We start from the raw sequence: 50,533 nt of genomic DNA, 5'->3' as shown, positions 1-50,533 counted from the left end.
ATCTCGGCTCACTCGTCCAGACCATCGGTCCAGACGAGTGCACCAATTATCTTGTCAATGCTGGATATGCTTCAAACAAAACATGAAGCGCTCTAGCGGCCGTTGCCTATATGCCGTGCCGCGTCGGCAAACGAGATGTCCGACTTGATCTCCCGCGTCGACATCGATGTCATCGTATGCCGCACACCGGGCAGCCGGTTCAGTTCCTGGCGCAGCAACCGATCTAAGGCGGCCATGTCGGCAGCCAGTATGTGCAGGAGATAGTCGGCCTCCCCCGTCGTCGCGTGGCAGCGCCAGATCAGCGGATGGCGCCGCACGGCCGCCTCGAACGCCTCGAAAAGCTCGACATCGATCGACACCTGCACGAAGGCTTCAAGACCGAAGCCGAGCTGCGCCGGATCGAGGATCGTCCGGTAACCCCTGATCACACCCGCCTCTTCCAGTGCCTTCACCCGCTTCCAGCACGGGGTCTTGCTGAGCCCGACGAGTTCGGCGAGCGCGGCAAAGGAGATGCGGGCGTCGGCTTCCAGGGCGGAGATGATTTTGTGATCGAGCGCATCCAAGTCCACCGTTCTCTCCAATGTCAAAATTAAGGCCGATCGTACTCCCGGTTCCCGATTTTGGATGACAATTAGGAACAATGTTCAAGCAGAAATTTCGTATCCTTCAATGAGGGCAAACATGCCAGCGGCCGAAAGCCGGGATAAAGGGAACGAAGATGCAGAAAGAAGACTATTACGCGCGTATTGAGGCGCCAGAATTGCGCGACTACGGCGTTTACCTGCAATGCGACAAGCTGCTCGCCTGTCAGAAGCCGTTGAGCGAGATGGTCAACGGCGACGAATTGCAGTTCCAGATCGTCCATCAGATCGAAGAGCTCTGGATGAAGCTCATCGCCTACACATTGGTCGATGTGATCGGCTTCATCGAAGAGAACAATACACATCGCGTCGTGACCCTGATGGGCCGCGTGCATCGGCTGATGCGGATGATGACGGCGCAGCTTGATCTGCTCGAAACCATGTCGCCGAAGGAATATCAGCAGATTCGCCTGCAGCTCGGCAATGGCAGCGGCCAGGAATCACCCGGTTTCAAGTTCCTGCTGCGCATGCCGCCGGATCTCTGGCGTGCCTTCAAGGCTCACTACCTCGACAAGCCGGGTCTGACGGTCGAGGATGTCTATGACGGCAAATACGATCACGGCGACAGCTATGTCGTGGCCGAGGCGCTGGCGGAGTTCGACGAACTCTTCCAGAAATTCCGCGCCAACCACATCTATCTGATCCAGCGCTCGATCGGGCTCGGCTCGAAATCCCTCAAGGGTCGGCCGGTGGAGTTGTTGCAGGCCGGCACCCACCATCGCTTCTTCCCCGATCTCTGGGATATCCGCTCTGAGATGACCGACCGCTGGGGCAGCCAATACGGCGTGGTACGCGACTCCATTTCCAAGCACGACACCGCCGCGGAATAGAGTTCTCGAGCCCTCAGGATCATCCGTCGCGCTGCATTGTGCGACGGAAGGCCTTCAGTGTTTCGGCGCTGACATGATGTTCCATACCCTCGGCGTCGATCCGCGCCGTCTCGGGGCTGACGCCAAGCCAGCGCAGGAACGCTTCGACAGTCTGGTGGCGAGCACGGATTTCCTGGGCAATATTGTTGCCCGCATCCGTAAGGAAAACTCCGCGATAGGGCCGCCGCGACACAAGCCCGTCTTCGCAAAGCCGTGCCAGCATCTTGGCGACCGTTGGCTGCGATACACCGAGCCTGGCTGCAATATCCACCTGCCGCGCCTCATTGCCGTCATCGATGAGATCCGCGATCAGCTCGACATAATCTTCCACCAGAGCGCCGCGCGTGGCCTCCCGCGTATGCCGAAAACCCTCCGAATGCGTCTCGGCATCCGGGAGCGGTTCGTCGCGATGAATTGACAGTCTTTTCTTTGGCAATGCGTACGGCTCCCCAATGCATGTCGCGCAAAAAATGCGCAGCGGTTTTGCGATAACGACAGGCGCAAATCAAGGGCCTAAAGCGCAAGGAGCGAATCCCAGAGATCGCGATGCGCTTTGGAGGCACGGATAAAGCCATTTTAACCTTTATAGCACGGGCTTCAATCTTGAAAGCGGATGATGATTTCGGGGCGACATCGCAACACAACGCCGCAACTATAAAATATAGCCTATTGCATAATGTTGATATCGAGCATATTTCTTTAGTTATATCGTAATTCGATCCCGGAGCCCCGCATGACGCAAATTCAGGAAGCAGCCGCACCCCGCGCGTGGAAATTTGCCCGCGCCGATGAGGATGCGCGGCCGAGCCTTCCGGAAGTCAACGGCACGGTTCACGTTCCGCATGCCGGCAGCTGGGTCCGCCGGCTGATCGCCTTCCTCGGCCCAGGCTATATGATCTCCGTCGGCTATATGGATCCCGGCAACTGGGCGACCGATCTCGCCGGCGGCGCTCAATTCGGCTATACGCTACTTTCGGTCATCATGCTGTCGAACCTGATGGCGATCCTGTTACAGGCGCTTGCCGCCCGGCTAGGCATTGTCACTGGCCGCGATCTGGCGCAGGCCTGTCGGGACCACTACTCAAGACCGGTCAATCTGGCCCTGTGGTTTGCCTGCGAACTCGCCATCATCGCCTGCGATCTCGCCGAGGTCATCGGTACGGCGATCGCGCTGCAATTGCTCTTTGGCATCCCGTTGATCGGCGGCGCGCTGATCACCGCGCTCGACGCATTCCTGCTTCTGCTCCTGATGAACAAGGGCTTCCGCTTCCTAGAAGCCTTCGTCATCGCGCTTCTGATCGTGATCGCGGTCTGTTTCGCCATCCAGATCGCCGCCGCCGCTCCTCCGGCCGCGGCCGTCCTGAAGGGCTTCATTCCGTCGTCTGAGATCGTCACCAATCACGAGATGCTCTACATCGCCATGGGTATCATCGGCGCGACGGTCATGCCGCATAATCTCTACCTGCATTCATCCATCGTGCAGACCCGTGCCTATAAACGCACCGACGTGGGCCGCAAGGATGCTATCAGATGGGCGACGGCCGACAGCACGATTGCCTTGATGCTGGCGCTTTTCGTCAACGCGTCGATCCTGATCGTCGCAGCCGTCGCATTCCACGATAGCGGACACTCCGATGTCGCCGAAATCGGCCAGGCCTTCAAACTGCTCTCGCCGCTGCTTGGCCTCGGTATTGCCTCGACGCTGTTTGCCGTGGCTCTCCTTGCTTCCGGCCTCAACTCCACCGTAACTGCGACGCTCGCAGGGCAGATCGTTATGGAAGGTTTCCTCCGCCTGCGTATTCCGCACTGGGCAAGGCGGCTTTTGACGCGCGGCCTCGCAATTATTCCAGTTGTTTTCGTTACTGCATTTTATGGTGAAAAAGGCACCGCGGATCTGCTCGTGCTGAGCCAGGTCGTGCTCTCCATGCAATTGCCCTTTGCGGTGATCCCGCTGGTCCAATTTGTCACGGATCGCGGAAAAATGGGCAGATTCACCATTTCAAGGAGCGTTGCCGTCCTCTCATGGCTGGTTGCGGGCCTCATTCTGGCGCTGAATTTCAAGCTGCTTTACGACACTCTCCTCGGTTGACGAATCACCCGTAAAGCGCGAATCTGCACGCGCGGAAGATCACGGTAATTAACAGGTTCGTAATATTTGCCCAGATTTTGCCATGATTTGCCCTAGTTTGGGCCCACCGCAGTTCTGCAGGGTTCCTCAATTCATGGCCGAAAGTCCATTGCGCGTCCAATTTCCTGCAGAGGCTGCGATTCAGGCGCGGCCACATCACGAATTTCATATTCCTTTTCTGCCCCGATCCGCCCATCTTCGCCATCTGATCGCCATCGGCCTCGCGGGCACCGCCTCCTTCGGCCTACTCGCCACCATCCTTTATCCGCTGCTTGCCCGCCACACGATCGAACAGGCCGTGCCAGTGCACGCAGCGCAGCTCATCCGGTCGCAGCCGGCCTTGCCCAAGGGCAACCGGCTTGCCACGAAACCGCGTTTCGACGGCGCTCGTTTTGCCCAGGTGGCGGAAAAGACCTCGAGTGGCGAAACGCGCATTTTCACCTATCACCGCACGACGCTGGTCTTTAAAGCCGAGGACACCGATCCGTCCGCGGGCGGCGACGACGCGACGGCCATCAATGCGGCCTATGGCGGCGATGCGCAATCGGAAGCCGGTCTCTTCTCGCCGCCTTCGCTCGCGGACATCCGCCAGGGCATCTATCCGCACGCCAATCGTTACGACTCGGTCCGGCGTTCGCGATTCCCCGCCCGCGGCGTGCCGCTGAACGTCAGCGTTTCGAAAGCGACCACGGGCGAACCCGGCCGCGAATTCAAGAGACTGGTTTCCATGCCGAAGGACCGGCAGGACCTACAGGATATCCTCGCCTCCGCCGGGCTCGACGAGGACGCTGGCGACGAGCTGCAGCGCGCCTTGGAAACCGATACGGTTTCACCCGGCGACAGCCTGGAACTGCTACTGGAGAAAAAGACCGCCGACGCGCAGCCAAAACTGATCATGGCCCGCCTCAGCGGCGAGAAAACACCGGAACGCATTGTCGCCCGCGACGATTCCGACGGCTTCGTGCCGCTCACCGACGACCGACTGTTTTCCACGCTCTATAGCGAGAGCCAGGCCGAGGCACCTTCCTCCTCAGAAGTGGCCGCCGTTGACCTCAAAGGCATCGAGAGAAACGATCAACCGACTATCAGCGCCAGGCTGAAGAAAGCCGGCCTTTCCGACGAATGCGCCGCCCAACTCGTCAAGCTGGCCAAGGCCAACGGCATTTCACTGACCGGTGGCGACGATTCGCCCGACAGCGTCGATCTGCTGTTCCGCAAGGCCGACAACGGTAAAAGCGAACTGATGTTCATCGAGTTCCACACCGATGGCGACACGCACCGCTTCTATCTGCACAAAGAAGGCGGCGACGGCGCCTCCGAATTCTATGATGAGGGCGGCCACTCGGTCGCCAAGGTCTTGACTCACCGTCCCGTACCAAACGGCACGCTCGGCGACGGCTTCGCCTGGCGCGTCCATCCGATCCTCGGTGTCCGGAAATTCCACAACGGCGTCGATTTCCGCGCGCCGATGGGCAGCCCCATCATGGCCGCTGGCGATGGCATCGTCGAAAAGATTTCCTGGGAAACGGGCTACGGCAAGTATGTCCGCATTCGCCATGACGGTGGCTATGAAACCACCTATGCCCATATTTCCTCGACACCGTCGGACCTGCATGTCGGTGAGCGCGTCACCCAGGGCCAGGTCATCGCCTATGTCGGCTCCACCGGCTATTCCACCGGTCCGCATCTCTACTACGAACTGCGCGTCAACGGTCGCTATGAGAACCCACTGACAGCCCAGTTGCCGGCCGGCACCAACCTCACCGGCAAGTCACTGGACAGCTTGCGCTCGCAGGTCAGCCACGTCGACAACATCATGACCTATCTCGACGTGCCGCCGCAACAAAACGAGGCCCGCCCCTTCTCCGCCATCGAGCAGGGACCGGAGCGAGACTTCGGGCAGGGCTCGGAGCGAGGGCCAGGCCGCTTTGGCAGGCCGTGATTGGCGAATTCGTTAGCAAACTGCTTGCGAATAGGCTATCTACTGACTATCTGACTAGGTAGAAGCTATGAGTAAGCAAAACAGACACCCCCCCAAGCGCGAGAAGGCCGGCTTTCACCAGAGTGGCCGATGGAGCCTGGAGACGGCCAAGGCACGATTCAGCGAGCTCGTCCGGCATGCCCGCGACGAAGGCCCCCAGCGCGTGAGCGTTCGTGGGCGTGAGGCTGTCGTGATCATGAGTGTCGAGGACTACGACCGATTGGCGCCAGCCAAGCCCAGGTTGCCCTTCGTCGAGTTCATGGAAAGCCTCAGCCTTTCCGAACTGAATGTGGAACGTGAAAACGATAGCGGCAGGGATGTCGAGCTTTGATCGGCTGGCTACTCGATACAAATGTCGTTTCATCGCTGCTCAATCGAAATGGAGCACCCTCTGTAAGAGAATGGGCTCGCAGTCAGCCCGAGGACAGCTTTTTCATCAGCATTCTCACCATCGCTGAGTACGACAAAGGTATTTACAATCTCCCGGATGACCATCCGGATCGCTCTCGCCATCTGGCTTCCCGCGACATGTTGTTGGAGCGCTTTGCTGATCGAATTGTGCCTGTCGGTAATCCTGTCATTCGGCGATGGGGTATGATTTCCGGAACGATCAAACGTCAGACGAAACACTTTCCGTCGGTCATCGATACAATGTTGGCTGCCACCGCCATAGAGTTTGATCTCTTTCTCGTTACCCGCAACATTGCGGACGTAAACCATACAGGCGCGGCAGTTTTTAACCCATGGAGCGACGATCCATCGAGCTTCCCCATAAGTCAGAGGAAACGGCAATGAGCCGCGCTGCCGTCCGGGTATCCAGAGCTGCTAATCGGCGGCTCAACAAAAGCCGCTGTGTACGGTGATCATCGCTAATAAGGCTTGACAAAACGAAGTTGCCTGTATTTTACTCAAGCCCGCAGATTAGGCAGAAGTTATCTGCAATTACATGACTTTAACAGTCGCTGGGCAGTTTCGCCCCATGACGCCCCATCGCCGATGGGATCAGCGTCGTGGGGTTTTTCGTTTTTGGCCAAGAGATGAACGACGCACTGAAGATCGGTATCCTCTTTTCCACCTCTGGGCCCTATGGCTCGATGGGTCGTGATGCGCGCGGCGGCGCGGAATTCGCCATCGAGGAGTTCGCGGCCGGCGGTGGGCTGGCCATAGAACCGACTTTTGTCGATCCGCATGCGGACATGGCAGCCTATCTCGAAGGTGCGAAACACATACTGCGCAATGCCGGCTGCCGCCACATCATTGGCACGATCACCTCGGCGGCGCGCAAGGAAGTCATTCCCCTTGTCGAAAAGCATGACGGCCTGCTCTGGTACATGTGCCCCTATGAGGGCTTCGAGGCCAACGAAAATGTCATCTATGTCGGCGGCTGCCCCAACCAGCATCTGCTGCCGCTCTTCGAGCACCTGATTCCGCGATTCGGCAAACGCCCCTATCTCGTCGGCGCCAACTATGTCTGGGGCTGGGAGATGAACCGGCTTGCCCGCGAACTCATCACCAATGCCGGCGGCGAGGTGCTCGGCGAGCGCTACCTGCCGCTCGAGGAAACCGCCGTCGAGCGCATCGTCGCCGATATTGAGAGCCGCCGCCCGAGCTTCATCCTCAACAATCTCATCGGCCCGTCGAGCTATGCCTTTCTGGAAGCGATCAAGCTGCTCGGCGACCGCGATCCCGCCTTCCGGCCGGAAAATTGCCCTGTCGTGAGCTGCGACCTGATGGAATGCGAGCTGGAGGACATCGCCGCCGGCGCGGCCGTTGGCCAACTCTGCGCCGCCTCCTATTTCGACACGATCGGCACATCGGACAATCTCACCTTCAAGGCTCGCGTCGCGACGCATTATGGCGCCGACCGCCGCGTCTCCAGCGTCTTTGCCGGTGCCTATACCGCCGTCAAACTCTGCATCGAGGCAATCCTTGCCGCCGGGAGCGACGAGCCGCAGGCCGTGCGCCGACAGCTTCATGCCACCACCTGGCCGACGCTGCTTGGGCCGCTGGCGATCGATCCCGAGACCAATCACGCCGCTCTTCCTTTCCATCTCGGCCGCATCAACAGCGGCAACGGCTTCGACGTCATCGCCTCGCGGCCAGCGCTTGCCGCCGATCCCTATCTCACCGGTCGCCGCGTCCTGAAATCACCGAAGCTGAAGGTGGTGTCATGAGAAAGACGCCGAACTTCACCGGCTGGCACGCCGCGATCCTGCATCGGGAAGATAGCAATACCGAACGACTCATCCGTCAGCTGAAGTTGCTCGGCCTGCGCACGTCCTTGCGTTGGGAACCGATCGGTGCGCATGAGCTGCCGGACATGATCATCGTCGATGCCGACCAGGGTTGGGACGACCTCCTGCCCTGGAATGGCGGCAATCCGCCGTTGCCGGTCGTGGCGCTGCTGGGTTCGGAGGCGCCCGGCCGCATCGCCTGGGCCCTGGAACAGGGCGCCGGCGCAATCATCGCCAAACCGGTCAGCACATCGGCCGTCTATCCCGCCTTGGTCATGGCAATCACCATCCATGAGGAGCGCAAGGCGGTCGCCGAGAAGCTGCAATATCTCGAAGAGCGCGTGCGGTTGCGCCCGCTCGTTCATGCCGCCGTCCAGAAGCTGATGGCAGCGCGTGGCCTGGATGAGGAACGCGCCTACGCCATCCTGCGCAATTGCGCCATGCGCCGTCGCCTGCCGATGGAGCAGCTTTCGGCTTTCATTGTCGGCGGTGCCGAACCCTTGCCGGAGGCAAGCTGATGCATGTGATCAAGGCTATGCTGCGCCAGCCTGCGGCGCTGTTCGGGCTTGCGGTCGTCATTGTTGTCGTGGTGATGGCAATCGCCGCCCCCTGGATCGCCCCTTTCAGCCCAGATGACCAGATGTTCGATGGTCTGTCGATGGAGGGCGCTCCGCTGCCGCCGGACGGTCACTTCCTGCTCGGCACGGACACGCTCGGCCGCGACCTGTTCTCCCGTCTCCTCTTCGGCGCTCGGACGTCGTTGGTCATTGGCCTTGTCGCCAACGGCGTCGCCGTGGCGATCGGCCTGTTCGTCGGCATCGTCGCCGGCTATTTGCGCGGCATCATCGGCAATCTGATGATGCGCTTCACCGACCTGATGATGGCCTTCCCAGCGCTGCTGCTCGCCATCGTGCTCGCCGCCCTTCTGAAGCCGAGCCTGTGGATCGTCGCCATGGTGATTGCGCTGGTCAATTGGGTGCAGGTCGCCCGCATCGTCTATACCGAGACCCGCGGCCTGGTGGAGCGCGACTTCATCATGGCGGAGCGCTCGCTCGGCGCCGGTCATTTCCGCATCCTCGTCCGGCATATCCTGCCGCATCTGATGCCGACGGCGATCGTCTGGGGTACGCTCGGCATAGCCACTACCGTGCTGTTGGAGGCGACCCTCTCCTTCCTCGGCATCGGCGTGCAGCCGCCGCAACCCTCCTGGGGCAACATCATTTTCGAAAGCCAAAGCTATTTCCCGGACGCGCCCTGGCTCGTCTTCATCCCCGGCGCGATCATCCTCCTCACCGCCCTCTCCTTCAACCTCGTCGGCGACGCACTACGCGACATTCTCGATCCGACGCAGCGGGGGAGAGGCTGAATGTTCTTTCTCATCATCCGCCGCCTGGTGCAGACCGTGCTCATTCTCCTCGGCGTGGCGGCAATCACTTTCCTGCTGCTCTATGCGCTGCCGGCCGATCCTGCCGTGTTGATCGCGGGGCGTAGCGCCACCCCGCAGATGGTCGCCGGCATTCGCCATGAGCTCGGCCTCGACCAGCCGCTGATCATCCAGTTCCTGCATTATCTCGACGCGCTGCTGCATGGCGATCTCGGCCGCTCCTACACGCAGAAGACCGCCGTTCTGCCGCTGATCCAGGCGCGCCTGCCGGCGACGATCATCCTGATGGCGGCCGGGATCGTCGTCGAAGTCGCCCTCGGCCTCACCTTCGGCATCATTGCCGCCATCAAACGCGGCGGCCTCGTCGACCGTACGGTGATGATGCTCTCCTTCGTCGGCGTCTCGTCACCGCAATTCGTCGTGGCGCTGCTGCTGCTCTATATTTTCGCCGCCACGCTCGGCTGGTTCCCGATGTCCGGCTTCGGCACGGCGCGCCATGTCGTGCTGCCGGCATTGACGCTCGGCGTGCTCGGTGCCGGCTGGTATGCCCGCATGGTGCGCTCGGCGATGATCGACGTGCTGAACCATGATTACGTCCGCACCGCACGTGCCAAGGGCCTGTCCTCGACACGCATCATCTTCCGCCACGTGCTGCCCAACGCAATCCTGCCGATCATCGCCATGATCGGCATCGATATCGGCCAGTTCATGAGCGGCGTTGTGGTGGTCGAGGCGGTCTATGGCTGGCCCGGCATCGGCCAGCTCGCCTGGCAAGCGATCCAGCAGGTCGACATCCCGATCATCATGGGCGTGACGCTGACCTCGGCGCTAGCCATCGTCCTCGGCAATCTCGTCGCCGACTTCATTGCCCCCTTCATCGACCCGCGCATCCGCGCGCAATAACCAAGCAAAACCAACAGAGGAGTTCTTTTCATGACCAAGACTTTCCTGCGGCGGGCGGCTTTGGCCGCCATGCTCGCCACCAGTTCCCTCGTGCCGGCGATCACGGCCCATGCCGCCGATGAGCCGAGTAACAGCGGCACCATCACCGTCACCTACAAGGATGACATCGCCACCCTCGACCCGGCGATCGGCTACGACTGGCAGAACTGGTCGATGATCAACGCGCTGTTCTCGCGCCTGGTCGACTATACGCCCGGCACGACCGAGCTGAAGCCGTCGCTTGCCGAAAGCTATGATGTTTCGCCGGATGGCAAGACCTATGCGTTCAAGCTGCGAACCGACGCCAAGTTCACCAATGGTCGCGCAGTCACCGCCGCCGACGTGAAATATTCGATCGAGCGCGCTGTCAATCCGAAGACGCAGAGCCCGGGCGCCGGCTTCTTCCACTCGATCGTCGGCGCGGACGCGATGACGGCAGGCACCGCCCAGGCGCTCGACGGCATCAAGGTCATCGACGACCATACCGTCCAGATCTCCCTCGTTCAGCCCGACGCCACCTTCCTCAATGTGCTTGCGCTCAACTTCGCCTCGGTCGTGCCGAAGGAAGCCGTCGAAGCGGCAGGCGGCGACTTCGGCAAGAAGCCGGTTGGTTCGGGCGCCTTCATCCTCAAGGAATGGACCGTCGGCCAGCGCCTGGTCTTCGCAAAGAACCCCGATTATTTCATCAAGGATCGCCCGCATATCGACGGCTACACCGTTGAAATCGGTCAGGAGCCGCTGGTGGCGCTGCTCCGTCTGCAGAAGGGCGAAGTCGATATCGCCGGCGACGGCATTCCGCCGGCGAAATTCCTTGAAATGAAGAAGTCGCCCGAGTTCGAAGGCATGATCGTCGATCGCCAGCAGCTCGAAACCAGCTACGTGACGCTCAATACCCAGGTAGCGCCCTTTGACAACGCCAAGGTACGCCAGGCCGTCAACATGGCGATCAACAAGGATCGCATCGTCCGTATCATCAACGGCCGCGCCACACCTGCAAACCAGGTGCTTCCGCCAATGATGGCCGGTTACGACAAGGACTATAAGGGCTATGCCTATGATGCCGCCAAGGCCAAGGCGCTTCTTGCCGAAGCCGGCCTGAAGGACGGCTTCTCGACGACGCTCTACACCTCCAACACCGATCCGCAGCCGCGTATCGCACAGGCGATTCAGCAGGACCTCGCGGCAATCGGCGTCAAGGTCGAGCTTAAGGCGCTCGCCAATCCCAACGTGATCGCCGCCGGCGGCACCAAGGGCCAGGCGCCGATGGTCTGGTCGGGCGGCCTCGGCTGGATCGCCGACTTCCCGGATCCCTCCGACTTCTACGGACCGATCCTTTCCTGCGGCAGTGCCGTTGCAGGCGGCTGGAACTGGTCATGGTACTGCAATCAGGCGATCGAGCCGCGTGCCCAGGCCGCGGACGCCATGCCGGTGCCCGCAAAGGCTGCCGAGCGTGCTGAAGCCTGGAAGAAGATCTTCACGGAAGTCCAGGAAAAGGATGCACCCTGGATCCCGGTCTTCAACGAGCGCCGCGTCGTCGCCAAGTCGAAGCGCATGGGCGGCCCGGACGAAATCTACATCGATCCGACTCGCGTCATCGATTACGAAGCCGTCTACATCAAGAAATAAGCCGCCAAATCGGCAAGCTTCCCCGGCTAGAGCATGACCCTAAAAATTGCGCAGCGTTTTTGGACAGGATCATGCCCCGACGGTCGGGGAAGCCCAATCCCCCCGGAGAGACAGACCATGTGCATCGTTTGCACCCATACCATCCACCGCGCGCAGCATCATTTCGGCTGGAACCGCGATTTTGAGCCGGCGCTTGTCGCCAAGTCCGGCGAGACCATCCATTTCGAATGCCTCGATTCCTCCGGCGGCCAGCTCGGCAAGGATGCGACGATGCAATCGCTTGCCAATCTGGATTTCGGTCGGATCAATCCTGTCTCCGGTCCGGTCTATATCGAAGGTGCCGAGCCGGGCGATGCGCTGAAGGTGACGATCCGCCGCTTTGTGCCGTCAGGCCACGGCTGGACCGCCAATATTCCGGGCTTCGGCCTGCTCGCCGATCAGTTCAAGGAACCGGCGCTCCATATCTGGTCCTATGATGCCGGCAGCATGGCCCCTGCCCTCTACGGCCCTGGCGGCCGTGTGCCCCTGAAGCCCTTCGCCGGCACGATCGGCCTGGCGCCTGCCGAGCCCGGCCTGCACTCCGTCGTGCCGCCGCGTCGTGTCGGGGGCAACATGGATATCCGCGACCTCACCGCCGGCGTCACGCTCTATCTTCCTGTCGAAGTCGAAGGCGCTCTGTTTTCGATCGGTGATACCCACGCCGCCCAAGGCGATGGTGAAGTCTGCGGCACGGCGATCGAAAGTCAGATGGAAGTCGAAGCAACGCTGGAGCTCGTCAAGGACGCCCGCCTGAAGAGCCCGCGCTTCACCACCACCGAGCCCGTCACCCGCCATCTCGACGGCGCCGGCTACGAAGTCACCACCGGCATCGGTCCCGACCTGATGACCGGGGCGCGCGAAGCCCTGATGCGGATGATCGACCTGCTCGGCGCCGAGCACGGTATGAGCGCCACCGATGCCTATCTGCTCTGCTCGGTCTGCGGCGATCTACGGATCAGCGAAATCGTCGATGCCCCGAACTGGGTCGTCTCCTTCTATTTCCCGAGGATCGTGTTCGCGTGATGCAATCTGCCCCCGCCGCCCCGCCGGTGCTTTCGGTTCGAAATCTTTCCGTCGACGCGCGCACGCCCGAAGGGCGGCGGCGGGTACTCGACGATATCGGCTTCGAACTGGCTGCCGGCGAGACGCTCTGTATCGCGGGCGAATCCGGGTCGGGAAAGTCCGTGACTTCGCTCGCGATCATGGGGCTTTTGCCAAAGGCGTCGCTGCAGATTGCCTCGGGTTCCATCCTGCTCGGCGACCGCGATCTGGTGAAGCTCTCCAACAAGGCGATGCGCAGCGTGCGCGGCGGCGACATCGCCATGGTTTTCCAGGAGCCGATGACCTCGCTCAACCCGGTGATGTCGATCGGCGCGCAGCTCACCGAAGCAATCCGCGAACATCAGGGCACTGAAGGCAATGCCGCCGAGGCGATTGCAAGGCAGATGCTGGAGGCGGTTCAGATCACCGAGCCGGGCCGGCGCCTTTCGCAATATCCGCACGAGCTTTCCGGCGGCATGCGCCAGCGCGTGATGATCGCCATGGCGCTGTCCTGCCGGCCGAAAGTGCTGATCGCCGACGAACCGACGACGGCGCTCGACGTGACCGTCCAGGCACAGATTCTCAAACTGATGCGCGAGCTGAAGCAGGAATTCGGCACCTCGATCATTCTCATCACTCATGACATGGGCGTCGTCGCTGAGATGGCCGATCGCGTCGTGATCATGCAGAACGGCAGGATCGTCGAAGACGGTGATGCCCTGTCGATCTTCGGCCGTCCGAAACAGCCCTATACGCAGCAATTGCTCGCAGCCGTTCCGCGCCTCGGTGCCCATGCCGGCACCGACGGCCCGCCGCACGTGACGCAGCACAAGGTGGAGACCTTGCGGCCGGGCCACACGCCGGTGCTCAACGTCCGCAATCTCAACGTCACCTACGGCAGCCAGGGCAGTAGGTGGCTTCTGAAGGGCAAGATGCCGGCACCGGCCGTGGATGACGTTTCCTTCGATATCTTGCCCGGTGAAACGCTTGGCCTTGTCGGCGAAAGCGGATCGGGCAAATCGACCACCGGCAAGGCCGTGCTCGGGCTCATCCCCTTTGCCGGCGACGTCACGATCGAAGGCCGCGCCATCGGCGGGCTCAGCCATCGCGCCATGCAGCCGGTGCGCCGCTCGGCGCAAATGATCTTTCAAGACCCCTATGCCTCGCTCGACCCGCGCATGGCGGTGGGCACAGCCATCGCCGAACCCATGGTCATCCACGGTATCGGCAACAAATCCGAGCGGCAGGACCGTGTGGCGGCGCTGCTTGCCCGTGTCGGCCTGACGCCGGACGCGGCGACACGTTATCCGCACGAATTCTCCGGCGGCCAGCGCCAACGCATCTGCATCGCCCGCGCCTTGGCGTTGGAACCGAAGCTGATCGTTGCTGACGAAAGCGTGGCCGCCCTCGACGTTTCGGTGCGCGCCCGTGTCCTCGACCTACTCCTGGAATTGCAGGAAACCATGGGTCTTGCCTACCTCTTCATCTCGCACGACATGGCGGTGGTCGAACGCATGTCGCACAAGGTCGCGGTCATGCGCTACGGCAAGATCGTCGAGGCCGGCACGCGCCGCGAGGTCTTCGAGCACCCGCGAGATCCCTACACGCAGGCGCTGATGGCCGCGGTGCCGATCCCCGATCCGCAGGCGCATCGCAAGACCGCTCTGAAAGCCTAATCGAGACGATTAGCCGGCTCAGCAGGGCCGCTGTTCACGTAGATTGCGTAAAGCGAAGTCGTGGCGGTGATGTAGAGCCGGTTGCGCTTCGGGCCGCCGAAGCAGAGGTTCGATATGACTTCGGGAACGAGAATGCGGCCGATCAACGTCCCATCCGGCGCGTAGACCCGGACGGAATCGCCGCTGGAAGCAAAGATATTGCCATGGCGATCGACGCGGAGGCCGTCGAACACGCCAACTTCGCAGGTGGCGAAGACCCGGCCCTCGCCGACACTACGCCCATCCGGATTGACGGGATAGGCCGTTATCGTCGGCGGCAGGCCGGGCACATGCGAGCCGCCGGTGTCCGAGACGTAGAGCACGCTCTCATCAGGCGAAAAGGCGAGGCCGTTCGGCTTGACGCGGTCGCGGGCGACCAGCGTCACCGAGCCGTCGGCAGGATCGATGCGGTAGACATTCGATGCATTGATTTCAGACGGGGCAGCAAAGCCCTCATAATCGCTGTCGATCCCGTAGGTCGGATCGGTGAACCAGATCGAGCCGTCCGATTTCACCACCACATCGTTCGGCGAATTCAGCCGTTTGCCCTCGAATTGCTCAGCAAGCGGCCGCCAGCGGCCGTCATGATCGAGCCGGCTGACACGCCGGCGGCCATGCTCGCAGGCGATGATCCGCCCCTGGAAATCGAGCGTATGGCCATTGTGATAGCCAACGGGGCTTTCGAAGACACCAGCCGCACCCGTTGCCTCGTCATAACGCAGGATGCGGTCGTTCGGGATATCGGACCACACCACATGGCGCGCAGCCGGCACATAAACCGGACCTTCAGTCCAACGCCCACCGGTCCAAAGCTGCTCCAATTTCGCAGAACCGTTGATCAGCGCCTTGAAGCGCTGGTCGAGAATTTCATACTGGCTCATATCGCTCCGCCCTGTTCCTCACGGCCAGTCAACCTCCGACCGGCTCCCATAATCGGGGCTACTCTAGAGACAGCAATCATCGGCTGTCAAAAGCAAGCTGCGGACATGACACGCATTTTACCAGCGTCACCGAGGCCGCTCTCTGGCCTAAGCTGTCAACTCCGCCACCTTCTTCGTCAGATCGGCGATATAGGCAGCCGCCGAAAGATCGGAACCGGTCGCTTCGATCAGGATTTCGCTCGGGCTCTTCGAGCGGCCGTGCCGGTGAACATTGTCGTTCAGCCAGGTCTTCAGCGGCATATAGTTACCGTCATCGAGGCCCTTCTCGACCGCCGCATTCTTGCGGGCAGCGGCGAAGAACTGCGAGGACATGATGTTGCCGATCGTATAGGTCGGGAAGGAGCCGACCATGCCCGACGACCAGTGCACGTCCTGCAGGACACCTAGCGTGTTGCTCGGCACGTCGAGACCAAGATAGGATTTGATCTTGTCTCGCCAGATTGCCGGCAGGTCTGCAACGCGGATTTCTCCGGCGATCAGACCCGCCTCGATTTCCGAGCGCAGCATGATGTGGAAGTCATAGGTCAGCTCGTCGGCCTCGACGCGGATGAAACTCGGCCTTGCCGCATTCACCGCCCGCCAGAAGTCCTCGACGGAGACATCCTCGAGCTGGCTTGGGAAGGCCGCCTTCAGCTCGCCAAAATGCAGATCCCAAAAGCGGCGCGAACGACCGACCCGGTTTTCCCAGAGGCGCGATTGCGATTCATGGGTGCCGAAGCTGGTGCCGCCGACCGCGTAAAGATTGATGAAATCCGTGGTGAAGGTCGAGCGCGAGAACTCCTCAGCGATCCCTTGCTCGTAGATGCCATGGCCCGCCTCGTGCCAGACGGCGAAGAGACCGCCCGGCAGCCAGGTCTCGCGGAAGCGGCCGGTGATGCGCACGTCAGACCGGGTGAAGGAAATTTCGAAGGGATGCACGGTGTCGTCCAGCCGCCCGCGGCCGAAATCATAGCCGAAACGCGTGGATATACTGCTGGAGAAGGCCCTTTGACTGGCAACCGGATAGGCGCGATCGAGAATGTCACTGCGTACCGGCGCCTGCCTGGCCGCGGCCAGGAGCGGGATCAGCGCGTCCCTGAGGTCGCCGTAGAGACCGCGCAATCGCGACCAGGTCATGCCGGGCTCATAGGTGGAAACCAAGGCATCATAAGGATGTCCGTCATAACCGATGGCGCCTGCGATCTGGCGCTGCATTTCCATCGACTGCTCGAGCAGCGGTGCGAAGCCGGCAAAATCGTCAGCAGCGCGCGCCTTGGCCCAGGCAGCCTGAGCGCGGGTCTTGAGATCGGCTGCGGCTCCGACCAGATGCGCCGGAATGCGCGCCAATGTCGCGATCGCCGCCGATGCCTGCTCCACTGCGATCTTGCGGACATCGCTGTCAGGAACATCACCAAGCTCGGCGCGGGCAGCTTCTATCGCCCGCTGCACCTTGTCGCCGGTCGCTAGATCACGCGCCAGACCCACGAGCGTCGCGATCTGCTTGCCGCGCGCCTCGACGCCATCAGGCGGCATCATCGTGCGTGAATCCCAAGTCAGGAGGTTCACGGCGCAAAGGATGTCGTTGACTTTGGCGATTTCCGTTTCGAAGGTCGCGAAGCTCATGAGTGAATGCCTTCCATTGGGATAGCGGCGCTGTCGGCGCCGAAGTCGGTCAGGTGACAGGCGGCCCGCTGGCCGGCGCCGCGCGGCGACAGCGCGGGCCTTTCGATCCGGCAGCGCTCAAAGACATAGGGGCAGCGGCTGGCAAAAGGACAGCCCGGCGGTACGCTCAGCGGGCTCGGCAATTCGCCGCGCGCCGCGACTGCCTTGCTGCGGCGCGTCGGATCGAGTTCAGGCGCCGCATCGAGCAGCGCCTTGGAATAGGGATGGCGTGGTGCGGTGAACAAAGCCTCGGCGGGGCTGAGCTCGACCACCTGTCCGAGATACACCACCGCCACCCGATGCGAGATATGGCGCACGAGACGAAGGTCATGCGCCACGAAAATCAACGTTAGATGCAGTTTCTCCTGCAATTGCAGAAGCAGATTGACCACCTGCGCCTGCACCGAGACGTCGAGCGCCGACACCAGTTCATCGGCGACGATCACATCGGGCTCCACGGCAAGCGCGCGGGCAATGCCGATGCGCTGGCGCTGGCCGCCCGAAAACTCATGCGGATAGCGGCCCGCCGAATCCTGCGGCAGGCGAACGAGCTCCAGAAGCTCGGCAATGCGGGCGGGAATATCGGCGGAAGGGCGCATCTTATGGACGCTCAGCGCTTCGCCGATGATCTGCTTCACCGTCATGCGTGGATTGAGCGAGCTGTAGGGGTCCTGAAAGATCATCTGGACGCGGCGGTTGAAGCCGCGCCGCTCAGCGGCCTTCAGATGCGAGATGTCCTTGCCCTCGAAACGAATGGAGCCTTCATCGGGATCGAGCAGGCGCACGAGACAGCGCGCAAGGGTGGACTTGCCGCAGCCGGATTCGCCGACGATGCCAAGCGTTTCGCCGCGATACACATCGAGACTGACATTGTTCAACGCATGCACTGCAAGCGGCGGCTTGCCCGAGATGCGGCGCATCAGAGAGTGGGGGCCGGGAAAGCGCTTGGTGACGCCGTCGACGGAAATGATCGGGTCAGCCGTGTTCATAAAATGGGCTCCATGGCCGCAACATCGTCCTGATGGAAGCAGGCCGCCAAACGGCTTTCGGCGACCCCGCTGAGCGGCGGCCTCGTCTTAAGACATTCCTCCGTCGCAAACTTGCAGCGCGGGTGAAAAGCGCAGCCGACCGGTAGTTCAGTCAGGCTCGGCGGCGTACCGTCGATCGAATAAAGCATGGTGCGCGGCGCACCGCCGCTGGGTACCGAGCCGAGCAGACCGCGGGTATAGGGGTGGCGCGGACGGGCAAAAACATCGGCGACCGTGCCGGTCTCGACGATACGCCCAGCATACATCACCGCCATGCGATCGCAAGTCGCCGCAATGACGCCGAGATCGTGCGTGACGAGCACGACGCTCATCGCGAGATTGTCTCGAAGCTCCAGAAGCAGCTTCAGGATCTGGTCCTGGATCGTCACATCGAGCGCCGTCGTCGGCTCGTCGGCAAGCAGGAGTTTCGGCGAACAGGCAAGCGCAATGGCGATCATGGCGCGCTGGCGCATGCCGCCGGAGAACTGGTGCGGATATTCGTCGAGCCGGCTTTCGGCCGCCGGGATGCCGACGATATTCATCAGTTCCAGGGCGCGGGCCCGCCGCTCGCGACGATTGAGCGTGGTGTGCGCGATAAGGTTTTCCTCTATCTGCAAACCGACCGGCAACACCGGATTGAGCGCCGTCATCGGTTCCTGGAAAATCATCGCGATCTCGCTGCCGCGGATGCGCCGAAGCTCTTCATCCGGCATGGCAACGAGATCGCGACCGCGCCACTCGACACGGCCGCTCACGTGCCCTGGCTCGCGGATCAATCGCATGATCGAGCGCAGCGTCACGCTCTTGCCCGATCCGGATTCGCCGACCAAGCCGACCACTTCGCCCGGCGCAACGTCGAAATCGACATCGGCGGCGGCAATCGCCAGCCCGCGCGGCGTATCGAAAGTCGTGGTCAGGCCGCGGACGACGAGACCTGCATTTTCGCTCGCTGCCGTCGTCATCGGCGCACCCTTAGAAGTTCGGCCAGGCCGTCGCCCAGCAGGCTGAAGCCAAGCCCGGTCACCACGATCGCAATGCCCGGGAAGACCGAGATCCACCAGGCGGTGTTCATGTAGTTCTTGCCGTCGGCGATCAGCACGCCCCATTCAGCCGCCGGCGGCTGGGCGCCAAGGCCGAGATAGCCGAGGCTGGAGCCGAGCAGGATAGCGAGCGCCATGTCGGTCATCCAATAGACGATCGCCGGCGTGATGGCGTTGGGCAGGAGATGGCGGAAGATGATGCGTGCCGGCGTATAGCCCATGACGCGGCCGGCATCGGCATAATCGAGCCGTTTCTGAACCTTGATTTCCGCCGCCACCAATCGCGCATAGAAGACCCAGCCGACCACGCCGACCGCGATATACATGTTGCCGAGACCCGGCCCGAGTACCGAGACGACGGCAATCACCAGCACCAAGAATGGGAAGGTGAGGACGGCATCGACGACACGCCCAAAGATCGCCTCGGCGACACCGCCGAGATAACCGACAATCGCCCCGATCAGGGTGCCGAAAATGAAGGGTCCGACAGTGGCGAAAATCGCGATCTGCATATTGATCGTATAGGCATGAATGACGCGCGAAAGAACGTCGCGGCCGAAACTGTCGGTGCCGAAGGGATGGGCCCAGCTCGGCCCCTTCAAGAGCGCATTGTAATCGAAGGCAGTTGGATCATAGGGCGCAAACAACGACGGGAAGAAGGCAATGGCCGTGCTGATGATAAGGATGATACCGCCGGAAATCAGCGTGCGCGGTAGCGCTCGCGCGCGCTGACGCGCCTTCCTCGAGGCGGCGGTTTCGGTGGTGACGGCACTCATCGGGCAATCCTCGGATCGAGCCAGGCCTGAACGATATCGGTAACAAGGAAGGTCAGCGACACCAGTATGGCGAGCGCGATGGTGAGCCCCTGCAGGACGGGATAATCACGGCCGTAGATGCTGTCGATCATCAGCCGGCCGGCGCCGGGTACGGCGAAGACCGTTTCGGTGATGACGCCGCCGCCGAGCAGCGAACCGATTTGCAGGCCGAAAAGCGTGATGGTCGAGATCAGCGCGTTGCGAAGCACATGGCGGAACAGGATGATGCGGGTGCGCAGGCCCTTGGCGCGGGCGAAATCGACATATTCGGCATTGATGACGCCGATGATGGCGGCACGCAGGTTGCGCATGAGGATCGCCGCCAGACTGACGGCCAGCGTCAGCGCCGGCAGGAACAGATGGTAGAGCTTCGAGCCGAACGTGTCGCCAAAGCCGCCGACCGGGAACCACTTCAGGTGTGCGGCAAACAGGGTCAGCAGCAGGATGCCGATATAAAACACCGGCATCGACAGGCCGACCTGGAAAACGCCGCGAATGGCCGCATCCGATGCCTGCTCGCGCTTCAGCGCGGCGACAAAGGCGAGGGGCACGGCAAGCACCAGTGCGATGACAGCGGCCATGGTGATCAGCATCAGCGTCACCGGCAGGCGCTGCAGGATCAATGTCATGACGGGCAGCTTCAGCGTGATGGAATTGCCGAGATCGCCGGTGAAGACCCGTTCGACGAAATAGAAGAACTGCACGATGATCGGCTTATCCAGACCGAGACTCGCATTGATGCGTATCACGTCGGCATCAAGGGCACGGTCGCCGAGCATGGCGCTGGCGGGATCGCCAGGCAGGAGCCGGATCAGGACAAAGGTGATGACCAGGATGAACACCACGGTCGGGATCATCTGGAGAATGCGACGGACTACATAACTGAAAAGTGGCAAATCGCCGCTCCCGCATTTCCGGTAAAACGATTATCGGCGCGGCAAGCCTAGCTCGCCGCACCGATGATATCGAACCTTACTTGGCGAGCCAGGTCTTGGTGAAGATATTGTTGCCGAGCGGGATCTGCAGGAAGCCGTTCACCTTCTTGTTCAGGGCCACCGGATAAGGCGTCTGATAGAGCGGCACGATCGGTCCGTCGGCGTTGTAGATCTCCTGGATGCGCGCATATTCTTCGGCGCGCTTCTTCACATCGATCTCCTTCTGCGAAGCCTCGAACAGCTTGTCGGCCTCGTCGTTCTTCCAACCGGAATGCAGTGCCTGAATATTCGGCGAATAGACGAAGTAGGAGGTGATCTCATTCGGATCGGCAATATCGTCGGTCCAGGCGGCTTCGCGCATTGTAAAGGTGCCGTCACGATATTGCTGCGTGCGGCTGGCATTGTCGACCTGCTGCAGCTCGAGCTTGATGCCGAGCGGCGCCCACATCTGCTGCAGCGCCGTGGCGATGCCGATTTCGTCCTGGTTGCCGGCAAGAACGAGCAGGCTGGTCGAGAAACCCTTCTCCAAGCCGGCTTCCTTCATCAGCGCCTTCGCCTTGTCGAGATCATAGGGATAGAGCGGCTTGTCGCCGGAATGCAGCGGCGTTGCCGACGACATGAAGGAGGTCATCGGCGAGCCGACGCCGTGAGTGACGATCTGGATGATCGCATCCTTGTTGAGCGCATAGTTCATCGCCTGGCGCACCTTGGGATTCGACAGGGGATTGTCCTTGCCGCCGAGCTGCGGACGCACATTCAACGTGATGTATTGGACGCGCGTCGAGGGGAAGAGCTGCATGTTGAGATTGTCAGCCGACTTGAGCTCATCAACACGCGAATAGGGGATGAATTCGGCGCCGTCGAGTTCGCCGGAATTGAGCTTCAGGATGCGGGTTGCGTCATCCGGAATGACCTGAAAGTCGATGCTGTCGAGATAAGGCAGCGGCTTGCCGTCTTCACCAACACCCCAATAATAGGGGTTGCGCACCAGCTTCATGTCGGAACCGCGGTCCCAGGATTTCAGCATGAAAGGACCGGAGCCGATCGGGTGATCGCCGAAGCTCTTCGCTTTGTCGGCATCGGTCGCGCCAGCCGAAGCTTCAAACGCCTTTTGCGGCAGGATCGCCGTGTTGAACACGGTCAGCGCCGCCAGGATCGCCGGATCTGCGTGCTTCAGCTTGATAACGACGGTCTTGTCGCCCTGCGCCGTAACATCGTCGATCGAGTTGATAAGGAAGTTCCAGATGCCGTTCTTGGGATTGGCTGCGCGCTTCAGCGACCAGGCGACATCCTCCGGCGTGATCGGCGAGCCGTCTGAGAACTTGATGCCGTCGCGCAGCGTCAGCGTCAGGCTCAAGCCGTCATCAGCCATTTTCCAGGCCGTGGCGAGGCCAGCCTGCACGCCCTTGCCATCGTCGGTCGGCAGCAGTAGCGTATCGTAGAGGTTGGACAGGACCCAGATGTCGACGTTGGCGTCGTTCAGCACCGGATCGAGGAACAGGCTGTCGGCATAGCGACCATAGGTCAAATTGCCGCCGCGCTCGACGGCCAATGCTGAAAGGCTGGTGCTAAGCAGTAATGCGGCCGCAAGTGCCGCCTTGGCGATCGTTTTCATGGAATTCCCCTTGTTCTTGTGAACGCTTTTAAGTGTTATTATTGGCTATAACGATTTCACGCGTTCTTTTAGGTGTCAACCGCTTTTTCAGGCCCTAAAAAAGTGAAACAGACTGGTATGACCTACTCGTAAAGCCCGCTTATGCCTTTCGCTATTCGGCATCGCGCCTCAGAGCGGTTGACAGGCTCCATCTGCGGCGTCAGGATAACTGTCACAACAGATTATAACAGCTAACTCGAACGGCATTCATGGAGTTCTTCGTCGATCGCGAGCTGCCTGTGCCATTGCGCACGCAGCTCCACGGCCTCATCGAATACGGCATTGCCTGCGGCGAGCTCACCCCCGGCGAGACACTGCCGTCGGTGCGCGAGCTAGCGGAAAAAATCGGTGTAGCGCCAATGACCGTAAGCCAGGTCTATGCCGATCTCAAAGCTGCAGGCCTGATCGATGCGCGGCAGGGCTCCGGCACCTTTGTCACCGACAGCCTGCAGGCCCGTCTTGCCGGCCGCGCCGACGCCAGTGAATTGCATCGCCATATCGACGAGATGATCGATGAAGCCCGCGCGCTCGGCATCCGTTCGGCTGAACTCGTCTCGCTCGTCAGCGCCCGGGTCTTCTATCGCGACAGTATCGGCCCGCGGATGCGCATCGTCATGGTCGGCCTCTTTCCAGATGCGACGGCTAGCTATGCGCGCTTCATTGCCGCCCGCCTTGGCCGCGGCGTCACCGTCGAGCCGCTGACCATCGCCGCCATCGAGCGCCAGAGCGATGCAAAGGCTCGAGCCAATTCCGCCGATCTCGCCATCACCTTTGCCAACCGCCATCGCGAAGTCGCGATGCTGCTGCCGAACACCAAGGTCGTGACGGTCAGCTTCACGCCGTCGGAAGAGACACGGAGAGCGCTGGCTTCGCTGGATTCGCTGGCCTCCATTGCCGTGATCTCCCGCTTTCCGGATTTCCTGCCGATCATGAAAAGCGGCGTGCAGCGCTTTGCGCCGCATATCAGCGAAATTTCCGCCGGCACGCTGGAAACGCCAGGGCTCGACGCCCTGATCGCCCGCGCCAGTGTCGTGATCTATGCCTCCGGTGCGGAGGCCGTTATCGCGCATTTGCCGCAGGGCATGCCGGCGATCGAATACCGCCACGCACCCGACATCGCCGATATCGAACGTGTCATCGTCCCCATCCTCCGCGCTGCCGGCATTCAGCCGCAGCCGGCCGATACGCCCGTCGCAAAACGAGCGTCCGAAACTACTACTGCGCCGCCCGTCCACTCGGATGTCGAAGAGACGCAGTAACACTTTGAAAAAGCGCATGCATTCCCCCGAAGGTCAGTGATTTTCGGGGTTGCGTCCTAATGAATAAGAATGGGAACAGGAGAAGACATCATGAGAGTTTCTGAATGCAACTGGCAGCAGATCGAAGCCTATTTGAAGAATGACGACCGGGCGATCCTGCCGCTTGGCAGCACCGAACAGCACGCGCAGCTGTCTCTTTCGGTCGATTCCATTCTGTCGGAGCGCGTCGCCACCGAGGCGGCCGAGCCGCTCGGCATTCCGGTTTTCCCGGTCGTCTCCTATGGCATCACGCCCTATTTCCTCGCTTTTCCCGGCACGATCAGCCTGCGCCAGGAAACTTATATCCGCATCGTCCGTGATATCCTTGATGGCCTGCGTCAGCAGGGTTTCCGCCGCATCCTGATCGTCAACGGCCACGGCGGCAACCAGCCGGCCGGCAGCCTCGCCGTCGAATGGATGGCCGACAATCCCGACACATCGGTCAAATTCCACAACTGGTGGAACGCGCCGCAGACCTTCGCGAAGGTGCAGGAGATCGACACGGTCGCCTCGCACGCGTCGTGGATGGAGAACTTTCCTTGGACACGCCTGCCCGGCACCGTTTTCCCGACGCAGCAGAAGCCGATGGTCGACCTCGCCCGCATGCGCGCCATGTCGCCCGCCGGCGTCAAGACGCTTCTCGGCGACGGCAATTTCGGCGGCTACTACGAGCGATCGGATGAGGAAATGCAGGCGATCTGGGATATCGCGGTCAAGGAAACCCGCGCTCTGCTCGAAGGAGCATGGGCATGACCAAACCGATCCTGATCTGGGGCGCCGGCGCGATCGGCGGCACTCTCGGCGCTTCCTTCATCCGCGCCGGGCATGAGGTGATCTTCGTCGACAACGCCGCCGACCATGTCGCGGCCATCAACGCCAAAGGCTTGCGGATAGACGGTCCGATCTACCAGGACACCGTCAAGGCCAAGGCCTATCTGCCGGAAGAGCTGGAAGGCACGTTCGACCGCATCTTCCTCTGCGTCAAAGCGCATCACACGGCTGCGGCCGCCACGGCGCTCAAGCCGCATGTCGCTGCGGACGGCTATGTCGTCTCTGCCCAGAACGGCCTGAACGAGAGCGTCATTTCAGTTATCATCGGCAAGGAGCATGTCATCGGCTGCTTCGTCAATTTCGGCGCGGATTATCTCGAACCGGGCGTGGTGCACTATAGCGGCTACGGCGCCGTTGTCGTGGGCGAGCTCGATGGAAAGCTCACGCCGCGCATCGAGGCGATCCATGCGCTAATGCTGCAGTTCGAGCCGAAGGCTGTCCTGACCGACAATATCTGGGGCTACCTCTGGGGCAAGCTGATCTATGGCGCGCTGCTGTTCGGCACGGCGCTTACCAACGACAGTATAGCCGACGTGCTCGCCAACCCAGCCTATCGGCCGGTGCTGACACAGCTGGCGCACGAAATCGGAAAGGTAGCGGAAGCGCAGCACATCGTGACCGAGGCCTTCAATGGCTTCGATCCAGCCGCCTTTGCACCCTCCGCTCCGGCGTCGCAAACCGCCCGTTCCTTCGATGAGATGGTGGTGCATAACCGCAAGTCGGCAAAATCCCATTCCGGCATCTGGCGCGATCTCGCCATCCGCAAGCGCAGGACCGAAGTCGATGCGCAGGTGTTGCCAGTGGTCGAAATCGGCCGGTCGCTCGGCGTTCCCACGCCTCTGGCCGCCAAGGTTGTCACGATGATCCATGAGATCGAGGACGGTAAACGGCCGCTCGATCTCGCCAATCTCGATGATCTCGCGAGGGCTGCAGCATGAACATCACCTTCGACGGCAAGACCATCATCATCACCGGCGCCGCCCACGGTTTCGGCCGCAACATTGCCCAAAGCTTCGCCACCCGCAACGCAACGGTCCATATCTGCGACGTCAATGAAGCCGGCCTTGAGGAAACGCTGAAGCTCTGCGGCAGCAAGACCACGGCGCACATCCTCGATGTCGGCAATCGCACGGCCGTGCAGGAAACAGTCGCCAAGATCGCGGCCTCTTCCGATACGATCGACGTCCTCGTCAACAATGCCGGCGGCGTGCGCGGCCAGGTTGGCCGTCCCATAGAAGAGATATCGGAGAGCGACTGGCAGACCATCTTCGATGTCAATCTCTCCGGTGCCTTCTTCATGTCCCAGGCGGTCGCGCCGACCATGAAGGCTCAGAAATCCGGCCGCATCGTCAATATTTCCAGCGGCGCCGGCCTCGGCATTTCGCTGACCGGCATCCAGGCCTATGCCAGCGCCAAGGCCGGCCAAATCGGCCTGACGCGGCAGCTCGCCCATGAGCTCGGCCCCTGGAATATCACCGTCAACAACGTCGCTCCCGGCTTCGTCCGGTCCAACCCGACGACGGAACGGCAATGGGAGGCGATGGGCGAAGAGGGCCAGGCCAAGCTTCTTCAGAACATTGCCCTGAAGCGGCTCGGCAAACCCGAGGATATCGCCGCCATGGTGATGTTCTTTGCGTCCGACTTCGCCGGCTGGGTCTCGGGCCAGGTGATCAGCGTGGATGGCGGCAAATGAGTGGCGTCGAAACCTATCTCGATGAGCATTTCGGTGCGGCGCTGGAGGACCTCAAGACCTTCTGCCGCATCCCGAGCGTCAGCACGGATCCGGCCTATGCCGACGGCATCGCCAAGGCGGCGGCTTTCGTCGCCGAGCGATTGACACGGGCAAGCTTCGTCAATGTCGCACAGCTCGCGACCGGTGGCCATCCTGCCGTCTTCGGCGAGATTATCACCGATCCCAAGCTGCCGACCTTTCTGGTCTACGGCCATTATGACGTGCAGCCCCCAGACCCGTTCGACAAGTGGAAGACGCCCCCCTTCGAACCGGACGAACGCGACGGCCGGCTTTATGCCCGCGGCGTCTCCGACGACAAGGGACCGCTATTGATCCCGATCCTCGTCGCGGAAGCCTATATGCGCGCCGAAGGCCGCCTGCCGGTCAATCTCAAGGTTCTGATCGAAGGCGAGGAAGAATCCGGCAGCCCGCATTTCGAAGGCACGCTGCAGACCTATCGCGACCGCCTCGGCTGCGATCTGGTGATATCGGCCGATGGCGCGATGTGGCGTCCGGACCGGCCGTCGATGACGGTTGCGAGCCGCGGCCTCGTCGCTTTCGAAGTAACGGTGACCGGCGCTTCCAAGGACCTGCATTCCGGCCGCCATGGCGGCAGCGCCCCCAATCCGATCAGCGCTCTCTCCAAGCTCATCGCGTCGCTGCACGGCGCGGACGGCCGCGTTGCGGTCGAAGGCTATCTCGATGGCACCAGCTCGCCGGATGCCCGCATCATTGCCGCGATCGAGGCTGCCAACTTCGATGCCAACGCCTATTATCGCGAGATCGGCTCGCCGAAGCCGGACCCGATCGAGACCGGCCGGGAGCTGCTGATCCGGCAATGGCTGGAGCCGACGCTCGAATTCAATGGCATCTCCGGTGGCTATCAGGGCAAGGGTACCAAGACGGTCATCCCGACGACGGCAAGCGTCAAGATCACCTGCCGCCTAATCGCCGGCCAGAAGCCGGACCATGTCGTCGACGTGGTGACCCGGCATCTGAAGGCCCGGCTGCCGGCCGGCTTCGCGCTCGACGTCCATCGCCATGGACCAGGCAGCGAAGCTTTTTTCATCGATCCCGACCTGCCGGCACTGAAGGTGGCGGAAGAGGTGCTCGGCGATTTGCTCGGCCAACCGCCACTGCGGGTCGCCATGGGTGCGACGATCCCGATCGGCGCCTCCTTCCGCAAACATCTCGGCACCGAGGCGTTCTTCTTCTCCTTCTCCACATCGGACGAAGACTATCACGCCCCGAACGAGTTCTTCCGCCTCTCCAACTTCCGCCTCGGCTTGACCGCCTGGGCAAAGCTGCTGCGGCGATTGGCGCAGGCGACCTGAAGCAGTTCCAATCGCTACTCCGCCTTGCGTGGCCCGGCGGAGCGGCGCTCGATAATGCGAGACGCGATCTGCACGCGTCTCGCCGGCCCTTCAGGCAGTTTCGGCGACCGGATGCGCTCCAGCAGCAATTGCAGGCCGACGACGCCGATTTCCTGCCCTTCCACACGCACCGTCGTCAGTTGCGGCGATATCTGCGTCGCCGGTGAGAAATCGCCGAAACCGATGACCGAAATCTCGTCGGGAATCCGATAGCCGAGGCCAAGAAGCTCCGACACCACGGTCAGCGCCAGCCCGTCATGAGCACAGAAGAAAGCGGTCGGGTGTATGCCTTCCGCCTTCAGCGCCTTGAAGGCATCGACAAAACCGCCCTGCTCCTCGAATTCCATCACATGCAGCGTCACGTCATCCCGTTTTTCCATGATCTCGCGTGCGCCGTAGAACCGTTCCATCCGGCCGCGATAGCCAGGCGTGCCGTAGACATAGGCGATGGTTCGGTGCCCGAGCTCGATCAGGTAGCGGGCGACCGCCTGTCCGGCTTCGTGGTCGGTGCCGGTTACCTGATCGGCCTGCTCCAGCGCATCCACCCAACCGAGCCTGACGACGGGAATACCGGACGCGTTCGCCGCTTCGATCGAGGCGCGTTCGTGCGCGCCGACAAGCAGTAGCCCGGCACTCATGCGCGCCAGCTCCGCCACATCAGCCGGATCATGCGTCCAGCGGATGCGGATCGGCAGGTCCAGCCGATGAGCCTCGCGCTGCACGCCGTTCTGCAATTGCATGTGCAGCTCGCTGTTGATGACATCGAGATCATGGAAGATGAGGGAAATCTCCTGCCGATCGGACTGCGACGACGGTTTGATATAACCTAACCGATGCGCGGTCTGCTTGATGCGTTCGCGCGTTTCCTCGCTGACGCCGCTCTTGCCTGCCAGCGAGCGCGAGACGGCGTATTTCGACAACCCGACCTCATTGGCGATCTGCTGCAGCGTAATTCGGTCTTTGATTGCCATTCCCTACCTTTCGCCGGATTTTCCACGATGCGGAATCCGATCCGATATAAAATCGGCTTCTCATCCAACATAACGCTTTACCTAACAATAGCCAAAATATACTTCTTTGATATCCAACCCGATAGGTAAAAAATAACGAAAACGGGATTGGCTCTCTGCTGCGCCGCGCGTCCTATGGACGCAAAGCATCAAAAGGAGGGCGCATAAGCCTTTCCGAAGATCCGAACGATTTTCGGGGTTATGCGCGAGGAGGAGACACATTGATGAAGATGAGACGTCGGGCCTTTTTGGCCGGGACTTCGGCCGTCCTCATTTTGCCGGCCCTGCCTACGTTCGCCGCCGACTACCAGGAAGCGGATGCTCTGAAACAGAAAGTCGCGAGCGGCGCGCTGCCGCCGCTGAAAGATCGCCTTCCCGAAAATCCCCTAGTCATCAAGCCGGTCGAAGCGGTCGGCAAATATGGCGGCGACTGGAACATGGCGCTGGTCGGCGGCGGCTCGCTGTCGATGCTGTTCCGCTATCAGGCCTATGAGCCGCTGCTGCGCTATACGCCAGATTGGTCGGGCGTGTCGCCGAATGTGGCGGAATTATTCCAGGGCGACGCCGATTCCAAGGTCTACACGATCCGCCTGCGCAAGGGCATGAAATGGTCCGATGGCCAGCCCTATACGACTGCCGACATCAAATTCTGGTACGACACGGTGCTGACGGACAATCGCGTTGCCTTCGTCGGCCAGGCACACTGGAAATCCGGCGGCAAGCCCGCCAAGCTCGAGATCGTCGACGAGCAGACCTTCAAGGTCATCTTCGACAAGCCGAACGGCCTCTTCCCACTACAGGTCGCCTGGGCGAACAACGATCAGACGACGCGCTGCCCGAAACACTATCTCGAGCAATTTCATATCGACTACAATCCCAAGGCCAACGAGCTTGCCAAGCAGCGCGGCTTCGAAAGCTGGATCGCCTCCTTCCAGAGCGCCGCCGGCTTCCAGGACGACAATTCCTTCTTCCTGAATTCCTCGAAAAAGCCCTGCTTGAATGCCTGGATGTTCACCATCGCGCCGGGCGAAAATACCGAGCGGGCAGTAGCCGAACGCAATCCCTATTATTGGAAGGTCGATACGGCGGGCAATCAACTGCCTTATCTCGATCGCATCGTCTATCAGATGGTCGCCGATCCGCAGGTGCTTCTGTTGAAGACCATGCAGGGCGAGATTGATCTGATGGATCAATATATCGCCACGCCCAACAACAAGTCCGTGCTCTACGATGCGCGCCAACAGGGCGGCTACGACTTCTACACGTTGACCTCCACCGAAGCCAACGTGATGAACTTCATCCTCAACCTCAATCACAATGACGAGACCAAACGGGCGCTCTTCCAGAACCGCGATTTCCGTGCAGCGCTCTCGACCGCGATCGATCGCCAGACGCTGATCGACGCCGTCCTCGTCGGCCAAGGCGCGCCCGCGCAGCCTTCGATCAAGAAGGAAGATCCGCTCTATAACGAGCAACTGGCGACGCAGTTTACCGCCTACGATGTCGACAAGGCCAACGCCATGCTCGACAAGATCGTGCCGAAGAAGGACGACCAGAATTTCCGCCTCGACGACAAGGGCCGGCGCCTGACCATCGTCTTCGAGCTGGATCAGGCGCGTGCCGTCTTCCTCGATCTCTTCCAGCTGATCATCCCGATGTTCCAGGCCGTCGGCATCGACGCGCAGATGCGCACCATGGATCGTTCGCTCTGGGAAACCCGTGTGCGACAGGGCCGCGATTTCGACGCCACCGCCCATCAATTCGGCGCCAACGGCGGCATCGCCGCCATGCTCGACCCGCGCTATTACGTGCCGACGGATAGCAACGCCATGTACGCGCCGGGCTGGCAGCTCTGGTATCTCGACCGCGGCAATGCCAATGCCGTCGAGCCGCCAGAAGCGACCAAGAAGCAATATGAGCTCTACGACAAGCTGAAGTCGACCTCGGACGCCGCCGGCCAGAACTCGATCATGAAGGACATCCTGCAATCGGCCGCCGACGCCTTCTACGTCTTCGGCATATCGCTGCCTCCTGACGGATACGGCATCGTCAAGAACAACATGAAGAACGTCACCAAGACCATGCCGAATTCCTTCGGCTGGCCAACGCCCGCTCCCACCATGCCGGAGCAATATTTCAAAGCCTGATATCGTTCAGGTTCCTCCCAGCGGTCGAAGCGCCGGTCCCCGTGGCCGGCGCGGCGGCTCCCTTTTGCCTAGAGCAGGCTCTAGGCGTTTGATGTCGCATGATCTTATCCGAAAACCGCTTCACGCTTTTCGGGATCATGCCTAGCGAACTGGATAAAACCGATGCTCGACGCCAGGAAACAGAATACCGACACTCTAAGAACGACGGACTGGTATAAGACCGCGACCCGCTGGACGCAGTTGACCCTTGCCGAGGACGATCCGGAGAAATTCGATCCCGCTTTCTGGGTCGACGTCTTCAAGCGCACGAAATCCAACGCCGTCTGCCTCAGCGCCGGCGGTTACATCGCCTACTATCCAAGCGACGTGCCCTACCACTATGTCAGCAAGTTCCTCGGTAATCGCGACGTCTTCGGGGCGCTGGTCGATGCCGCTCGCAAGCTCGACATGCACGTCATGGCCCGCGTCGATCCGCATGCGATCCATGATGATGCGGCCAAGGCGCATCCCGAATGGGTGATGATCGATGCCGACGGCAAACCCCGCCGCCACTGGGCCTATCCGGATGTCTGGGTTACCAATGCCTATGGCGACTACAACACCGTCTTCATGCCCGAGGTGGTGAAGGAAATCGTCCGCAAATACGATATAGACGCCGTCTTCGCCAACCGCTGGCAGGGCCATGGCGTCGACTATAGCGAAGACAGTGCCCGCCGGTTCAAGGACATGTTCGGCTACGCCCTGCCGCGCGCTGCAGACGCCGAGGATCCAGCTTGGCAGGGCTGGCTGCAATGGCGCCGCCGGGTTCTGACCGACATGATTGCCCAATGGGACGATGCCGTGAAGGCGATCCGCCCGCATGCGAGCTTCATTCCGAATATGGGCGGCGCCTCGCTGATGGAATTCGATCTCTCGGTCATATCGAAGCACTGCCCCTTCCTCGTCGTCGACCATCAGGGACGCCGCGGCGTGGAACTCGGCTGGTCGGCAGGGCGTAACGGCAAACGCATCCGCGCCACCTTCCCCGATCGCCCGGTCGTGCTGATCACCTCAATCGGCCCAGAGGAAGAGTATCGCTGGAAGGATGCCGTTACCTCCGGCGAGGAGATGCAGCTCTGGATCAATGACGGCACGGCGCACGGCCTCTATGCCTGGTTCACCAAATTCAACGGCGTCGTGCCCGACCAGCGCTGGGTCGAGCCGGTGGCCGATGCCTTCGCCCTGCAAGCCGCTGTCGAGCCGGTCATCGAAAGCATGCACCCGACCGCCGAAATCGCCGTCATCGACCCATCGACGACTCTGCGCCACTGGGCGCCCGAGGAACGGTCGAAGGCGGAGAAGCATGATCTCGGCTTCTATCATGCCCTGGTCGAGGCCAAACTGCCTTTTGAGCTTCTCTCCGACCAGGTGCTGACGGCGGAAAATCTCGATCGCTTCAAGCTGATCATCCTCGCCAATGCCTCCTGCCTCTCGGATGCGCAGAACGCGGCTATCCGCGCCTATGTCAAACGCGGCGGCAGCGTCGTTGCCGCCCACGAAACGTCGCTGCGCGACGAATTCGGCAAGAAGCGCGGAGATTTCGGTCTTGCGGACATTTTCGGCGCCACGCTCGTCGCCGGCCCGCGCGGCATCGTCAAGAACACCTATGTGGCGCTCGCCGGGGAACATCCGGTCAATGCCGGCTATGAAGGTGCCGCCCGCATCATGGGCGGCACGCATCTGATCGCCGTCGAGACCACCGGCAAGGCCGAAACTCCGTTCCTTTACGTGCCGGATTTCCCGGATCTGCCGATGGAGGAAGTCTATCCCCGCGAGGGGCCGCGGGGGGCCGCGGTGATCGCCCGCAAGACCGGCCATGGCGGCCGCTCCGTCTACATTCCGTGGAACATCGGCGAGATATTCTGGGAAGTCATGGCCGTCGACCATGCCCGGCTGATTGCCAACGCCGTGCGCTGGGCACTTGGCAAGACGCCACGTGTCATCGTGGAGGGTCCTGGGGTCGTCGATCTGGCGCTGCGTGAAAGTGCCGATGGCGTTGCGCTCTCCCTGTTCAACCTCACCAATCCGATGATGATGAAAGGGCCGATCCGCGACAATTTCCCGCTGGCAAGCCAGACGGTTTCGTTCGAAATTCCCAAGGGCAAATCGGTGGCGAAAGCCTGGCTCGTGGTCGCCGACCGGGCCGCCGGCTTCAGCATCCGGGATGGCCGGGCGGTGGTGGACGTGCCGGGCATCGACCGGCTGGAGGTCGTGCATCTGACTTGGGAATGAGCTTGGGGGAATGAGCTCGGGGACCTAATTTCGAGACTTTGCCTCCGGCTTGAACGCCGGGGGCAAGAGATGATCCGACGAAGCGCCGGGGAGGGCGCGTTCAACGGGAGGAGCAGGCCGATGCTCGGCTATATCGTCAAGCGCATTCTCTACATGATACCGACCTTGATCGGCATGTCGCTGATCTCGTTCCTGATCATCCAACTGCCGCCCGGCGATTACCTGACCTCAATGCTCGCCACCATGAGCGACAGCGGCCAGACCGTCGATCCCGCGCAGATCGAGCGGCTAAAGCAGATCTACGGCTTCGACGATCCCTTCTATATCCAATACCTGAAATGGATCTGGGGTATCGTCAGCCGCGGTGATTTCGGCTGGTCCTTCGAATGGAACCAGCCGGTCGCCGGCCTGATCTGGGCACGCCTGGGCTCGACGCTGGTGATTTCGCTTCTCAGCCTGCTCTTCGTCTGGATCGTATCGCTGCCGATCGGCATCTATTCCGCCGTTCGCCGTCATTCGGTCGGCGATCATGTCTTCACCTTCCTCGGTTTCATCGGCCTCGCCGTCCCTAACTTCATCCTTGCGCTGACGCTGATGTATGTCGCCTACAAATATCTCGGCCAGAGCGTCGGCGGCCTGAACTCACCGGAATTTGCCGATGCGCCCTGGAGCCTTGCCAAGGCCGGCGATTTCCTCGCCCATCTCTGGATCCCGATCATCATCATCGGCGCCTCGGGGACAGCGGCCCTCATCCGCATTTTGCGCGCCAACCTGACAGACGAGCTGCACAAGCCCTATGTCATCACTGCCCGTGCCAAGGGGCTGCCGGAATACAAGGTCATCCTCAAATATCCGGTGCGCATCGCTCTCAATCCCTTCGTCTCGGCGATCGGCTGGGTGCTGCCGCACCTTGTCTCCGGTGTGACGATCACCGCCATCGTGCTGAACCTGCCGACCGCCGGCCCCCTGCTCTTTCGGGCGCTGGTGTCTCAGGACATGTATCTGGCGGGAAGCTTCATCCTGCTGCTCAGCGCGCTGACGCTCGTCGGTATGCTGGTCTCCGACTTGCTGCTGGCGCTGCTCGACCCGCGCATCCGGTTCAATTGAGGAGCGGCTGTCATGGCTAAGCAGGAGACATTTGAAAGCAATGCCGGCGGAACCAACATGGGCGGAACCCAAATCGGGCCGGTCCTCGCCCTCGCCGACGGCCCCTCGATCAGCCCGCTCCGGCAGAACAAGGCGGTTTCGACAGCCGCCGTCGGTCCCTGGCGCCTCATCGCCGGCAAGTTCTTCCGTCAGAAGGTCGCCGTTACCGCCGGGACCATCATCCTGATCCTCTATCTCGTCGGCTTGTTCGCCGAATTCCTGGCGCCCGCTTTGCCCGACACGGCGCGGCCGCAATATACCTACGCTCCGCCGCAGGGCCTGAGTTTCTTTGCAACCAAGCCTGATGGTGGCTCGCAGTTCAATTTCCACGTCAAGGGTTACACCATCGCCATCGACAAGGTGGCGCTGCGCCGCACCTTCGTCGTCGACGACAAGAAGATCGTGCCGGTAGGCTTCTTCGTCAAAGGACCCGCCTACAGGCTCTGGGGCTTGATCCCGATGAACCGGCATCTGATCGGGCCGATCAATCCGAACGACCCGATGTATCTGCTCGGCGCCGACAGGCTCGGCCGCGATGTCTTCTCGCGGCTCATCTACGGCACGCGCGTTTCCATGTCGATCGGCCTTGTCGGCGTCGCCGTCTCGCTCATCCTCGGCGTGGTGCTGGGCTCGATCTCCGGTTTCTATGGCGGTTGGGTGGATACGCTGATCCAGCGCGTCATCGAGGTTGTCAGCGCCATGCCGACCATTCCGCTCTGGCTCGGCCTTGCCGCCGCCATCCCGCTCACATGGTCACCGGTGACAGTCTATTTCGTCATCACTCTGATCGTCTCCCTGCTTGGCTGGACGAGCCTGGCGCGCGAGGTGCGCGGCCGCTTTCTGGCGCTGCGAAGCGAGGATTTCGTCACTGCCGCCCGCCTCGACGGATCGAGCGAGGCGCGGCTGATCTTCCGACATATCCTGCCGTCGCTGACGAGCCACATCCTTGCGGTCGTGACGCTTGCCGTCCCGACGATGATCGTCGCCGAGACCTCGCTCTCCTTCCTCGGCATCGGCCTGAAGCCGCCGGTCGTCAGTTGGGGCGTGCTGCTGCAGGATGCCCAGAATATCCGCACGGTCGCCACCGCGCCGTGGCTGCTGATCTGGCCGGCTTTGGCTGTCGTCATCGCAGTGCTGTCCTTCAACTTCTTCGGCGATGGCCTGCGCGATGCGGCCGATCCCTACGACAACTGAGGAGGAGACCATGGCGACGCTTCCCGACGATGTCGTGCTTTCCGTCGAAAACCTGTCGATCGATTTCCGGCTGCGCACCCACATCCTGCACGCGGTCGAAAAGGTCAGTTTCGAGCTGAAGCGAGGCCAGACGCTATGCCTGGTCGGCGAGAGCGGTTCCGGCAAAAGCGTGACGGCGCGTTCGCTGCTGCGTATCGTCGACAGGCCCGGCGAGATCGTTGGCGGGCAAATCCTGTTGCGCAACGGCTCCGAGATCACCGACGTCACCGCGCTCAACCCATCGAGCCGCCCGATGCGTGCCATTCGCGGCCGCCGCATCGGCCTGGTCTTCCAGGAGCCGATGAGTTCGCTGTCGCCGGTGCATACGATCGGCTCGCAGATCGTCGAGGCGGTGCGCCTGCACAGCGATGTCGACAAACGCGCCGCCATGCAGAAGACGATCGAGCTGCTTTCCCAGGTGGAAATTCCCGATCCGCAGAAGATGGCCGACCGCTACACTTTCGAATTTTCCGGCGGCATGCGCCAGCGCGCCATGATCGCCATGGCCCTGGCCGGCAATCCCGATATTCTGATTGCCGACGAGCCGACGACGGCGCTCGATGTCACTACGCAAGCGGAAATTCTTGACCTGATCAAGCGCCTGCAGGTCAGCCGCGGCATGGCGATGCTGCTGATCACCCACGACATGGGCGTGGTCGCGGAGGTGGCCGACGAGGTCGCCGTCATGCGCTTCGGCAGGATTGTCGAGCGCGGGCCGGTCGATGCGATCTATCATGCAGCCAAGCACCCTTACACCAAGCAGCTGCTCAACTCGACGCTGAAGCTGACACATCATCAGCAGTGCAAGGTTCCCGCCATCGCCAAGGCGGCCGAAAGCCCGATGCCTATCCTGTCCGTGCGCAATCTCTCGAAAATCTACGGCTGGGCCGGGCGCAACTCGAAGCCGTTGCGTGCCGTCGACGACGCCAGTTTCGACCTTCATCCCGGCGAAAACCTTGGCATTGTCGGCGAAAGCGGCTCCGGCAAGACGACGCTTGGCCGGCTGATCCTGCGCACGGTCGAACCCACCTCGGGTTCCGTGACGTTTCGCAGGCATGACGGCCGTGAGACCGACGTCACGAAGCTCGGCAAGCGCGAGCTCCGGCATTTTCACCGTGAGGTTCGTCTGGTTTTTCAAGACCCCTTCGCCTCGCTCAATCCACGCCTGACGGTGAAGGAAGTGATCGGCGATCCGCTGGTCGTCAACGGCCTCGCCAAGGGCAAGGCGCTGGAAGCGCGCGTCGGCGAACTCATGCGCCTCGTCGGCCTCGACCCGATGATGATGGAGCGCTATCCGCACGCCTTTTCCGGCGGGCAGCGCCAGCGCATCGGCATCGCCCGTGCCCTCGCCCTCGACCCGAAGATCATCATCGCCGACGAAGCGACCTCGGCGCTCGACGTCTCGATCCGCAGCCAGATCCTCGACCTTCTGCTCGATATCCGCCAGCGGCTGAATCTCAGCTTCCTGTTCATTTCGCACGATATTTCCGTGATCCGTTATTTTTGCGATCGGGTGGCGGTCATGCATCGCGGCAGGATCGTCGAAATTGGCGAGGCCGAACAGATTTGCACCGCGCCGAACGAGGCCTATACCAAGAGTCTCATCTCCGCTGTTCCGAACCCCGATCCGCGCGACAAGCGCATGCTGCACCGGCAGCGCTTCAATGCACCCGCTCTTTGAGGATGAAATACGTGCCGAAATTTTCCGCCAACCTCTCCTTTCTTTATCAGGACCTGCCTTTCATCGACCGGTTTGCCGCTGCCGCGCGGGATGGCTTCAAGGGCCTCGAATATTTGGGCCCCTATGCCGAGCCCAAGGAAAAGGTAGCCGATGCATTGAAGATCAACGGCCTGACGCAAGTGCTCTTCAACCTGCCGTCGGGCGACTGGGCCGGCACCGAACGCGGTATAGCCTGTCTCCCGGACCGCGTAGATGAGTTTCGCGACGGAGTGGCCGCCGCGCTCGATTATGCGGCAGCCCTCGATTGCAAGCGGCTGAACGTCATCTCCGGCCTTGTCCCCAAGGATGCCGACCTCGAAACCCTCGAACGCGTGCTGGTCGACAATCTCCGCTATGCCGCGCCGCGGATGGCCGATGCCGGCATCAAGCTCTTGATCGAGCCGATCAATCTCCACGACATGCCGGGCTTTTTCCTGTCGACGACAGATCATGCCGAGCGCATCCTCGATAAGGTCGGCTCCGACAACCTCTATATCCAGTATGATTTTTACCACATGCAGATCACGCAGGGCGACCTGGTCCGGACTTTCGAGCGATTGAAGGATCGCATCGCCCATGTGCAGATCGCCGACAACCCCGGCCGCAACGAACCGGGCACGGGCGAGATCAACTATGGCTTCATCCTCAGCGAACTCGACCGCCTGGGCTACGATGGTTGGGTCGGCTGCGAATACAGGCCCAAGGCCGGCACCACGGAAGGTCTCGGCTGGATGAAACCCTACCGCACGTGAGGACGCGATGATGGCCAAGGAGACCCCGCTCTAACCCGGAACCTCCTCAAGGAAACAACCGCCTGCAAGACCAATAGCTGCTGAACCGAAGCCAATCTTCGGACGGCGAAGCTTTGCCCGATAGACTGATTGAAGAAGGACCCGACTATGCCCAGAAACGATATTCAACTGCCCTACGGAGCCGTCTATTTCCGCAAGTCCAATCCGCCGCAGGCCGATTGGGAACGCGATTACAAGGTCGCCGGTGAAGACGGACTCAACATCTTCCGACACTGGTTCATGTGGAGTGCAATCGAGGTGGCGCCTGGCGTCTACGACTGGGCGGAATACGACCGCCAGCTCGATCTCGCCGCACAGAACGGCATCAAGACCATCATCGCCGAACTCATCCATGCCGTGCCGGACTGGGCGGTGCGCAAATACAAGCATGCCCTACAGGTCAACGCCGATGGTTCCAAGCTCGGCTCATACATGGGCGTTTCGGCCGCAACCGGCGGCTTTTCCAACAATGGCGGCGGCGCCGGTGCGCTGACGTTGAACTGCCCGGAAGTAAAGGAAGCAGCCGGTCGCTTCCTGACCGCGCTCGCCACTCGCTACAAGGACCATCCGGCGATCTACGGCTACGACGTCTGGAACGAATGCAATTATTCCGCCGACGTCGACTACAGCGATTACGCCAAGGCCGCCTTCCGCAAATGGCTGGAGAAGAAATACGGCGATCTGAAAACGCTGGCGCTCGCCTGGCATCGCTACAGCTACACCGAATGGGACGACATCGAGCCGCCGGTCCATATGGCCCCCTACCCGGAGTGCATCGACTGGCTGAAATTCAAGCGCGACAATTTCTATGATCAGATGCAGTGGCGCATCGATACCATCCGCGCCGTCGACCAAAAGAACGTCATTGCCGCTCACGGCATTTCGGGGGCGATCCCGATCATGGCCTCCAATGGCTGCGACGATTGGCTCGCCGCTTCCAAGGTCGAGGTCTATGGCTTCACCTGGGTTCAGGCCCGCAAGGGCAGCGAAGCCTGGAAGAACTGGTACGGCGTCGACATCAACCGCGCTGCCGCCCGCGGCAAGCCCTTCTGGCATGCAGAGCGTCAAGGCGGTCCGCTATGGCTGCAGCCGCAGGTGATCGGTCGCGACAAGGAGGACGGCCGTGTCGTCGATCCCGAGGATATCCGCCTCTGGAGCATGACCTCGCTTGCCGGCGGCGCTCGCGGCATCCTCAATCTGCGCTGGCGGCCGCTGCTCGACGGCCCGCTCTTCGGCGCTTTCGGTTCCTACGCCATGGACGGCTCGCGCACGCCGCGCTCGGACATGGCAAGCGCCATGGCGAAATGGGCCAACGAACCGGCGCAGGCCGCCCTCTGGGAGGCAAAACCTGTCCGCGGCGAGATCGGCATCCTCGTTGTGCCTGAAACGCAGGAATTCGAATATCTGCTGAGCTACGACCGCAAGGAAAAGCCTTATCCGGAAGCCATGTGGGGCGCCTACCGCGCCTTCCTCGAAAATGGCGTGCAGCCGGACTGGGTGCACATCGACGACATCGACGCCTATGACCTGCTCTATTTCCCCTACCCGATCATGTTCACCGCCGAACAGGCGGCGCGGCTCACCGCCTGGGTCGAAAAGGGCGGCACGCTGATATCCGAAGCCTGCCCCGGCTATTTCGGCGATCGCGGCCATGTCGGCACCATCCAGCCGAACATGGGGCTCGACAAGGTGTTCGGCGCTCTGGAAGACGAAGTCGAGTTCATGCCCGATATCGGCGATCGCATCCATTTCAAGCTGGACGGCGCAGCCGTCGACGGCGGCGGCCTGCTGCAGTCCTATAGGCTCGCCGGCGGCACGGCCCGCGGCAATTTCGACGACGGACGCCTGGCCGTCGTCGAACACCGCTTCGGCAAGGGCCGCACCCTGCTGATCGGCACCAATCCCTCCGTCGCCTATTACCGCAGCGAGGGCCGCGCAAACGGCGCCTTCTTTGCCGAGCTCTTCCGCTGGAGCGGCAAGGCGCGGCAGGTAAAGCTCTCCAATGCCGCGTTGTTTGCCCGTACCCACGAGGGGGAAAAAGGCAGCTTCCTCTGGCTGGTCAATCCGACCCGCACCGCGCAGATGACGGAAGTCGAATTGGTCGTTGGAACGCTTAATTCCGGTAAGGCTGTCTGGCCTGTCGGGGCAACGCAGAGTGGAGGCCGCGTGGAGGTTCCGGCGCGCGATGTGCTGATCCTGCCTCTGGGGTGAGTGATCGAGTGGGGAATGGCCAGGCGAGCGTGATTGCGCCGTGCGTGTTTGCCTGGCCCCTCACCCCAGCCCTCTCCCCGCTCATGCGGGGAGAGGGGGTTCTACAATGTCCAACGCCGCCTTCTGTTCAGGTGGGGGGCCGATTATTTGGCGCTGTCATCCCCTCGCCCCGCTTGCGGGGAGAGGGCTAGGGTGAGGGGGCAGCGCACAAAATTACGACAACGGCGGACATGCCCGACCATCCCCAAAATCCTCACAAACTACAGCAGCTTCTCCAGCGTAATCGGCAGCTCGCGTATCCGCTTGCCCGTCGCATGGAATACCGCATTGGCAATCGCCGGTGCCACACCGACGATCGCGAGTTCGCCGACCGCCTTGCCGCCGAGTATGGAGGCGTGGGGATCGGGGATGCCGACGGAGATGACGTCGATGTCGGGAATATCGGCATTGGTCGGCACGAGATAATCGGCGAGATTGTTGTTGATGACACGGGCATAGCGCTCATCGACAATACCCTCTTCGAGCAGCGCCTGCCCGATGCCCATGATGATGCCGCCCTTCCACTGGCTTTCGACAAGCTTCGGATTATAGAGCCTGCCGGAATCGAGTGCCGAGACGACGCGCGAAACGCGCACGGTGCCGAAATCCTCGTCGACGCGGACTTCGATGAAGTGCGCGCACCAGCTATGCAGTGAATAGTCGCCATCCGTCGGTGATTGCATGGTCGCGATGGTTGAAAAGTTGCGGTAGTGATCCGCTTTGCTCTGCTTGTCTTCCGGCAGGGTGTTGCGCAGCACCTCGATCTTGTCGCGACCGACTTGCCGCAACAGCTCGGCAATGGCGATGCCGTCGCCGCCTTCGCGCGGCGGCAAAATGCGGCCTTCCGAAACTGTCAGCGTATTGGCCTGCAGATCTCGGAACGGCGAGTTGGGATCGTTGATCGCCAGCCCCACCAGCTCGTCGCGGGCGGCGATCGCCGCCTTGTAGACGGCGCCGGTCATCAGATTGGCGAGCTGCGAGCCACCGGCGACGGGCGCACGCGGCAGGGCGGAATCGCCAAGCTTGACGCGGATCTGCTCGACCGGAATGCCCAGTGTTTCCGCCGCCGTCTGCGCCAGGATCGTATAGGTGCCCTGGCCCATGTCGATGCCGCTGCTCGCCACCTCCGCCGAGCCGTCGGCCAGGATGCGCACCAACGCTTCGCCCGGCGTGCGGCGCACCGGATAGGTGCCAGCGCCCACGCCCCAGCCGATCAGATGCCTGCCGTCGCGCATGGAGCGCGGCGCATGGGAACGCTTCACCCAGCCGAACGCCCTCGCACCCGCGTCGAAAGCCTCCCGCAACTGCCTTGTCGACCAGGGCTTGTCGGCTTCGTTATCCCGTTCGGCATAATTCTTCAGCCGGATTTCCAGCGGGTCCATGCCAAGCTCATAGGCAAGCTCGTCTATGGCGCTTTCGATGCCCCAGGCGCTCGGATTTTCGCCCGGGGCGCGGAGCGCACCCGGCGTCACCGTGTTCACCCGCACGACGTTCTGTCGCGACGAGAGATTGGGCGTCGCGTACATGAGCGCCGTGACGACACCGAGAGGCTCGACCGCCATGCCGTCCATCGAGGTTTCATTGGCGCTGTTATGGACGATGGAGAGAAGCTTGCCATCCTCGGTCGCACCGAGCGCGATCGTCTGGCGCGTGCCGGGCCGGCCCCCAAAGGCGGTGAAGGTCTGCGGCCGAGTGACGACCAGCTTCACTGGACGGCCAAGCTTTTTTGCCGCCATGATGGCGACCGCGCCATGCGGAAGCGCAAATGCTTTCGAGCCGAAACCGCCGCCGATATAAGGCGAGATCATCCGTACGCTCTCGAAGGGAATACCGAACCATTCGGCATAGGTCCGCGCCATGCCGTCGATCCACTGGCTCGGCTCCCAAACGGTCAGCCTGTCGTCGTCCCATTTGGCGATCAGCCCATGCGGTTCGATCGGCACGTTGTATTCCCGCGGCGTCTTGTATTCCACCTCGATCTTGACCGGCGCGGCCGCGAGCGCTGCCGCGGCATCGCCCCATTCCTTGGTCATCGGATCGATGGGAAAACCTTCGCCGCCCTTCGGATCCTCGAGGCTGAAGATCGCCGGCGCTTCTTCATAGGTGACGTTGATCAATGCTGCGGCAGCCGTCGCCTGTTCGAAGGTCTCGGCAACGACGGCGGCGATATGCTGGCCGCTGAAGGTGATCTCGCGCAGCAACGGCTGATAGGGACCTTCCGGGCCGGGCGTGTCCATCCAGGTGGTCGCCGAATTCAGCGCAATCTGATTGTCCGGCGTCAGTACCAACAGAACGCCCGGCGCCCTTTCCGCCACCGACGTGTCAATGCCGGTGATGCGGCCCGAAGCGATCGTGCTCTGCACTATGACCGCATGGGTCAGCCCTTCAAGATCGCGCTCGACGGCATAGTCGGCCTCGCCCTTGATCTTCGCGATTCCATCCAGACGGGACAACCGCCCACCGAGCGCGCCGTCGGCGGCGCCATGCTTCCTGGTTTCCATGATGGTCATGCCAATTCTCCCATCTTCAAGATGGCGCGCTCGACAACACGGGGCGCAAGTACGATCTTGTAATGATTGGCGCCATGATCGACGGCACCTTCAACGGCGAGCAGGCTGGCGCGCTTCACGGCATCCGCATCGAGCACCTGGCCCTTCAATGCCGCTTCGACGGCGTGGGCGCGCCACGGCTTGGTGGCGACACCGCCGAGCGCCACCCTGATATCGCGGATCGTTCGACCATCCGCTTCCAGTTCAAGTCCGACGGTGGCGCTGGCCGCCGCGAACTCGTAGGACTGGCGGTCGCGGACTTTGAGATAGGTCGAACGCCGCGCGGCAGCCGAAGCCGGAATGGTGATCGCCGTGATCATCTCGCCCGGCTCGATCGCATGTTCCCGCTCAGGCGTCGTTCCCGGCAAAAGGAAGAAATCGTCGACTGCGAGCTGACGGCTGCCGAGATGCACGACCGCATCGAAAGCCACCAGAGCGACAGCAAGATCGCCGGGATTGGTGGCGATACAGGCCTCGCTTGTGCCGAGAACAGCGTGATTGCGCGTAACGCCGCCGATCGCCGAACAGCCGGAACCGGGCGCGCGCTTATTGCAGGCGGAGAAGGTCGCGGGATCGCGGAAATAGGGACAGCGCGTGCGCTGCATCAGATTGCCGCCGATCGTCGCCATGTTGCGGATCTGCGCCGAGGCCGCGAGCGACAGCGCCTCCGAAACGGCCGGGAATTGCGCCTTGATATTCGCATCGTCGGCGACCCGGCTCATTTTTGCGAGCGCGCCAATTGTGACCCCCTGATCGGCGAGAGAAATGGCATCGAGACCGGCAAGATGGCTGATATCGACCATCGTCTGGGGCTCGGCAACGCCACATTTTGCGAGGTCGAGCAGCGTCGTCCCGCCGGCGAGCAGCATGGTGCCGGAAGAGGCTGCGGCCTGCCGGGCTTCATCGACGGAGCCGGCGCGAAGATAGGAAAACGCTCTCATCGCCTGGCCTCCGCTGCTTCGCGCACAGCGGCGACGATATGCGGATAGGCGCCGCACCGACAGAGATTGCCCGCCATATACTCACGGATTTCATCGTCGGAACCGGCATGGCCCTCGCGGATGCAGGCAACCGCCGACATGATCTGTCCCGGCGTGCAATAGCCGCACTGGAAGGCGTCGTGCTCCAGGAAAGCGGCCTGCACCGGATGCAGATCGCCGTTTTCTGCCGCCAGCCCTTCGATCGTGGTAACCTTGCGGCCCTCGACCTGAGCGGCCAGCATCAGACAGGAGAGCACGCGTTCGCCGTCCACATGGAGGGTGCAGGCGCCACATTGGCCCTGGTCGCAACCCTTCTTCGTGCCGGTCAGACAGAGATGCTCGCGAAGGGCATCGAGAAGCGTGACACGTGGATCGAGCGAAAGCTCGTGCTCGTGCCCATTGATATCGAGACGGACGGTCGTCATCAGCTCACTCCCTGTTCGTGTCATCATCTTACAATCATCGGAATCAACCGGTCGTGACATCCTTTCTTGACGCCAAGCCTGACCGGCGCCAGGTAATCGGATCATGGCGCTTTCGCCGGCGCATGCGGCTTGTGGTAGAGTATCGAGGTAAGATAGCACCTTTGCGGTCGTTGATCCTCCGATTAGACAGCAATGGCATCCTGGCCCTTTATGAGATAACAATTCTCTGGTACTCAAGATTAAACGGAGGCGCCTCCGTTTATAACCGTAGAGACTTGTTCGATATCGTCAAGTTGCAATCCGCATGGAGCGAAAATTGGCTTCCAGGCCATCGTCAAAGCTGAAAGACGACACGCCGACTGGCGCTAAAACCCTACGCGCGGATGCACGGCGCAATCGTGACAAGCTTGTCGAAGTCGCGGCCGAAGCCTTCGCCAGCCACGGCACCGCAGCCTCGCTCGAAGACATCGCCCGGCGCGCCGGTGTCGGGGTCGGTACGCTCTACCGTCATTTTCCGACCCGCGAACATCTCGTCGAAGTCGTCTATCGTCACGAGGTCGAAGCGCTCTGCAACGCGGCCGAAGAACTCTCCCGCGAGCGTGCGCCGGATCAGGCGCTGGAAGAATGGATGCACCGCTTTGTCGGCTACATCGCCACCAAGCGCGGCATGGCCGACAGCCTGCGGATCCTTTTCAACAGCAATTCCACACTCTTCGCCGACAGCTATGGCAAGGTGCCGATTGCGCTCAGCGGCCTGATCGAACGGGCAATGGCCGACGGCTCGATCCGCACCGACGTCGATAGCACCGATGTGCTGCAGGCGCTGTCCGGCACCTATTCCATGCCCAGTTCACCGGAGTGGCATGACCGCGCCCGCCGACTCGTCCGGCTGCTGATGGACGGCTTGCGCTGGGGGGCGCCGAAAGCGCGGAATCCATAGGGCCTGATAATCGGCTGAACACTTCCTATATGCATTTTGAACATGGATCGTCGGGCGCGTCTGCCGGTGGTGGAACTTTGTGCCTGACCAACTACTGTCAAAGCTGAGGAGAGCAAGAATGTCCGAAAAGCTGGTCAAAATTCCCGGTCTCGATCATCCCATCACGATCGAGAACAAGCGGGCCCACGTCACCGTTTCGGTTGCCGGCAAGGTCATCGCCGATACGCGGGAAGCGCTGTCTCTGCAGGAAGCCACCTATCCGGCGGTCATTTATGTTCCGCGCAAGGATGTCGACATGTCCGCGCTCAAGAGAACAGACCACGCGACCTATTGCCCCTATAAGGGCGATTGCTCCTATTACAGCATTCCCGCCGGCGGCGAGCGTTCGGTAAACGCGATCTGGACCTACGAAAATCCATACGCTTCCGTAAGCCAGATCAAGGATTATATGGCCTTCTATCCCGACCGGGTCGACGCCATAAACATCGCCGCTTAAAGAGCCAAGCCGCTTCCGCTGTCGAAAACATAGACCTGATCGGGGTTGACGGTGACCTTCAATTGCTCGCCATAGCGAACCGGGGCTTCGCCGTCGACGACGGCTGTCACCTGTTCGCCGGCAAGATCGAAGAGCACGTGGGTCTGCGCGCCTGTCGGTTCGACCAGCAAGGTCTGGCCAGTGAGCGCCGAGCCATTGCCCGTCAAACTGAGATGTTCGGGCCGAAGTCCAATCTTCACGGTCTGACCGGGCTTCACTTTGCGCGCATTCGCAATGCGCACCTGCGTGCCATCCTTCAGCCGCACGGCCGGCGAGCCCTCAGCGCCATCTGCTACCCCATCAAGAAAATTCATGGCCGGCGAGCCGATAAACCCCGCGACGAAAAGATTGGCTGGCTGCCGGTAAAGGTCGATCGGCGTGCCCTGCTGCTCGATCCGCCCCTGGTTCAGCACCACGATGCGGTCGGCAAGCGTCATCGCTTCGATCTGGTCGTGCGTGACATAGATCGAGGTCGTCTGCACTTTCTGATGCAGCGCCTTGATCTCCGAGCGCATCTGCACGCGCAGTTTTGCATCGAGGTTCGACAAGGGCTCGTCGAACAGGAAGACGGCCGGATTGCGCACGACGGCGCGGCCCATGGCGACACGCTGGCGCTGGCCGCCGGAAAGCTGCGCCGGCTTGCGGTCGAGTAGCTTGGTGAGGTCGAGCATGCGCGCGGCCTCGTTGACCCGCTGCTCGATCACCTGCTTGGTCTCGCCCGACAGTTTGAGATTGAAGCCCATATTCTGCGCGACCGTCATATGCGGATAAAGCGCGTAGGACTGGAAAACCATGGCGATATTGCGCTCGCGCGGCGTCAATTCATTGACCACCTGCCCCCCAATCGACACATCGCCGTCGGTGATTTCCTCAAGGCCGGCGATCATGCGCAGCAGGGTCGACTTCCCGCAGCCGGACGGCCCGACAAGGGCAATGAACTCGCCGTCGCCGATCGCCAGCGAGACATCGTGGATGACCGGCAGTGCGCCATAGGCTTTGTGGATGTTATGCAGTTCAACGGATGCCATGCTATTTGCTCCGGTAAGGCTTACGATTTCACAGCGCCGGCGGTGAGACCCGCGATGATGTGCTTTTGCGCAAGGAAGAAAACGATGATAGTGGGCATGATGGTCAGCGTGATGAAGGCCAGCACCAACTCCCATTCTGTGCCGAATTCGCCGCTATAGACCATCATGCCAAGCGGCCAGGGATAAATCGAGTCCGAATTCAGCATGATCAGCGGCAGGATGTAACTGTTCCAGCTCCCGACAAAGGAGATAATGCTGACGGTGGCAACGATCGGACGCGAGAGCGGTAGCGAGATGTGCCAGAAGAAGCGGATATAGCCGCAACCATCGACGAAAGCGGCCTGAAACAATTCTTCCGGAAGGTTTCGAAAATAATTCCGGAACAGAAGAATGCTCATACCAAGACCGAAAGCCACTTGCGGCAGCACCACGCCCCAGTAGGTATTGAGCAGGCCGAGATCGCGGATGCGGATGAACAGCGGCAGGATCGCGGTGGCCGCCGGGAACATCAGGCCGATCAGGAAATAATTCAGCAGGAAGTTCGAGCCGAAGAACTTCACGTGCGCGAAGGCGAAGGCCGCCATGGCCGACACCGTGACCGTCAGGAACACGGTCAGGACGGCGATGATCAGCGAGTTCATCATCTGCCGCCAGTAGCGGTCGCCGAACAGGATGCCGGTATAGTTCTCGAAATGCCACTCAGACGGCAGGCCGAAGGGATGGGTCCTGAGATCGCCAAGCGACTTGAAACCGCCAAGCGCCGTGGTCAACAGCGGGATTAGCACGATGGCGGCGATGATGGTCAGCGACACGTAGAGATAGATCTTCGTGCCGGTGGTCATGCGAACGGATGAAGTCAGATCAGTCATTGCGCATAAATATCCGTTTGTAGCCGAAGGCGAGGGTGACGCAGATGACGAACAGCACCACACCGACGGCGCTGCCGAGGCCGACCTGCATGCGGGTCACGCCGAAATTGTAGAGGAAGGTCACCATTGTCTGCGTCGAGTTGAACGGTCCGCCACCTGTAAGCGGCATGATGAGATCGAAAAGCTGCAGCGAACCGACGACGGCGAAGAAGACGGACAGACGCAGCGTCGAGCCGAGCAACGGCAGGGTGACGTAGCGGAATTTCTGCCACCCGGTGGCGCCGTCGATTTCGGCGGCTTCCAGCACGCTCTTGTCCAGCGATTGAAGGCCGGCAATGAACAGCATCATGTGGAAGCCGAAATATTTCCACACGATCACCGCCAGCACTGCATACATCGCCAGATTCTTATCGGCGAGCACATAGGGCGTGGCCGTGCCGAGAAAATGCGAGATCGCGGCAAACAGGCCGTAATCGCCGTCATAGACGAAGCGCCAGATCAGGCCGGCGGCCACTTCAGCCAGCACATAGGGCAGGAAGAAGATCAGCCGGAAGAGCACGACGCCGCGAATGCGGTTTGCCAGCATCGTCGCCAGCCAGATGGCAAGCGGCACCTGAACAGCGATCGAAACCAGGATAATCAACGCATTGTTCTTGAGCGACGTCAGGAAGGCGTCGTTCTTGAAGAGAACCTGAAAATTGCGCAGGCCCACGAATTCCGTCGGCGGGCCGTAACCGTTCCATTTGTAAAGGCTGTACCAGGCAGCTTCTCCCATCGGCAGGATGACGAAGATGGTGAAAAGCAGCAGCGCCGGCGGCAGGAACAGTAGGATGACAGGCATGCGACCGCGTGCGGCTGGTGATTTTCGCCGTGCTGCGGGTTTCGCTCTGGCGATGGAGGGTATGGCGGTCGTTGCGCTGACATCGGTCATTGGCAGTCTCGACTTTGTAATCCAAAAGAAAAAAGGCGCCGGCCGGGGGGATTGCCGGCGCCCGTTGGCGTTAGAGCTGATCCTGCTCGAAAGCGTCCTGGACCTGCTGTGCGCCATCCTTCGGCGTCATCTGACCCGAAACGATACCGACCGCGATGTCGTTGACGACACGGCCGACGGAGGGGCCGAGATCCTGGTCGAAGAAGTTCTGGTGCCAGGTCGAATGCGCCAGCTGCTCGGCCGATGCGTGCATCAGCGGGCTCTTGACCCCATCTTCCGAACCGATCGTCACCGGAATGATCATGCCGGCCTGCGCCATGATGCGCTCATTGTCCGGATTGGTCAGATAGGCCAGGAAGTCGAGCGCTTCCGGCGGAGCCTTCTTGGTCACGGCCCAGCCGTTCAGGCCGCCGAGCGTATCGGTCGGAAGACCGGCGCCGCCCGTAACCGCCGGGAAGGCGAAGCGGCCGATATTGTCGTCGGCCAGACCCTTGCCGTCGCCGGCATTGGTGCGCTGGTTGGCTGCGGTGTTTTCAAAACCAAGGATCATCGCAGCCTTGCCGTCGCCGAAGACGCCGAGCGCCTGCGGCCAGGTGGTGCCGAGATAGCCGGGCTGGAACGGATCGAGCTTGCCGAGGTCGGCGAGCTGCTCGCCGGCCTTGATGATCGCCGGATCGTTGAAGCCATTGCCCTGGCCGGTCTTGGCCGCGGTAAAGACCTGCTGGCCGCCGTCACGCATCACCAGATAGCTCCAGTAGAAGTGGATCGGCCACTTCTCCCCGCCACCGCCCGCGATCGGCACGATGCCGGCAGCCTTGATCTTCTTGACCGCGGCCAGATAGTCGTCCCAGGTCTTGATGGCTGTCGCATCGACGCCGGCCTTGGCGAAGAGCGCCTTGTTGTAGAAGAAGGACACGGTGCCGAGCTTGAATGGTACGGCGCTGATCTTGTTGTCGAAGGTCAGGCCCTTGACGGCTGCCGGGTTATAGGTCTTCAGCCAGGCGCCGCCATTGGCGTTCATCGCCGAGGTCAGGTCCATCAGAGTGCCGGTTTCTTCCTGCTGCTTCAGCACGCCGCCGCCCCAGCTATAGAAGAAGTCCGGCGCGTCCTTCGACTGCAGCAGCGTCGGCAGCTTGGCCTTGAAGGCTTCGTTCGCCAGGAACTGCATTTCGATCTTCACGCCTGGGTGCTTGGCTTCGTACTGATCGGCGATCTTCCGCCAGACGGCGATGTAGTTCGGATCGAGCTCCAGGTGCAGCCACTTGACGACGGTATCGGCAGCCGCGCTAGTAGCGCCGGCAAGGATCGAAAGCCCCGTGGCGGCGGCAATGGCAGCAATACGCGCTCCGCGAAGGGCTTTCGCCCCACGTTCATACAGCATGATTTTCTCCTCCGAAGGGAACAAGAGCTTCGATTAATTTTTCCCTTATGCGGATTAATTCAACGGAGCTTTGCTGAAATGTCAACCGCCATTCCTAAAATTTAGGCAAAATGGCGGGAAAGCGGCTTGACATCGGGCAATAAGCATAGGCTATTTAATTCGTATCCCGTCAAAAATATCAGGCTCATAGCCGAGCGGAATTATCATTCGGCAACATTCTCATGAAAACAGCAGACCCCGAGCTTATGCGAGCGATAAACCGCTTCAACGTGCTGGATACGATCCGGCGCGCGGGCTCAATCGCGCGTGTTGAAATCAGCGAACGCACCCAGCTTTCGACCACCACGGTCTCGGCAATCACAGCTTCGCTACTCGATGACGGCCTGATCCTGGCACGTACCGAAGGCGACCTGCGGGAAGCAGCGGCCCGTGGCCGGCC

At 61.4% G+C, this 50,533-nt stretch carries 44 protein-coding genes (1 of these 44 running past the window's edge); 27 read left to right on the top strand and 17 right to left on the bottom strand.

The window, feature by feature from the left end; genetic code table 11:
• Positions 1-92 precede the first annotated feature (92 nt).
• A complete protein-coding gene (locus PY649_RS23080; protein ID WP_285871068.1) occupies positions 93-569 on the bottom strand; it encodes an Lrp/AsnC family transcriptional regulator in 477 nt (158 codons plus the stop codon).
• 149 nt (positions 570-718) lie between these two features.
• On the opposite strand from PY649_RS23080, the gene PY649_RS23075 reads away from it, so the two are divergent.
• Positions 719-1,471, top strand: a complete 753-nt coding sequence (locus PY649_RS23075; RefSeq protein WP_285871067.1) for a tryptophan 2,3-dioxygenase family protein — start codon at positions 719-721, stop codon at positions 1,469-1,471.
• Positions 1,472-1,490: 19 nt separating this feature from the next.
• Here PY649_RS23075 and mntR read toward each other — a convergent pair whose 3' ends face one another.
• Positions 1,491-1,946: a manganese-binding transcriptional regulator MntR gene (gene mntR / locus PY649_RS23070; protein ID WP_285871066.1), complete on the bottom strand. Its 456-nt coding sequence runs from the start codon at positions 1,944-1,946 to the stop codon at positions 1,491-1,493.
• 297 nt (positions 1,947-2,243) lie between these two features.
• Here mntR and PY649_RS23065 point away from each other — a divergent pair, with 297 nt between their 5' ends.
• The 11 genes from PY649_RS23065 (at position 2,244) to PY649_RS23015 (ending at position 14,561) form a co-directional block, all read left to right on the top strand.
• Positions 2,244-3,599, top strand: a complete 1,356-nt coding sequence (locus PY649_RS23065; RefSeq protein WP_285871065.1) for an Nramp family divalent metal transporter — start codon at positions 2,244-2,246, stop codon at positions 3,597-3,599.
• Between the two features lie 133 nt (positions 3,600-3,732).
• Complete coding sequence (locus tag PY649_RS23060) at positions 3,733-5,580, top strand: M23 family metallopeptidase (protein ID WP_285871064.1); 1,848 nt, start codon at positions 3,733-3,735, stop codon at positions 5,578-5,580.
• Between the two features lie 67 nt (positions 5,581-5,647).
• Positions 5,648-5,950, top strand: a complete 303-nt coding sequence (locus PY649_RS23055) for a type II toxin-antitoxin system Phd/YefM family antitoxin (RefSeq protein ID WP_285871063.1) — start codon at positions 5,648-5,650, stop codon at positions 5,948-5,950.
• The gene (locus PY649_RS23050; protein WP_285871062.1) at positions 5,947-6,414 is read left to right on the top strand and encodes a type II toxin-antitoxin system VapC family toxin; all 468 of its coding nucleotides are present in this window, start codon (positions 5,947-5,949) and stop codon (positions 6,412-6,414) included. The genes PY649_RS23055 and PY649_RS23050 overlap by 4 nt, the downstream gene beginning before the upstream one ends.
• A 242-nt stretch (positions 6,415-6,656) precedes the next feature.
• Positions 6,657-7,793, top strand: coding sequence for a transporter substrate-binding protein (locus PY649_RS23045; protein WP_285871061.1), 1,137 nt, complete (start codon positions 6,657-6,659; stop codon positions 7,791-7,793).
• The gene (locus tag PY649_RS23040) at positions 7,790-8,371 is read left to right on the top strand and encodes an ANTAR domain-containing response regulator (RefSeq protein WP_285871060.1); all 582 of its coding nucleotides are present in this window, start codon (positions 7,790-7,792) and stop codon (positions 8,369-8,371) included. Before PY649_RS23045 ends, PY649_RS23040 begins: the two co-directional genes overlap by 4 nt.
• On the top strand, positions 8,371-9,219 hold the full coding sequence (locus PY649_RS23035) for an ABC transporter permease (protein WP_285871059.1): 849 nt from the start codon (positions 8,371-8,373) through the stop codon (positions 9,217-9,219). Before PY649_RS23040 ends, PY649_RS23035 begins: the two co-directional genes overlap by 1 nt.
• Positions 9,220-10,140: an ABC transporter permease gene (locus PY649_RS23030; RefSeq protein ID WP_285871058.1), complete on the top strand. Its 921-nt coding sequence runs from the start codon at positions 9,220-9,222 to the stop codon at positions 10,138-10,140.
• Positions 10,141-10,170: 30 nt separating this feature from the next.
• Complete coding sequence (locus PY649_RS23025; protein WP_285871057.1) at positions 10,171-11,805, top strand: ABC transporter substrate-binding protein; 1,635 nt, start codon at positions 10,171-10,173, stop codon at positions 11,803-11,805.
• A 117-nt stretch (positions 11,806-11,922) separates the two neighbouring features.
• The gene (locus PY649_RS23020) at positions 11,923-12,867 is read left to right on the top strand and encodes an acetamidase/formamidase family protein (protein ID WP_285871056.1); all 945 of its coding nucleotides are present in this window, start codon (positions 11,923-11,925) and stop codon (positions 12,865-12,867) included.
• Complete coding sequence (locus tag PY649_RS23015) at positions 12,867-14,561, top strand: ABC transporter ATP-binding protein (protein ID WP_432761392.1); 1,695 nt, start codon at positions 12,867-12,869, stop codon at positions 14,559-14,561. The genes PY649_RS23020 and PY649_RS23015 overlap by 1 nt, the downstream gene beginning before the upstream one ends.
• Here PY649_RS23015 and PY649_RS23010 read toward each other — a convergent pair.
• The 7 genes from PY649_RS23010 to PY649_RS22980 form a co-directional block, all read right to left on the bottom strand.
• Complete coding sequence (locus PY649_RS23010; RefSeq protein ID WP_285871054.1) at positions 14,558-15,481, bottom strand: SMP-30/gluconolactonase/LRE family protein; 924 nt, start codon at positions 15,479-15,481, stop codon at positions 14,558-14,560. The genes PY649_RS23015 and PY649_RS23010 overlap by 4 nt on opposite strands.
• 147 nt (positions 15,482-15,628) lie before the next feature.
• Positions 15,629-17,143: a gluzincin family metallopeptidase gene (locus PY649_RS23005; protein WP_285871052.1), complete on the bottom strand. Its 1,515-nt coding sequence runs from the start codon at positions 17,141-17,143 to the stop codon at positions 15,629-15,631.
• Positions 17,140-18,171, bottom strand: a complete 1,032-nt coding sequence (locus tag PY649_RS23000; RefSeq protein ID WP_285871051.1) for an ABC transporter ATP-binding protein — start codon at positions 18,169-18,171, stop codon at positions 17,140-17,142. The genes PY649_RS23005 and PY649_RS23000 overlap by 4 nt, the downstream gene beginning before the upstream one ends.
• On the bottom strand, positions 18,168-19,172 hold the full coding sequence (locus PY649_RS22995; protein WP_285871050.1) for an ABC transporter ATP-binding protein: 1,005 nt from the start codon (positions 19,170-19,172) through the stop codon (positions 18,168-18,170). The genes PY649_RS23000 and PY649_RS22995 overlap by 4 nt, the downstream gene beginning before the upstream one ends.
• Positions 19,169-20,026 (bottom strand): ABC transporter permease, encoded by an 858-nt coding sequence (locus PY649_RS22990; protein WP_285871049.1) that lies wholly within the window; start codon positions 20,024-20,026, stop codon positions 19,169-19,171. Before PY649_RS22990 ends, PY649_RS22995 begins: the two co-directional genes overlap by 4 nt.
• The gene (locus PY649_RS22985; RefSeq protein WP_285871048.1) at positions 20,023-20,961 is read right to left on the bottom strand and encodes an ABC transporter permease; all 939 of its coding nucleotides are present in this window, start codon (positions 20,959-20,961) and stop codon (positions 20,023-20,025) included. The genes PY649_RS22990 and PY649_RS22985 overlap by 4 nt, the downstream gene beginning before the upstream one ends.
• A gap of 76 nt (positions 20,962-21,037) precedes the next feature.
• Positions 21,038-22,615: an ABC transporter substrate-binding protein gene (locus PY649_RS22980; RefSeq protein ID WP_285871047.1), complete on the bottom strand. Its 1,578-nt coding sequence runs from the start codon at positions 22,613-22,615 to the stop codon at positions 21,038-21,040.
• Between the two features lie 248 nt (positions 22,616-22,863).
• Between PY649_RS22980 and PY649_RS22975 the strand changes: the two genes are divergently transcribed.
• The 5 genes from PY649_RS22975 (at position 22,864) to PY649_RS22955 (ending at position 27,849) form a co-directional block, all read left to right on the top strand.
• Positions 22,864-23,913 carry a GntR family transcriptional regulator gene (locus tag PY649_RS22975; RefSeq protein WP_285871046.1) on the top strand — a complete coding sequence of 350 codons (1,050 nt, stop codon included), beginning with the start codon at positions 22,864-22,866 and terminating at the stop codon, positions 23,911-23,913.
• A 90-nt stretch (positions 23,914-24,003) separates the two neighbouring features.
• Positions 24,004-24,705: a creatininase family protein gene (locus PY649_RS22970; RefSeq protein WP_285871045.1), complete on the top strand. Its 702-nt coding sequence runs from the start codon at positions 24,004-24,006 to the stop codon at positions 24,703-24,705.
• A complete protein-coding gene (locus tag PY649_RS22965) occupies positions 24,702-25,721 on the top strand; it encodes a ketopantoate reductase family protein (RefSeq protein WP_285871043.1) in 1,020 nt (339 codons plus the stop codon). Before PY649_RS22970 ends, PY649_RS22965 begins: the two co-directional genes overlap by 4 nt.
• Positions 25,718-26,476, top strand: coding sequence for an SDR family NAD(P)-dependent oxidoreductase (locus tag PY649_RS22960; protein ID WP_285871042.1), 759 nt, complete (start codon positions 25,718-25,720; stop codon positions 26,474-26,476). The genes PY649_RS22965 and PY649_RS22960 overlap by 4 nt, the downstream gene beginning before the upstream one ends.
• Positions 26,473-27,849, top strand: coding sequence for a dipeptidase (locus PY649_RS22955; protein WP_285871040.1), 1,377 nt, complete (start codon positions 26,473-26,475; stop codon positions 27,847-27,849). Before PY649_RS22960 ends, PY649_RS22955 begins: the two co-directional genes overlap by 4 nt.
• Positions 27,850-27,863: 14 nt before the next feature.
• Here PY649_RS22955 and PY649_RS22950 read toward each other — a convergent pair whose 3' ends face one another.
• Positions 27,864-28,859, bottom strand: a complete 996-nt coding sequence (locus tag PY649_RS22950) for a LacI family DNA-binding transcriptional regulator (protein ID WP_285871039.1) — start codon at positions 28,857-28,859, stop codon at positions 27,864-27,866.
• Between the two features lie 260 nt (positions 28,860-29,119).
• Between PY649_RS22950 and PY649_RS22945 the strand changes: the two genes are divergently transcribed.
• From PY649_RS22945 to PY649_RS22915, 7 genes are all read left to right on the top strand, one after another.
• The gene (locus PY649_RS22945; protein WP_285871038.1) at positions 29,120-31,045 is read left to right on the top strand and encodes an ABC transporter substrate-binding protein; all 1,926 of its coding nucleotides are present in this window, start codon (positions 29,120-29,122) and stop codon (positions 31,043-31,045) included.
• Positions 31,046-31,207: 162 nt separating this feature from the next.
• On the top strand, positions 31,208-33,316 hold the full coding sequence (locus PY649_RS22940) for an alpha-amylase family protein (RefSeq protein WP_285871037.1): 2,109 nt from the start codon (positions 31,208-31,210) through the stop codon (positions 33,314-33,316).
• A gap of 120 nt (positions 33,317-33,436) precedes the next feature.
• Entirely contained in the window at positions 33,437-34,423 is a 987-nt protein-coding gene (locus PY649_RS22935; RefSeq protein WP_285871036.1) for an ABC transporter permease, read from the top strand.
• Positions 34,424-34,435: 12 nt separating this feature from the next.
• Complete coding sequence (locus tag PY649_RS22930) at positions 34,436-35,656, top strand: ABC transporter permease (protein WP_432761391.1); 1,221 nt, start codon at positions 34,436-34,438, stop codon at positions 35,654-35,656.
• A 10-nt stretch (positions 35,657-35,666) separates the two neighbouring features.
• Positions 35,667-37,376 carry an ABC transporter ATP-binding protein gene (locus PY649_RS22925; protein ID WP_285871035.1) on the top strand — a complete coding sequence of 570 codons (1,710 nt, stop codon included), beginning with the start codon at positions 35,667-35,669 and terminating at the stop codon, positions 37,374-37,376.
• Positions 37,377-37,387: 11 nt separating this feature from the next.
• Positions 37,388-38,167 carry a 2-oxo-tetronate isomerase gene (gene otnI / locus PY649_RS22920; RefSeq protein WP_285871034.1) on the top strand — a complete coding sequence of 260 codons (780 nt, stop codon included), beginning with the start codon at positions 37,388-37,390 and terminating at the stop codon, positions 38,165-38,167.
• A gap of 147 nt (positions 38,168-38,314) precedes the next feature.
• Complete coding sequence (locus tag PY649_RS22915) at positions 38,315-40,417, top strand: beta-galactosidase (RefSeq protein ID WP_285871033.1); 2,103 nt, start codon at positions 38,315-38,317, stop codon at positions 40,415-40,417.
• A gap of 260 nt (positions 40,418-40,677) precedes the next feature.
• Here the strand turns inward: PY649_RS22915 and PY649_RS22910 are convergent, their stop codons facing one another.
• Genes PY649_RS22910 through PY649_RS22900 form a run of 3 tightly spaced genes read right to left on the bottom strand, consistent with a single transcriptional unit; the run spans position 40,678 to position 44,410 of the window.
• Positions 40,678-42,966, bottom strand: a complete 2,289-nt coding sequence (locus PY649_RS22910) for a xanthine dehydrogenase family protein molybdopterin-binding subunit (protein ID WP_285871031.1) — start codon at positions 42,964-42,966, stop codon at positions 40,678-40,680.
• Positions 42,963-43,946 carry an FAD binding domain-containing protein gene (locus PY649_RS22905; RefSeq protein ID WP_285871030.1) on the bottom strand — a complete coding sequence of 328 codons (984 nt, stop codon included), beginning with the start codon at positions 43,944-43,946 and terminating at the stop codon, positions 42,963-42,965. Before PY649_RS22905 ends, PY649_RS22910 begins: the two co-directional genes overlap by 4 nt.
• A complete protein-coding gene (locus tag PY649_RS22900) occupies positions 43,943-44,410 on the bottom strand; it encodes a (2Fe-2S)-binding protein (protein WP_285871029.1) in 468 nt (155 codons plus the stop codon). The genes PY649_RS22905 and PY649_RS22900 overlap by 4 nt, the downstream gene beginning before the upstream one ends.
• A gap of 304 nt (positions 44,411-44,714) precedes the next feature.
• On the opposite strand from PY649_RS22900, the gene PY649_RS22895 reads away from it, so the two are divergent.
• Positions 44,715-45,350 (top strand): TetR/AcrR family transcriptional regulator, encoded by a 636-nt coding sequence (locus tag PY649_RS22895; protein WP_285871028.1) that lies wholly within the window; start codon positions 44,715-44,717, stop codon positions 45,348-45,350.
• A 118-nt stretch (positions 45,351-45,468) separates the two neighbouring features.
• On the top strand, positions 45,469-45,846 hold the full coding sequence (locus PY649_RS22890) for a DUF427 domain-containing protein (RefSeq protein ID WP_285871027.1): 378 nt from the start codon (positions 45,469-45,471) through the stop codon (positions 45,844-45,846).
• On the opposite strand, the gene PY649_RS22885 is transcribed toward PY649_RS22890, so the two are convergent.
• The 4 genes from PY649_RS22885 to PY649_RS22870 all read right to left on the bottom strand — a co-directional run bounded on the left by PY649_RS22885 (position 45,843) and on the right by PY649_RS22870 (position 50,094).
• Complete coding sequence (locus tag PY649_RS22885; protein ID WP_285871026.1) at positions 45,843-46,913, bottom strand: ABC transporter ATP-binding protein; 1,071 nt, start codon at positions 46,911-46,913, stop codon at positions 45,843-45,845. The genes PY649_RS22890 and PY649_RS22885 overlap by 4 nt on opposite strands.
• 20 nt (positions 46,914-46,933) lie before the next feature.
• Positions 46,934-47,782 (bottom strand): carbohydrate ABC transporter permease, encoded by an 849-nt coding sequence (locus PY649_RS22880; protein ID WP_285871025.1) that lies wholly within the window; start codon positions 47,780-47,782, stop codon positions 46,934-46,936.
• Entirely contained in the window at positions 47,775-48,713 is a 939-nt protein-coding gene (locus tag PY649_RS22875) for a carbohydrate ABC transporter permease (protein WP_285871024.1), read from the bottom strand. The genes PY649_RS22880 and PY649_RS22875 overlap by 8 nt, the downstream gene beginning before the upstream one ends.
• A gap of 70 nt (positions 48,714-48,783) precedes the next feature.
• Positions 48,784-50,094, bottom strand: a complete 1,311-nt coding sequence (locus PY649_RS22870; RefSeq protein WP_285871022.1) for an extracellular solute-binding protein — start codon at positions 50,092-50,094, stop codon at positions 48,784-48,786.
• 221 nt (positions 50,095-50,315) lie between these two features.
• Here PY649_RS22870 and PY649_RS22865 point away from each other — a divergent pair, with 221 nt between their 5' ends.
• Positions 50,316-50,533: the start of an ROK family transcriptional regulator gene (locus PY649_RS22865; protein WP_285871021.1), read on the top strand. It continues 988 nt past the right edge of the window; only the first 218 of its 1,206 coding nucleotides appear in the window; its start codon is at positions 50,316-50,318; its stop codon lies beyond the right edge, outside the window.

This window comes from Rhizobium mayense (assembly GCF_030272705.1).
Classification (GTDB): domain Bacteria; phylum Pseudomonadota; class Alphaproteobacteria; order Rhizobiales; family Rhizobiaceae; genus Rhizobium; species Rhizobium mayense.
The sequence above is the reverse complement of the archived record's forward strand: the minus strand, read 5'-3'. Positions and strand labels throughout refer to the sequence as shown.

Bases quoted from the DNA above. Each gene is read 5' to 3' on its own strand.
- PY649_RS23075 (WP_285871067.1), top strand. From the start codon at position 719: ATGCAGAAAGAAGACTATTACGCGCGTATTGAGGCGCCAGAATTGCGC.
- PY649_RS23065 (WP_285871065.1), top strand. From the start codon at position 2,244: ATGACGCAAATTCAGGAAGCAGCCGCACCCCGCGCGTGGAAATTTGCC.
- PY649_RS23060 (WP_285871064.1), top strand. From the start codon at position 3,733: ATGGCCGAAAGTCCATTGCGCGTCCAATTTCCTGCAGAGGCTGCGATT.
- PY649_RS23055 (WP_285871063.1), top strand. From the start codon at position 5,648: ATGAGTAAGCAAAACAGACACCCCCCCAAGCGCGAGAAGGCCGGCTTT.
- PY649_RS23045 (WP_285871061.1), top strand. From the start codon at position 6,657: ATGAACGACGCACTGAAGATCGGTATCCTCTTTTCCACCTCTGGGCCC.
- PY649_RS23040 (WP_285871060.1), top strand. From the start codon at position 7,790: ATGAGAAAGACGCCGAACTTCACCGGCTGGCACGCCGCGATCCTGCAT.
- PY649_RS23035 (WP_285871059.1), top strand. From the start codon at position 8,371: ATGCATGTGATCAAGGCTATGCTGCGCCAGCCTGCGGCGCTGTTCGGG.
- PY649_RS23030 (WP_285871058.1), top strand. From the start codon at position 9,220: ATGTTCTTTCTCATCATCCGCCGCCTGGTGCAGACCGTGCTCATTCTC.
- PY649_RS23025 (WP_285871057.1), top strand. From the start codon at position 10,171: ATGACCAAGACTTTCCTGCGGCGGGCGGCTTTGGCCGCCATGCTCGCC.
- PY649_RS23020 (WP_285871056.1), top strand. From the start codon at position 11,923: ATGTGCATCGTTTGCACCCATACCATCCACCGCGCGCAGCATCATTTC.
- PY649_RS23015 (WP_432761392.1), top strand. From the start codon at position 12,867: ATGCAATCTGCCCCCGCCGCCCCGCCGGTGCTTTCGGTTCGAAATCTT.
- PY649_RS23010 (WP_285871054.1), bottom strand. From the start codon at position 15,481: ATGAGCCAGTATGAAATTCTCGACCAGCGCTTCAAGGCGCTGATCAAC.
- PY649_RS23005 (WP_285871052.1), bottom strand. From the start codon at position 17,143: ATGAGCTTCGCGACCTTCGAAACGGAAATCGCCAAAGTCAACGACATC.
- PY649_RS23000 (WP_285871051.1), bottom strand. From the start codon at position 18,171: ATGAACACGGCTGACCCGATCATTTCCGTCGACGGCGTCACCAAGCGC.
- PY649_RS22995 (WP_285871050.1), bottom strand. From the start codon at position 19,172: ATGACGACGGCAGCGAGCGAAAATGCAGGTCTCGTCGTCCGCGGCCTG.
- PY649_RS22990 (WP_285871049.1), bottom strand. From the start codon at position 20,026: ATGAGTGCCGTCACCACCGAAACCGCCGCCTCGAGGAAGGCGCGTCAG.
- PY649_RS22980 (WP_285871047.1), bottom strand. From the start codon at position 22,615: ATGAAAACGATCGCCAAGGCGGCACTTGCGGCCGCATTACTGCTTAGC.
- PY649_RS22975 (WP_285871046.1), top strand. From the start codon at position 22,864: ATGGAGTTCTTCGTCGATCGCGAGCTGCCTGTGCCATTGCGCACGCAG.
- PY649_RS22970 (WP_285871045.1), top strand. From the start codon at position 24,004: ATGAGAGTTTCTGAATGCAACTGGCAGCAGATCGAAGCCTATTTGAAG.
- PY649_RS22965 (WP_285871043.1), top strand. From the start codon at position 24,702: ATGACCAAACCGATCCTGATCTGGGGCGCCGGCGCGATCGGCGGCACT.
- PY649_RS22960 (WP_285871042.1), top strand. From the start codon at position 25,718: ATGAACATCACCTTCGACGGCAAGACCATCATCATCACCGGCGCCGCC.
- PY649_RS22955 (WP_285871040.1), top strand. From the start codon at position 26,473: ATGAGTGGCGTCGAAACCTATCTCGATGAGCATTTCGGTGCGGCGCTG.
- PY649_RS22950 (WP_285871039.1), bottom strand. From the start codon at position 28,859: ATGGCAATCAAAGACCGAATTACGCTGCAGCAGATCGCCAATGAGGTC.
- PY649_RS22940 (WP_285871037.1), top strand. From the start codon at position 31,208: ATGCTCGACGCCAGGAAACAGAATACCGACACTCTAAGAACGACGGAC.
- PY649_RS22935 (WP_285871036.1), top strand. From the start codon at position 33,437: ATGCTCGGCTATATCGTCAAGCGCATTCTCTACATGATACCGACCTTG.
- PY649_RS22930 (WP_432761391.1), top strand. From the start codon at position 34,436: ATGGCTAAGCAGGAGACATTTGAAAGCAATGCCGGCGGAACCAACATG.
- PY649_RS22925 (WP_285871035.1), top strand. From the start codon at position 35,667: ATGGCGACGCTTCCCGACGATGTCGTGCTTTCCGTCGAAAACCTGTCG.
- PY649_RS22915 (WP_285871033.1), top strand. From the start codon at position 38,315: ATGCCCAGAAACGATATTCAACTGCCCTACGGAGCCGTCTATTTCCGC.
- PY649_RS22910 (WP_285871031.1), bottom strand. From the start codon at position 42,966: ATGACCATCATGGAAACCAGGAAGCATGGCGCCGCCGACGGCGCGCTC.
- PY649_RS22905 (WP_285871030.1), bottom strand. From the start codon at position 43,946: ATGAGAGCGTTTTCCTATCTTCGCGCCGGCTCCGTCGATGAAGCCCGG.
- PY649_RS22900 (WP_285871029.1), bottom strand. From the start codon at position 44,410: ATGACGACCGTCCGTCTCGATATCAATGGGCACGAGCACGAGCTTTCG.
- PY649_RS22895 (WP_285871028.1), top strand. From the start codon at position 44,715: ATGGAGCGAAAATTGGCTTCCAGGCCATCGTCAAAGCTGAAAGACGAC.
- PY649_RS22890 (WP_285871027.1), top strand. From the start codon at position 45,469: ATGTCCGAAAAGCTGGTCAAAATTCCCGGTCTCGATCATCCCATCACG.
- PY649_RS22885 (WP_285871026.1), bottom strand. From the start codon at position 46,913: ATGGCATCCGTTGAACTGCATAACATCCACAAAGCCTATGGCGCACTG.
- PY649_RS22880 (WP_285871025.1), bottom strand. From the start codon at position 47,782: ATGACTGATCTGACTTCATCCGTTCGCATGACCACCGGCACGAAGATC.
- PY649_RS22875 (WP_285871024.1), bottom strand. From the start codon at position 48,713: ATGACCGATGTCAGCGCAACGACCGCCATACCCTCCATCGCCAGAGCG.
- PY649_RS22870 (WP_285871022.1), bottom strand. From the start codon at position 50,094: ATGCTGTATGAACGTGGGGCGAAAGCCCTTCGCGGAGCGCGTATTGCT.